General features: G+C 67.0%; 61 protein-coding genes (1 of these 61 running past the window's edge). 27 read left to right on the top strand and 34 right to left on the bottom strand.

Going from position 1 to position 54,683, the window contains the following annotated elements; genetic code table 11:
• The 4 genes from IEX43_RS18640 to IEX43_RS18625 all read right to left on the bottom strand — a co-directional run.
• Nucleotides 1-1,019: the 5' portion of an alkaline phosphatase D family protein gene (locus IEX43_RS18640; RefSeq protein WP_188813457.1), read on the bottom strand. The gene continues 685 nt to the left of window position 1, outside the view; only the first 1,019 of its 1,704 coding nucleotides appear in the window; the start codon lies at nt 1,017-1,019; the stop codon falls past the left edge of the window.
• 196 nt (nt 1,020-1,215) lie between these two features.
• Entirely contained in the window at nt 1,216-2,277 is a 1,062-nt protein-coding gene (locus IEX43_RS18635; RefSeq protein WP_229666535.1) for an LCP family protein, read from the bottom strand.
• A gap of 180 nt (nt 2,278-2,457) precedes the next feature.
• The gene (locus IEX43_RS18630) at nt 2,458-3,612 is read right to left on the bottom strand and encodes an LCP family protein (protein WP_188813453.1); all 1,155 of its coding nucleotides are present in this window, start codon (nt 3,610-3,612) and stop codon (nt 2,458-2,460) included.
• A 99-nt stretch (nt 3,613-3,711) separates the two neighbouring features.
• Nucleotides 3,712-4,350, bottom strand: coding sequence for an arsenate reductase/protein-tyrosine-phosphatase family protein (locus IEX43_RS18625; RefSeq protein WP_188813451.1), 639 nt, complete (start codon nt 4,348-4,350; stop codon nt 3,712-3,714).
• A 236-nt stretch (nt 4,351-4,586) separates the two neighbouring features.
• On the opposite strand from IEX43_RS18625, the gene IEX43_RS18620 reads away from it, so the two are divergent.
• Nucleotides 4,587-5,846, top strand: coding sequence for an FAD-dependent oxidoreductase (locus tag IEX43_RS18620; protein WP_188813449.1), 1,260 nt, complete (start codon nt 4,587-4,589; stop codon nt 5,844-5,846).
• A 129-nt stretch (nt 5,847-5,975) separates the two neighbouring features.
• Here the strand turns inward: IEX43_RS18620 and IEX43_RS18615 are convergent, their stop codons facing one another.
• The 4 genes from IEX43_RS18615 to IEX43_RS18600 form a co-directional block, all read right to left on the bottom strand.
• Nucleotides 5,976-6,596 carry a DUF305 domain-containing protein gene (locus IEX43_RS18615; protein ID WP_188813447.1) on the bottom strand — a complete coding sequence of 207 codons (621 nt, stop codon included), beginning with the start codon at nt 6,594-6,596 and terminating at the stop codon, nt 5,976-5,978.
• A gap of 73 nt (nt 6,597-6,669) precedes the next feature.
• The gene (locus IEX43_RS18610) at nt 6,670-7,182 is read right to left on the bottom strand and encodes a hypothetical protein (protein ID WP_188813445.1); all 513 of its coding nucleotides are present in this window, start codon (nt 7,180-7,182) and stop codon (nt 6,670-6,672) included.
• Between the two features lie 104 nt (nt 7,183-7,286).
• Nucleotides 7,287-9,419, bottom strand: a complete 2,133-nt coding sequence (locus IEX43_RS18605; protein ID WP_188813443.1) for a heavy metal translocating P-type ATPase — start codon at nt 9,417-9,419, stop codon at nt 7,287-7,289.
• Between the two features lie 54 nt (nt 9,420-9,473).
• Nucleotides 9,474-9,809: a heavy-metal-associated domain-containing protein gene (locus tag IEX43_RS18600; RefSeq protein WP_188813441.1), complete on the bottom strand. Its 336-nt coding sequence runs from the start codon at nt 9,807-9,809 to the stop codon at nt 9,474-9,476.
• Between the two features lie 288 nt (nt 9,810-10,097).
• Here IEX43_RS18600 and IEX43_RS18595 point away from each other — a divergent pair, with 288 nt between their 5' ends.
• Nucleotides 10,098-10,769: a PAS and ANTAR domain-containing protein gene (locus tag IEX43_RS18595; RefSeq protein ID WP_188813439.1), complete on the top strand. Its 672-nt coding sequence runs from the start codon at nt 10,098-10,100 to the stop codon at nt 10,767-10,769.
• Between the two features lie 6 nt (nt 10,770-10,775).
• On the opposite strand, the gene IEX43_RS18590 is transcribed toward IEX43_RS18595, so the two are convergent.
• The 3 genes from IEX43_RS18590 to IEX43_RS18580 all read right to left on the bottom strand — a co-directional run bounded on the left by IEX43_RS18590 (nt 10,776) and on the right by IEX43_RS18580 (nt 13,033).
• Complete coding sequence (locus tag IEX43_RS18590; protein ID WP_188813437.1) at nt 10,776-11,423, bottom strand: hypothetical protein; 648 nt, start codon at nt 11,421-11,423, stop codon at nt 10,776-10,778.
• A gap of 101 nt (nt 11,424-11,524) precedes the next feature.
• Nucleotides 11,525-12,232, bottom strand: coding sequence for a class F sortase (locus IEX43_RS18585; protein ID WP_188813430.1), 708 nt, complete (start codon nt 12,230-12,232; stop codon nt 11,525-11,527).
• A gap of 24 nt (nt 12,233-12,256) precedes the next feature.
• Nucleotides 12,257-13,033, bottom strand: a complete 777-nt coding sequence (locus tag IEX43_RS18580) for a CHRD domain-containing protein (protein WP_188813428.1) — start codon at nt 13,031-13,033, stop codon at nt 12,257-12,259.
• 224 nt (nt 13,034-13,257) lie between these two features.
• Between IEX43_RS18580 and nhaA the strand changes: the two genes are divergently transcribed.
• Complete coding sequence (nhaA, locus tag IEX43_RS18575) at nt 13,258-14,610, top strand: Na+/H+ antiporter NhaA (RefSeq protein WP_188813426.1); 1,353 nt, start codon at nt 13,258-13,260, stop codon at nt 14,608-14,610.
• 103 nt (nt 14,611-14,713) lie between these two features.
• On the opposite strand, the gene IEX43_RS18570 is transcribed toward nhaA, so the two are convergent.
• Nucleotides 14,714-14,977 (bottom strand): GlsB/YeaQ/YmgE family stress response membrane protein, encoded by a 264-nt coding sequence (locus IEX43_RS18570; RefSeq protein ID WP_188813424.1) that lies wholly within the window; start codon nt 14,975-14,977, stop codon nt 14,714-14,716.
• Nucleotides 14,978-15,123: 146 nt separating this feature from the next.
• Nucleotides 15,124-15,348 carry a hypothetical protein gene (locus IEX43_RS18565; RefSeq protein WP_188726999.1) on the bottom strand — a complete coding sequence of 75 codons (225 nt, stop codon included), beginning with the start codon at nt 15,346-15,348 and terminating at the stop codon, nt 15,124-15,126.
• A gap of 339 nt (nt 15,349-15,687) precedes the next feature.
• Here IEX43_RS18565 and IEX43_RS18560 point away from each other — a divergent pair, with 339 nt between their 5' ends.
• From IEX43_RS18560 to IEX43_RS18515, 10 genes are all read left to right on the top strand, one after another.
• Nucleotides 15,688-17,049 carry a hemolysin family protein gene (locus IEX43_RS18560; protein ID WP_188813422.1) on the top strand — a complete coding sequence of 454 codons (1,362 nt, stop codon included), beginning with the start codon at nt 15,688-15,690 and terminating at the stop codon, nt 17,047-17,049.
• The gene (locus tag IEX43_RS18555) at nt 17,042-18,082 is read left to right on the top strand and encodes a hemolysin family protein (protein WP_188813420.1); all 1,041 of its coding nucleotides are present in this window, start codon (nt 17,042-17,044) and stop codon (nt 18,080-18,082) included. The genes IEX43_RS18560 and IEX43_RS18555 overlap by 8 nt, the downstream gene beginning before the upstream one ends.
• Nucleotides 18,083-18,274: 192 nt before the next feature.
• Nucleotides 18,275-19,555, top strand: coding sequence for an MFS transporter (locus IEX43_RS18550; RefSeq protein ID WP_188813418.1), 1,281 nt, complete (start codon nt 18,275-18,277; stop codon nt 19,553-19,555).
• The gene (locus IEX43_RS18545) at nt 19,518-19,892 is read left to right on the top strand and encodes an ArsR/SmtB family transcription factor (RefSeq protein ID WP_229666534.1); all 375 of its coding nucleotides are present in this window, start codon (nt 19,518-19,520) and stop codon (nt 19,890-19,892) included. Before IEX43_RS18550 ends, IEX43_RS18545 begins: the two co-directional genes overlap by 38 nt.
• A gap of 128 nt (nt 19,893-20,020) precedes the next feature.
• Nucleotides 20,021-20,197 (top strand): CsbD family protein, encoded by a 177-nt coding sequence (locus tag IEX43_RS18540; protein ID WP_066278512.1) that lies wholly within the window; start codon nt 20,021-20,023, stop codon nt 20,195-20,197.
• 189 nt (nt 20,198-20,386) lie between these two features.
• Nucleotides 20,387-21,586, top strand: coding sequence for an AI-2E family transporter (locus IEX43_RS18535; RefSeq protein WP_188813414.1), 1,200 nt, complete (start codon nt 20,387-20,389; stop codon nt 21,584-21,586).
• Nucleotides 21,587-22,918, top strand: coding sequence for a DUF2254 domain-containing protein (locus IEX43_RS18530; protein WP_188813412.1), 1,332 nt, complete (start codon nt 21,587-21,589; stop codon nt 22,916-22,918).
• A 57-nt stretch (nt 22,919-22,975) separates the two neighbouring features.
• Nucleotides 22,976-23,452 carry a hypothetical protein gene (locus IEX43_RS18525; RefSeq protein WP_188813410.1) on the top strand — a complete coding sequence of 159 codons (477 nt, stop codon included), beginning with the start codon at nt 22,976-22,978 and terminating at the stop codon, nt 23,450-23,452.
• A gap of 59 nt (nt 23,453-23,511) precedes the next feature.
• Nucleotides 23,512-23,919 (top strand): four-helix bundle copper-binding protein, encoded by a 408-nt coding sequence (locus IEX43_RS18520; RefSeq protein ID WP_188813408.1) that lies wholly within the window; start codon nt 23,512-23,514, stop codon nt 23,917-23,919.
• Between the two features lie 15 nt (nt 23,920-23,934).
• The gene (locus tag IEX43_RS18515; protein WP_188813406.1) at nt 23,935-24,168 is read left to right on the top strand and encodes a hypothetical protein; all 234 of its coding nucleotides are present in this window, start codon (nt 23,935-23,937) and stop codon (nt 24,166-24,168) included.
• Between the two features lie 97 nt (nt 24,169-24,265).
• On the opposite strand, the gene IEX43_RS18510 is transcribed toward IEX43_RS18515, so the two are convergent.
• A complete protein-coding gene (locus tag IEX43_RS18510) occupies nt 24,266-24,646 on the bottom strand; it encodes a MerR family transcriptional regulator (protein ID WP_188813405.1) in 381 nt (126 codons plus the stop codon).
• Between the two features lie 178 nt (nt 24,647-24,824).
• On the opposite strand from IEX43_RS18510, the gene IEX43_RS18505 reads away from it, so the two are divergent.
• Both IEX43_RS18505 and IEX43_RS18500 read left to right on the top strand, forming a co-directional pair.
• Nucleotides 24,825-26,348, top strand: coding sequence for a SulP family inorganic anion transporter (locus tag IEX43_RS18505; RefSeq protein WP_188813403.1), 1,524 nt, complete (start codon nt 24,825-24,827; stop codon nt 26,346-26,348).
• Nucleotides 26,349-26,414: 66 nt separating this feature from the next.
• Nucleotides 26,415-26,993 (top strand): DUF3267 domain-containing protein, encoded by a 579-nt coding sequence (locus IEX43_RS18500; RefSeq protein WP_188813401.1) that lies wholly within the window; start codon nt 26,415-26,417, stop codon nt 26,991-26,993.
• A gap of 49 nt (nt 26,994-27,042) precedes the next feature.
• Here the strand turns inward: IEX43_RS18500 and IEX43_RS18495 are convergent, their stop codons facing one another.
• The 3 genes from IEX43_RS18495 to IEX43_RS18485 all read right to left on the bottom strand — a co-directional run bounded on the left by IEX43_RS18495 (nt 27,043) and on the right by IEX43_RS18485 (nt 29,770).
• Entirely contained in the window at nt 27,043-27,735 is a 693-nt protein-coding gene (locus IEX43_RS18495; RefSeq protein ID WP_188727027.1) for a potassium channel family protein, read from the bottom strand.
• Entirely contained in the window at nt 27,728-29,194 is a 1,467-nt protein-coding gene (locus tag IEX43_RS18490; protein ID WP_188813399.1) for a TrkH family potassium uptake protein, read from the bottom strand. Before IEX43_RS18490 ends, IEX43_RS18495 begins: the two co-directional genes overlap by 8 nt.
• Nucleotides 29,195-29,617: 423 nt before the next feature.
• Nucleotides 29,618-29,770: a hypothetical protein gene (locus tag IEX43_RS18485; protein ID WP_188813397.1), complete on the bottom strand. Its 153-nt coding sequence runs from the start codon at nt 29,768-29,770 to the stop codon at nt 29,618-29,620.
• 189 nt (nt 29,771-29,959) lie between these two features.
• Between IEX43_RS18485 and IEX43_RS18480 the strand changes: the two genes are divergently transcribed.
• Entirely contained in the window at nt 29,960-30,325 is a 366-nt protein-coding gene (locus tag IEX43_RS18480) for a cupin domain-containing protein (protein WP_104184564.1), read from the top strand.
• 12 nt (nt 30,326-30,337) lie between these two features.
• A complete protein-coding gene (locus tag IEX43_RS18475; protein ID WP_229666533.1) occupies nt 30,338-31,366 on the top strand; it encodes an alpha/beta fold hydrolase in 1,029 nt (342 codons plus the stop codon).
• A gap of 55 nt (nt 31,367-31,421) precedes the next feature.
• On the opposite strand, the gene IEX43_RS18470 is transcribed toward IEX43_RS18475, so the two are convergent.
• From IEX43_RS18470 to IEX43_RS18425, 10 genes are all read right to left on the bottom strand, one after another.
• Nucleotides 31,422-32,030: a flavodoxin family protein gene (locus tag IEX43_RS18470; RefSeq protein WP_174178043.1), complete on the bottom strand. Its 609-nt coding sequence runs from the start codon at nt 32,028-32,030 to the stop codon at nt 31,422-31,424.
• A gap of 100 nt (nt 32,031-32,130) precedes the next feature.
• Nucleotides 32,131-32,472 carry a hypothetical protein gene (locus IEX43_RS18465; RefSeq protein WP_188813395.1) on the bottom strand — a complete coding sequence of 114 codons (342 nt, stop codon included), beginning with the start codon at nt 32,470-32,472 and terminating at the stop codon, nt 32,131-32,133.
• Nucleotides 32,469-33,098, bottom strand: coding sequence for an anti-sigma factor family protein (locus tag IEX43_RS18460; protein WP_188813393.1), 630 nt, complete (start codon nt 33,096-33,098; stop codon nt 32,469-32,471). The genes IEX43_RS18465 and IEX43_RS18460 overlap by 4 nt, the downstream gene beginning before the upstream one ends.
• Nucleotides 33,095-33,688: an RNA polymerase sigma factor gene (locus IEX43_RS18455; RefSeq protein ID WP_377102406.1), complete on the bottom strand. Its 594-nt coding sequence runs from the start codon at nt 33,686-33,688 to the stop codon at nt 33,095-33,097. Before IEX43_RS18455 ends, IEX43_RS18460 begins: the two co-directional genes overlap by 4 nt.
• Before the next feature lie 124 nt (nt 33,689-33,812).
• Nucleotides 33,813-34,010 (bottom strand): CsbD family protein, encoded by a 198-nt coding sequence (locus IEX43_RS18450; RefSeq protein ID WP_188813389.1) that lies wholly within the window; start codon nt 34,008-34,010, stop codon nt 33,813-33,815.
• A 120-nt stretch (nt 34,011-34,130) separates the two neighbouring features.
• Nucleotides 34,131-34,736 (bottom strand): hypothetical protein, encoded by a 606-nt coding sequence (locus IEX43_RS18445; protein ID WP_188813387.1) that lies wholly within the window; start codon nt 34,734-34,736, stop codon nt 34,131-34,133.
• Nucleotides 34,733-35,314 (bottom strand): hypothetical protein, encoded by a 582-nt coding sequence (locus IEX43_RS18440; protein WP_188813385.1) that lies wholly within the window; start codon nt 35,312-35,314, stop codon nt 34,733-34,735. The genes IEX43_RS18445 and IEX43_RS18440 overlap by 4 nt, the downstream gene beginning before the upstream one ends.
• A complete protein-coding gene (locus IEX43_RS18435; protein WP_188813383.1) occupies nt 35,311-35,706 on the bottom strand; it encodes a hypothetical protein in 396 nt (131 codons plus the stop codon). Before IEX43_RS18435 ends, IEX43_RS18440 begins: the two co-directional genes overlap by 4 nt.
• Nucleotides 35,703-35,894: a DUF2273 domain-containing protein gene (locus tag IEX43_RS18430; protein WP_188813382.1), complete on the bottom strand. Its 192-nt coding sequence runs from the start codon at nt 35,892-35,894 to the stop codon at nt 35,703-35,705. Before IEX43_RS18430 ends, IEX43_RS18435 begins: the two co-directional genes overlap by 4 nt.
• Entirely contained in the window at nt 35,891-36,367 is a 477-nt protein-coding gene (locus tag IEX43_RS18425; RefSeq protein ID WP_188813380.1) for an Asp23/Gls24 family envelope stress response protein, read from the bottom strand. Before IEX43_RS18425 ends, IEX43_RS18430 begins: the two co-directional genes overlap by 4 nt.
• 780 nt (nt 36,368-37,147) lie before the next feature.
• Here IEX43_RS18425 and IEX43_RS18420 point away from each other — a divergent pair.
• Nucleotides 37,148-37,294 carry a hypothetical protein gene (locus tag IEX43_RS18420; protein WP_188813378.1) on the top strand — a complete coding sequence of 49 codons (147 nt, stop codon included), beginning with the start codon at nt 37,148-37,150 and terminating at the stop codon, nt 37,292-37,294.
• Between the two features lie 240 nt (nt 37,295-37,534).
• Here IEX43_RS18420 and IEX43_RS18415 read toward each other — a convergent pair whose 3' ends face one another.
• The 3 genes from IEX43_RS18415 to IEX43_RS18405 are packed head-to-tail and all read right to left on the bottom strand — an operon-like array spanning nt 37,535 to nt 43,640.
• Nucleotides 37,535-38,281 carry a 4'-phosphopantetheinyl transferase family protein gene (locus tag IEX43_RS18415; protein WP_188813376.1) on the bottom strand — a complete coding sequence of 249 codons (747 nt, stop codon included), beginning with the start codon at nt 38,279-38,281 and terminating at the stop codon, nt 37,535-37,537.
• Nucleotides 38,278-39,690 (bottom strand): M1 family metallopeptidase, encoded by a 1,413-nt coding sequence (locus IEX43_RS18410; protein ID WP_377102401.1) that lies wholly within the window; start codon nt 39,688-39,690, stop codon nt 38,278-38,280. The genes IEX43_RS18415 and IEX43_RS18410 overlap by 4 nt, the downstream gene beginning before the upstream one ends.
• Nucleotides 39,687-43,640, bottom strand: coding sequence for a Pls/PosA family non-ribosomal peptide synthetase (locus IEX43_RS18405; protein ID WP_377102399.1), 3,954 nt, complete (start codon nt 43,638-43,640; stop codon nt 39,687-39,689). Before IEX43_RS18405 ends, IEX43_RS18410 begins: the two co-directional genes overlap by 4 nt.
• A gap of 180 nt (nt 43,641-43,820) precedes the next feature.
• Here IEX43_RS18405 and IEX43_RS18400 point away from each other — a divergent pair, with 180 nt between their 5' ends.
• Together IEX43_RS18400 and IEX43_RS18395 are read left to right on the top strand one after the other, a co-directional pair.
• Nucleotides 43,821-44,324: a universal stress protein gene (locus IEX43_RS18400; RefSeq protein ID WP_229666532.1), complete on the top strand. Its 504-nt coding sequence runs from the start codon at nt 43,821-43,823 to the stop codon at nt 44,322-44,324.
• Nucleotides 44,325-44,430: 106 nt separating this feature from the next.
• The gene (locus tag IEX43_RS18395; RefSeq protein ID WP_188813372.1) at nt 44,431-44,832 is read left to right on the top strand and encodes a response regulator transcription factor; all 402 of its coding nucleotides are present in this window, start codon (nt 44,431-44,433) and stop codon (nt 44,830-44,832) included.
• Between the two features lie 23 nt (nt 44,833-44,855).
• On the opposite strand, the gene IEX43_RS18390 is transcribed toward IEX43_RS18395, so the two are convergent.
• Together IEX43_RS18390 and IEX43_RS18385 are read right to left on the bottom strand one after the other, a co-directional pair.
• Entirely contained in the window at nt 44,856-45,920 is a 1,065-nt protein-coding gene (locus IEX43_RS18390) for a hypothetical protein (RefSeq protein ID WP_188813370.1), read from the bottom strand.
• Between the two features lie 164 nt (nt 45,921-46,084).
• A complete protein-coding gene (locus tag IEX43_RS18385) occupies nt 46,085-47,059 on the bottom strand; it encodes a hypothetical protein (RefSeq protein WP_188813368.1) in 975 nt (324 codons plus the stop codon).
• Nucleotides 47,060-47,482: 423 nt separating this feature from the next.
• Between IEX43_RS18385 and paaA the strand changes: the two genes are divergently transcribed.
• Genes paaA through galU form a run of 7 tightly spaced genes read left to right on the top strand, consistent with a single transcriptional unit; the run spans nt 47,483 to nt 53,247 of the window.
• Nucleotides 47,483-48,487, top strand: a complete 1,005-nt coding sequence (gene paaA / locus IEX43_RS18380) for a 1,2-phenylacetyl-CoA epoxidase subunit PaaA (RefSeq protein ID WP_188813366.1) — start codon at nt 47,483-47,485, stop codon at nt 48,485-48,487.
• On the top strand, nt 48,484-48,861 hold the full coding sequence (gene paaB, locus IEX43_RS18375; RefSeq protein ID WP_188813365.1) for a 1,2-phenylacetyl-CoA epoxidase subunit PaaB: 378 nt from the start codon (nt 48,484-48,486) through the stop codon (nt 48,859-48,861). Before paaA ends, paaB begins: the two co-directional genes overlap by 4 nt.
• The gene (paaC, locus tag IEX43_RS18370; protein ID WP_188813363.1) at nt 48,858-49,718 is read left to right on the top strand and encodes a 1,2-phenylacetyl-CoA epoxidase subunit PaaC; all 861 of its coding nucleotides are present in this window, start codon (nt 48,858-48,860) and stop codon (nt 49,716-49,718) included. Before paaB ends, paaC begins: the two co-directional genes overlap by 4 nt.
• Nucleotides 49,719-49,726: 8 nt before the next feature.
• A complete protein-coding gene (gene paaD / locus IEX43_RS18365; RefSeq protein ID WP_188813492.1) occupies nt 49,727-50,260 on the top strand; it encodes a 1,2-phenylacetyl-CoA epoxidase subunit PaaD in 534 nt (177 codons plus the stop codon).
• A 9-nt stretch (nt 50,261-50,269) separates the two neighbouring features.
• Nucleotides 50,270-51,511: a 1,2-phenylacetyl-CoA epoxidase subunit PaaE gene (paaE, locus tag IEX43_RS18360; protein WP_188813361.1), complete on the top strand. Its 1,242-nt coding sequence runs from the start codon at nt 50,270-50,272 to the stop codon at nt 51,509-51,511.
• 26 nt (nt 51,512-51,537) lie between these two features.
• Nucleotides 51,538-52,347 carry an enoyl-CoA hydratase/isomerase family protein gene (locus IEX43_RS18355; protein ID WP_188813360.1) on the top strand — a complete coding sequence of 270 codons (810 nt, stop codon included), beginning with the start codon at nt 51,538-51,540 and terminating at the stop codon, nt 52,345-52,347.
• A 9-nt stretch (nt 52,348-52,356) separates the two neighbouring features.
• Nucleotides 52,357-53,247 (top strand): UTP--glucose-1-phosphate uridylyltransferase GalU, encoded by an 891-nt coding sequence (gene galU, locus IEX43_RS18350; protein WP_188813358.1) that lies wholly within the window; start codon nt 52,357-52,359, stop codon nt 53,245-53,247.
• Nucleotides 53,248-53,264: 17 nt separating this feature from the next.
• Here galU and IEX43_RS18345 read toward each other — a convergent pair whose 3' ends face one another.
• On the bottom strand, nt 53,265-53,711 hold the full coding sequence (locus tag IEX43_RS18345) for a VanZ family protein (RefSeq protein WP_229666531.1): 447 nt from the start codon (nt 53,709-53,711) through the stop codon (nt 53,265-53,267).
• Nucleotides 53,712-53,994: 283 nt separating this feature from the next.
• A complete protein-coding gene (locus IEX43_RS18340) occupies nt 53,995-54,597 on the bottom strand; it encodes an LPXTG cell wall anchor domain-containing protein (RefSeq protein WP_188813356.1) in 603 nt (200 codons plus the stop codon).
• Nucleotides 54,598-54,683 lie beyond the last annotated feature (86 nt).

Below are 54,683 nucleotides of genomic sequence, written 5' to 3'. Positions count from 1 at the left end.
CCCGGCCGCCACAGCGCCGCGGACTCGGCGATGGGCATGTTCTCCTGCCACGCCTGCCGGCCGCGGGCTGCGAGGGTGTTGACGTCCCGGACGGTGTAGCGGGGGTCCTCCAGGATTTCGCCGGGGTACCAGTTGTTGGTGGTTTCGTGGTCGTCCCAGTTGGCGATCACCGGGACGTCGGCAAACATGGCGCGCATGTTGGCGTCCATCGAGTTGTACCGGTGCCGGCCGCGGAACTCGGTGAGGGTTTCGGCCACCTTGGACACCTCCTCGGTGACCAGGTTCCGCCACACCTGCCCGTCCTTCTCCACCACCGTTTCCGTGAGCGGACCGTCCGCGTACACGGTGTCTCCCGAGTGGATAAAGAAGTCCGGCCGGGTCTGGTGCATGGCCCGGTAGCCGCGCATGCCGCCGATCTCCTCGTTAATGCCCCAGCCCTGGCCGGCAGTGTCGCCGGTCCACACAAAGCTTTGGGCGGACGACGACGGCACGTCGCCTCCCTTGTGCGAGTCGCCGTTGCGGCCCCGGCCGTTGTACGTCCCGGCGTCCGGAGCGGTGCGGAAGGTGCCGCGCACGCTCTCACCGGACGCGCCGCCGTCGTCCTCGAAGCTGATCTCCAGCGCGAAGCGGGTGTTGGACGGCAGGTTGCCGGCGTGGATCTTGGCGGTGAAGTCGGACGCCTGGGTGGCCCGGGGTCCCCGCAGGACGCGTTCGAAGGCGCCGCGGCCGCGCAGCACCTCGCCGCCGTCGTCAACGGCCCGCAGGATTGCCGTCATCCGCCCTGTCCCCGACGCCCGCGACCACATCACGGCCGAGTCCGGCGTGACGTCTCCGGTGGCGATGCCGCTGGGCAGGGTGAGCCGGTTCCGGACCAGCGCGATGCCGGCGGGGGCATGGCGCGGGGCAGCCTGGCCGGTACCGGCCTGGGCTGCGGCGGGCACGGCGGCCAGTGCGGCGGCGAGGACGGATCCTTTGACGATGGTGCGGCGCGATACGTCGGCCGGTGAAGTGGAAGTCATGCCCCCACGCTGCCGCCGCCGGGCGCATGGACTCTGGCACTCGGGTGAACACGGGGTGATTCGGTGATGAACAGCGGGAACACCCCTCCGGCATGGACGGCCCTGGGCCGCATTCGCGGTGCTGCCCAGCACCGTTCCTGCGGGGCAGGGCCGCTCATCGCGCGGGTGACCGCAGAGACGCCGCGCCGAACACCCCTTACGGAACGGCGAACTCGCCGATCCGGCCCTCCCGCAGGGCTGCCCCCACGGCGTTGATGGCCCCGTAATCCGGAAACAGCACGGACTGGCCGGCCACGAACCCGGATCCGGCGGTTGGCAGGGTCATGGTGCCGATGGCGTTGGCGTCCAGGTTCCGCAGGCTGTAGGCCAGGATGGCGGCCTGGACCGGGTCGAAACCCTTGTTCACGGTGAGGCAGCAGGAAGCGAAGTCCACCAGCCCGCGGACGGCGTTGACGTCATTGAGGCCGCCGCCTGTGGTCAGCCGGGCCAGGACGGCCTTGAGCAGGATCTGCTGGTTGCGGACCCGCTGGAAGTCGCCGTCCGCGAAGGCGTACCGCTCGCGGGAAAACTCGAGCGCCGCCTGTCCATTCAGGTGGTTGACTCCGGGGCCGAAGACGTGCCCGGTGTCGTGCGTGGACTGGAAGGGAATGGGAACGTTGACGTCGATCCCGCCCAGCCCGTCCACCAGGACCTTGAGGCCGCCAAAGTCCAGCATCAGGGTGTGGTCGATGGTGATTCCGAACAGCTGCTGCACCGTCTGGGTGGTCATGTCGATGCCGCCGTACTGCAGGCCGGCGTTGATCTTCGCCCCGCCGAAGCCCGGAATGTCCACCCAGGTATCCCGGTTGATGGACACGATGTACAGGGTCCTGCGGTCGGCCGGGACGTGGACGAGCATCAGGGCGTCCGAGCGCTGGTCCATCGCTTCGCCCGTTGCTGCCGTGTGTGCCGCCGCGTCCTTCGCGTTGCCGCGTATGTCACTGCCGATGACCAGCACGTTCATGGGCGCGGCCGGCAGCTCCGGAATGGGCTCCGGAGGCGGCGGGGGAGCAGGGGCAGGCGGAGGCGCCTCAGAAGGGGTTTCCGAGGGGGACGGTGTCTCCGACGGCGACGGCGACGGGGACGGCGCTTCGCTTTGCGTTGCGGCGGGCTGGGCCTCGGGGGCGGGACGGTTGAGGCTGATGACGGCGACAACGGCTACAGCCACCAGGGCGAGCGCCAGCAGCGCCGCGATCCAGCGCCGGCGGCCGTGCGCCACCCAGCTGCCGCCGTGTGGACCGGACGCGGATGGATCGGTTGGGCCGGTACCCCCGGGACCGGACGAACCGGACCCGGACGAACCGGACCCGGACGAACCAGGACCGGACGAACCGGATGAATCAGGACCGCCAGGCGTGCTCACGATGTCTCACCTCGTTGTGGGTAGGTGGGATCAGTGTCAGCCCGCAAGGCCCCTGCTGGCTACAAACTTGTCCAAACTGTCATCTGCCAGGGCCCGCGAGAGCCCCGCAATGGCGTTGCGGTCCGGGATCACGATGGACTGGCCGTCCGCCGACGTTCCCGTCCCGAGCGTTGGGAGGGTGAACATCTCCATGTCGTCGGACCGGACGTTCCGGAGCTCCAGCCCCAGCCGTGCCAGCGTTCCGGCGTTCAGGCCGCTGTCCGCGCTGACGAAGGGTGCCATGGCGCTGATGACGTTGTGGATCTTCACGGGGTTGAGGAGCGTGTCCCGGCTGAGGTTCTTGGCCAGCAGCGCCTGCAGGAAGGCCTGCTGGTTGCGCACCCGCTGGTAGTCGCCGTCCGCATAGGCGTAGCGTTCGCGGACGAAGTCCAGTGCACCCTTGCCGTCCAGGACCGTGGGCCCCTTGGCGTACTTCTTGCTGCTGTGCGGCGACACGAAAGGCTGGGTGACGTTCACTTCCACCCCGCCCAGGGCGTCGGTCATGCCCACGAATCCTTCGAAGTCGATCATGGCCACATGGTCGATCCGCTGGTTGAACAGGGATTCCACCGTCTGCACCATCAGCGGGACGCCGCCGTACGTGAGGGCTGCGTTGATCTTGGCCTGGCCGTTGCCCGGAATGTCCACCCACAGGTCCCGCATCAGGGAAACGGTGAAGATCTTGGACCTGTCCGCGGGGACGTGGACCAGCATGAGGGTGTCGGCGCGCTGGTTGGAGTTGCCGCCGGACAGGGCCTCTTCCGTGGTGGCGCCGCGGCTGTCGCTGCCCATCACCAGGATGTTCAGCATGCCGTCGGCCATGGCTATTTGGCTGCCCTCCGCCGTTCCGCCGCCGGGCTGGCTTCCGGCCGGTCCGCCGGCTTCACCCGGTGCTGCTTCTCCCGCGGCCGTGCCCGGCTGCTGGCGCTGGGGCCGGAGAGATTCCGCCGGCCAGGGAGAGTCGATGGTGGTGATCTCGGACTCGTAGATCTGTCCCAGGCTGTACAGGTAGGCCCCGAGGGAGGCAGGAACGATGATTGCCACGGCCAGGAGCACCAGCAGGATGGTCCGCAACCGGTGGCGCCTGCCGCGTTTGGCCGGCTCGGGTGCGTCGGCCGGCTGGGTGCTTGGATCGTGCAGCTGGATGCCCATTTGGGAAAATTAGCATCGGCAAAAATTCATTACATCGGGGGAATCCGCAGAAAAACCGCAGAGAAAACCACAGGTTAAATGACGACGGCGGAAGCCGGCTCAGGCGGGAACGTTCAGGCGCGCGTGACGGAGGATGGAGACGATGGCCGGAGCCAGCTCGTCCTCCATCTGCCGGTACACCTCGGGTGACCGGCGGTAGGGGTCGATGATGTCGTTGTCCCCTGCATCGGGAGGCAAGGACAAATGCCGGACCCCCGCGGCCCTCGCTGCCAGGCTCTTCCAGAAGGCTGTGTTGGCAGCCAGCCGGTCGCCGTCGTCGGCCGTTCCTGCAGGGGGCGCGCCCCCGTCAGTTGCTGCCGCGCGCTGGTCCAGGACGTCGAGCATGCGGGCGAACTCGCGGATGGTGAAGGTGCGCTTGAGGAGAGAGGCGTCCAGCTGGAGCACTTCGCCGCGGTGTCCGGTGGTCATGGTGAGCACCAGGTCCACGCCGCGCAGGATCGCCGGGGTCAGCTGGCGGGCCGCGAAGTTGTCCGGGTCCCCGCCGAAGGTGCGCACAATATCCGCTGAGATGGGCTGCATGGGCTCGCCCACCATAGCGCGCGTCCCGGCGCTGGTGACCACGAAACCGCCCGGCACCGCCTGGTTGAGGCCTGCCTGCAGCAGCCTCTCGGCCACCGGAGAGCGGCAGATGTTGCCGGTGCAGACGGTGAGGATTCGTACTGGTGCGGATGTGTCCAAGGGGATTTTCTCTTTCCAGCCGGTGCGCGGACCGTCCGGCCCGCACGTTTCAACTTAACACGCAACACCCGCACGCTCTCTCACTTACCGCAGCTTTTCGCCGGACGCTCTCTCACTTGACGCTGCTTTTCCCTGGACGCTCTCTCACTCCCTGCGGCGAAACGGTGCGCGTTACTACCATTCCTGCGGCACTGCGTCCACCATGGAGGCAGGCACCAATACGGAGGAGTGGCACGATGAGTCCAGGAGACCAGCCCGGACGCGACTGCGTTATTGCCGGCGGCGGCCCGGCCGGCATGGTGCTCGGCTACCTGCTGGCGCGCGCCGGCCTGAAAGTCACCGTGCTGGAGAAGCACGCGGACTTCCTCCGCGACTTCCGCGGCGACACGGTGCATCCGTCCACCGTGACCCTGCTTGGCGAGCTCGGGCTCCGGGAGAAATTCCTGCAGCTGCCTCTCACTCGGCTGCCCACCTTGGACGCCGTTGTGGAAGGGCAGCGCATCACCATGGCCGACTTCCGCACCCTCCGGGGCCCCGACAACTTCCTGGTCCTGGCCCCGCAGTGGGACTTCCTGAACTTCCTGGCCCGCGAGGCGGCAGCCTTCCCCACCTTCGAGCTGCTCATGAATACGGAGGCCACCGCGCTGATCATGGAGCAGGACCAGGTGCGGGGCGTGCGGGTTGCAACGCCCGACGGCGGACGCGAGATCCGTGCCACGCTGACGGTGGCCGCGGACGGGCGGGCGTCCGTGCTGCGCTCTGCAGCCGGACTGGTTCCGGATGAGTTCGGCGTGCCCATCGACGTGCTGTGGTTCAACCTTCCCAAACCGCCCGCGCCGCCGCCCGTAACCCTCGGGTACATCTCCTCCCGCGGAATGGTCCTCACGCTTGACCGGGGCGACAGGTACCAGTCGGGCATGGCCATCCAGAAAGGGGGACTCGACGAACTCCGGGCTGCAGGGCTGGGCTCGCTCCGTGAACGGCTGACGCGCGCGGCTCCCGTGCTGCAGCCGGTGGTTGGCACCCTGCAGGACTGGGAGCAGGTTAAACTTCTCTCTGTCCAGATCAACCGGCTCCGGCGCTGGTACCGGCCCGGATTCATGGCGATCGGTGATGCCGCCCACGCAATGTCCCCGGTGTTCGGCGTCGGCGTGAACTTCGCCATCCAGGACGCCGTGGCACTGTTCAACGCCATCTCGGGTGACCTGGCTGCCGGAGCGGCCCCGGTGGAGAAGCTCGCGGCCGTGCAGCGGCGCCGCGAGATGCCGGTGAAAGTCATGCAGCTGATCCAGCGCAACGGGCATAAGGCCATCTCCAGGGCAGCCACGGGCCACAGCTTCGCCCCGCGCTGGGTGGTTGTGCTGATCCGGATCGCCTCACCGCTGCTGCGCCGCTTCACCGCACGGTTTATCGGCGTCGGAATTCGCCCCGAACATGTGAAGCCGGCGGCGCCTGGATACAGGCGCCGCCGGCCAGCCGGACGCTCTCTCACTTAACGCCGTTTCCGGATGGACGCTCTATCACTTTCTTGAGGAAAGTGAGAGAGCGTCCATCGATTTGGTGCCGTAAGTGATAGAGCGTCCATCGATTTGGTGCATCAAGTGAGAGAGCGTCGTGGGGGAGGGTTAGAGCCCGGCGAGCATCTCCTTCATCTCCGCGATCTCCGCCTCCTGGGCGGTGATGATGTCGCGGGCCAGCTGGATGCTTTCGGGGTGCTTGCCGGCGGAGATTTCCTGCTGCGCCATGTCGATCGCGCCTTCATGGTGTCCGATCATGTGCTCCAGGAAGAGCCGGACGGCGTCCGTTCCCTGGGCGTCCTTCAGCTTCTCCATGCCCGCTGAATCAACCATGCCGGTCATGCCGTGCCCGGAGTGGTCAGACATCATGGCGGGCACGTTCCAGTCCTCAAGCCACCCGGTCATGGTGTCGATCTCCGGCGCCTGCGCGTCCTTGATCTTGGTGGCCAGGGCGGTGACGTCCGCGGGCATGTCCGGTTTCGCCAGGATCATGTCGCTCATCTCCACGGCCTGCGCGTGGTGCGGGATCATCATCTGGGAAAAGGCGATGTCCGCCGGGTTATGGCCGGCACTGGCATCGGGCATCATGCTGGACGCGGGGCCGGAGCTGCCGTGGTTCATGGGCATGGTGCTTCCGCCGGAGCTTCCGGCATCGGTGGCGCACCCGGCCAGGCCAAGTGAGGCTGCCAGCGCAGCGGCGACGGACAGGGCTTTGATCTTGCTGTTCATTGTGTGATGGTCCTTCAGGAAAGTAGGTGAACTGGGCCTGTGGAGGCGTGGGAGGCCACGCGGCGCAGTCCGTTTACGTTCGGCTGATGGACAGTTCGCAGGGCGTCTTGCTTGGCGGGACGAAGGAGTAACCGGCGGCCCAGTGGGTGCCAAAAACCGGTGCAAGTAGTGCGGTGGGGCTTGCCGGGGGCGGGGCGGCCGCGAGCGATCCGGTCTTCGCCAGCGGGGTGCAGGACGCGCCTTCTTCCCGCACATCCGGGCACCCTGCGCTGCAGGATGCGGAGGCGGTGAAGGCCGCGCCTACCGCATCCGTCAGGATCGCTGCGTGTCCAGCATGGGAATATCCGACGGCGGTGTGCCCGGCTGAATGTCCGACGGCGGAGTGTTCCGCCGCGGAGTGCCCACCGGGAGAATGCCCGACGGCGGAGTCCCCGGCAGCGAGGGCAACGTCCGCGTGGGCCGCGTGCGAGGAATGGTCCGCGGTCATGACGTGCATGCCGAAGATTCCGGCCACGACGGCCATAACCACAGCCAGCAGCCCAGCGCGGAGGAGGGCTGCCTGCAGGACGCTGGCGCGTGCGGTCATGCTGGTTCCTCCTCCTTCAGTGGACGGGGCTGGACTGGATTGGATCAGGCTGGACTGGACTGGATTGAATCAGACTGGGATGGAACGGACCGGGTTCAGTACCTTCAACGTACCTCGGACGGGTTGAGTTTCACCCGCCGCAGCAGCTGGGCGTTCAGGGCCACCACAATGGTGGACACGGACATCAGGACGGCTCCGGCAGCCGGCGAGAGCACCACCCCGGCGAACGCCAGGACACCGGCGGCCAGCGGCACGGCCAGGACGTTGTAGCCGGTGGCCCACACCAGGTTCTGCCACATCTTGCGGTAGCTCGCCCGGGAGAGGTCCACCATGGACAGCACCGCGCGCGGATCATTTCCGGCCAGCACCACCCCTGCGGACTCCATGGCCACGTCGGTGCCGGCCCCGATGGCGATGCCCACCTCGGCGCGGGCCAGCGCCGGCGAATCGTTGACGCCGTCGCCCACCATGGCCACCTTCAGCCCGCGCGCCTGCAGTTCGGCAACCTTCTTGTCCTTGTCCGCGGGCAGCACTTCGGCGAACACCTCGTCAATGTTCAGGTCCTCGGCCACGGCCTGGGCCACCTGCCGGGCGTCGCCGGTGATCATGCCCACCTTCACCCCGCGGTGCTGCAGGGCCGCCACAGCCTGGCGCGACTCAGCCCGCACCGCGTCCTCCAGGCTGACCGCCCCCAGCACGCGGCCGTCGTCGTCAATGACATGCAGGACGGCAGCGCCGCGGTCCATCCACGCCCGGGTGGACCGGGCCAGGGCGGAAGGTTCGACGGCGCCCAGCTCGCGCAGGAGCGCGGGCCCGCCCACGTGCACGGTGCGTCCGTCCACCGAGGCCCGCACGCCCCGGCCGGTCAGTGAGGTGGATCCGGTGGCGGCAGGAAGGGTGAGGTTGCGTTCCCGGGCCGCGCGGACGATGGCACGGGCCACGGGGTGCTCGCTGTCCGACTCAACAGCGGCGGCCAGGGCCAGCAGCTCATCAGCGTCCACTCCCTCGACGGCGGCCACATCCTTCAGTTCGGGTGCGCCCGTGGTGAGCGTGCCGGTCTTGTCGAAAAGGACCACGTCGATGGTGCGCATGCGCTCCAGCGCCATCCGGTTCTTGATCAGCACCCCGGCCCGGGCGGCCTGCTCGGTGGAGATGGCGATGACCAGCGGGATGGCCAGGCCCAGGGCGTGGGGGCAGGCGATGACCAGGACGGTCACGGTGCGGGTGACGGCCTCCGGGATGCTGCCCAGCAGGGTCCAGGCGATGAAGGTGAGGACACCCGCGCCGGCGGCAAAGTAGAACAGGAAGGCTGCGGCGCGGTCGGCCAGGGCCTGGGCCCGGGAGGAGGACGACTGTGCCTCGGCCACCAGCCGCTGGATGCCGGCCAGGGCGGTGTCGTCGCCCACGGCCGTCACCCGGACGCGGACGCTGGTGTCCGTGGCGACGGTTCCGGCCACCACGGTGTCGCCCGGGCCGCGCGGCACGGTTTTGGATTCGCCGGTGATCATCGATTCGTCGACCTCGGCCTGCCCCTCCACCACCGTTCCGTCCGCAGGCATCCGGGCGCCGGAACGGACCAGGACCAGGTCGCCTTGCTGGAGTTCGGAGACGGGAACGGTTTCGGTGCCGGTGTCCGTGATGCGTTCGGCTTCATCAGGCAGCAGCGCAGCGAGGGCATCCAGGGCCCCCTGCGCCGAACCCAGGGCCCGCATCTCGATCCAGTGGCCCAAAAGCATAATGGCCACCAACAGCGCGAGCTCCCACCAGAAGTCCAGGTCGAAGCCGCCCAGCCCCAGGCTGGTGACCCAGGACGCGGCGAACGCCACCGTGATGGCCATGGCGATCAGCAGCATCATGCCCGGCCGGCGGTCCTTCAGCTCCTGCAGGCCGCCCTTGAGGAATGGCTGGCCGCCGTAGAGGAAGATCACCGTGCCCAGGACGGGCGGGATCCAGGTTGACCCGGGGAACATGGGGGCCATGTAGCCAAGGAGGTGCCCCACCATGGGGCTGAAATAGACCACGGGGATGGACAGGGCCAGCGTCAGCCAGAACCTGTTCTTGAACATGGCGGTGCTGTGTCCGGCGTGCTGCCCGTGCGTGTGGATAGCATGGTCGTCGTCAGGGCGCGCGGCGTGGCCGTGGCCATCGTGCCCGCTGCCTGAAGCAGCCGCCGTTTCGGTGAGGGTGCCGCGTGAGGGGCGCTCGTCGTCGTGATGGTGGTGCTGGTGGTCCTGCATCGGTTCCTCCTTGGAGGGCGCCGCAACCCGGGGCAACAGCCCCGTTGCGGAAAATCAGTTGGCAGCCAGGGAGTACCCGGCCGAGGTGACGGCCTGGCGGACCGCCGCGTCTGAAACGGAGCCGGCAACGGTCAGGCCGGAACGGCCGCCGGCTACCAGGTCAACGGAGGCCGACTCGACGCCGTCAAGGGCGGAGACGGCCTTCTCCACCGTCCGGACGCAGTGCCCGCAGGTGAGGCCCTCGACGGAGAAGGTTCGCTGGGAGGGGGCAGCGGCGTCGGAATGTACGACGGCGGCCGGCGCCTTCTGCGCGTGGCCTGCGGGGGAGCAGCAGCTGCAGCCGGCGCTGGAGGCCAGGGGGAGCTCGGTGCGGTTCTCGCTATCAAACATGTCAGTTCCATTCCTTGGTGAAGGACGATTCCTTGCTGGGCAGGCGCTGGGGTTGAACGGCTGTGACGGCGGTGCGGGGCACCGGCCTGGACATACCACTTCACTGACAACACCTTGAATATACCCCTAGGGGGTATGTCCGTCAAGGCCGGAGCCGCCCGGAGGGTACCGGCGCCTTGGTAGTGGCCATAGTCCCTTACGCCCGGGGGCCTTGCCCGGCCATAATGGAACAAGTGCGGACTGTGCCAACGGCCGGGGACGTGTTGGACGCTACATGGAGGTGGCCCTGTGTCAGAGCTGACCGGCCCTTATACCTATTCCAGCGCGCTGGGGGATAACCAGTGCGTTGCCGGGACGTTCCACGCGGACGTGGCCACGGGAAAGCTGCACTGGTCGGAGGCCATGTTCCAGCTGCACGGCTACCGGCGGGGCGAGGTTGTCCCCACCTTGGAGCTGCTCTTCTCCCACAAGCATCCGGAGGACAGGCCCAAATGCGAGGAAATTGTGGCGCAGGTTGTCCGGACCGGCGGCTATTTCTGCATGTACCACCGCATCATCGATGCGCAGGGCCGGACCCGGCGGGTCCTGACAACCGGTGACGCCCTTGTGGAGGGCGGGAGGGTCTCCGCCCTTGAAGGCGTCATGATCGACCTCACTTCAACGCTTCAACGTGAAACCGAGCAGACCGCCCGTGACGCCGTTATTGGAGCCACGTCCACCCGGACCGTCATAGACCAGGCCCGCGGCATCCTCATGGGCCAGCTGAACATGGGCTCGGAGGACGCTTTCCAGATGCTCGTGAGTACCAGCAGCCACCGCAACGTCAAGCTCGTTGTGGTGGCCGCCGAGCTGGTGCAGCTGGCCAACTCGGCGGAGTCGCGCAAGTACCTGCAGGCGGCAGTGAAGGCCATTGAGATGGAAGGCCGGGGGAATGCGGCGCAACGGAAGCGGGCTGTCTAGCGTCAGTTAGTGGTGCTCCACCCAGCACGCCAGAATGGTGGTGGACAACTGGTAGGCCAGCGCATTGCGGCTGATGCCATCCGGACCCATGGCCTCCGGCAGGCCGGAGGCGTCAACCTGCAGCACAAAGCTGTCCTTCTGGAACACTGCCGATCCGTCCGCGGTTTCATAGGCGGGAAAGCCGAGGCTGGCGAGCCCTTCGATCGGCGTCGCGTCCACCGCCAGCGCTTGCATGGCGTCAAAGTACGTCAGTGCCGCCGCCTTGTCCGATGCTTCCCGGACGGAAATTTCAAGGGCACCCTCGTCCAGGTGGTACGTGCACGTGAAGGTGCTGTCCGCCCAGCTGTTTACGGTGTGCGGATCCTGCTCCAGGTCCAGGATCGCCGTTAGCCTGTCCATCGGCTGATCACCGCACACCATCTTCGCTGCTTCGCTGGGTTCACTGACGGCAGCGCGCGGGGAGGGGGAGCCGCCGCCATGATGTCCCGCGTGGCCGCCCTGCATGGAAGGCGCTGCGGCAGCGGGCGCGGCCGGGGCGGAAGCGTCCGACGACGGCGCCTGGGCCGTTCCCACGGACCCCGCCGCAGCAGCGCAGCCGGAGAGCAGCAGGGCTGAGACAGCAAGCGAAGCAAGCAGCGGGGCGCGGTGGGTCATGACTCGTCCGTCCTGGCCGCACCCCTGTGCGGGTTCGCGGCCGTTTGTTCGGTTACTGAGGGATTAGGCGTTGGTGCGATGGGGCGTTGGCGGGAAGCAGGTCAGGCGTTGAGCTTGGCGTAGATGACGTAGTTGTCATCGAAGAGCCCTGTGGCGGGGTCGTAACCGTCGCAGGTGATCAGCCGGAGTTCGGGCCCTGCCGTGTTTCCGTAGACCTCCAGGGTGGGGAAGTCGTTCTTGCTGTAGAGGGCTCCGCGGTCAACGGTGAATACAGCGATGCTGCCGTCGGTTCGCGAGACGTTGATCTCGGCTCCCGGGGTGAGCTTGCGGAGGTCCGCGAACACACCGCCACGGCCGCTGGGAGAGTTGACGTGGCCCAGCATGACGGACGGTCCACGTTCGCCGGGGGTGGGAGAACCGTTGTACCAGCTGGCCGGAGCGCCGCTTCCGGAGTCCTGCGGTACCTCAAGCGAACCGTTCTCCCGCAGGCCCAGCTTGAGCAGATCGGTCCGCACGCCGATGGCGGGAATTTCCAGGACCACCGGCTCGGACCGGGACAGGACTGCCGGCTGTGTTGCTGCAGGCGCCGGAGAGGAAAGGGCCGGTGCCGGCATCGCCGGACTGGCCGCGGCCGGGGTGGGTGCCGCGGAAGCCGCCGCGGAAGGTGCGCCGGAAGCGGAAGCTGGGGCACCGGCGTCGGGCGCTCCGGAATCTGCGGTGCCGCAGCCGCCCAAAGCCAGCAGGAGCAGAAGCCCGGCCGCCGTGGTGGCCCAGGGGCCCCCGCAGCGGCCGGAGTTCAGGGTTGTCACAGTGATGATCCAGTCAGCCCAGGCTTAGGCCGCGGATCCGGCGCTGCGGCGGCGAACAACGTAAGCGCCGCCGGCGAGAGCGGCCAGGGCCAGGCCGCAACCGAGAGCCAGGGCGCCGGTGTCGGTGCCGGTTTCCTGGGCAAGGCCGGTGTCGGCACCGCCTGCGGGCATCTTCATCTGTCCGGCGGCCAGGGTTCCGCACAGGGCGGGGGACGTGGCGGCCAGGGGGAGTTCGGGGACAAGATCGCTCTTGGCCGCCGCGCCGGCCGGGCTCAACGTTGCCGGGTCAAGGCCGTGGACCACAACCACGGCGGTTCCTGCTTCCAGGGCGGCCTTTGTTTCGGCGTTCAGCTCGAAGGTGCGGTCCACAGTGTAGCTTGCGCCCTGGCCGGCCACCTTGAGGTCAAGCCCGGCGGCAGGGCTGGTATCGCCGCTGGTGGACAGGGTGGTGACGATGCCGCCGTAGCCCGGTGCGCCTTCGGTGGTGGAGACAACCTGGTCACCGTCCTTGTCGGCGGAAGGGGCCGGGCAGACACCCTGGGCGCCGCCGTGGATGTGCTGGACGTGGGGGTAGGGGGCGTCCATGAACGTCGCGGCCAGGCCTGAGACCTTGAGGACGGCGTGGGCCTGGTTGCCCGTGACATCAACGGTGATGGTGCCGGAGGCCGAGCTGCCGTTGATCTGGCCCAGGGTGGACTGGTAGTGGTCGGCCCCGTCGTGGGCCATGGCGGGGGCGCCTGAAAGCGCAAGGGCGCCCAAAGCCAGGGTAGGTACGGCAAGGAAGCGGAGTGTCTTGTTCATCGGAAAGCAGTCTCCTCATACAAGTAACGTTGTCGTCCCAGGTGAGGGACAAGAGTGATTCGGTGTCACTGCTGTTACGGATGGGAAAAAAGTGAACTGGGACACAGGCCATTGGTGGCAGCAATAACGAAACTCGAGGGAATCGCCCCCTGTAGGATGGACGGAAGGTGCGCCGGGAAGTCTGGTCGGCATAGTCTTGTAGACCCCAAATGCCAGGAGACTCAATGAACCAGACCACGCCCTCAACACCCCCGCCCGGGCAGGGGAAATCCACCGTTCTTTCCAGGGGCAGTTACGCCGAGGCGCTCCGCATCGGGGAGATTCTCCGCAAGGAGACAGTCGGCGGCGCCCTGCTGGTGGCCGCCGCGGTCATCGCCCTCATCTGGGCCAACTCGCCGGCGTCGGACAGCTACTTTGCCCTCCGGGACTTCAAGTTCGGTTACGAGCCCTGGCACCTTGAGCTCAGCCTCGGTGCGTGGGCGGCGGACGGGCTGCTGGCCATCTTCTTCTTCCTGGTGGGCCTGGAACTCAAGCGCGAGTTCGTGGCAGGGGACCTGCGCCAGATCAGCAAATCGATCGTGCCCGTTGCAGCCGCCGTGGGCGGCGTGGTGGTACCGGCCCTGATTTACGTTGTCATCAACCTCACCAGCCCCGAGACCCTGCGCGGTTGGGCCATCCCCACGGCCACGGACATCGCGTTCGCGGTGGCGGTCCTGGCCATCATCGGCTCCCACCTTCCCAGCGCCCTGCGGATCTTCCTGCTGACCCTGGCCGTGGTGGATGACCTGATTGCGATCAGCATCATCGCGTTCTTCTACACAAGCGACCTGGACGTCACGCCGCTGCTCCTTTCCCTCATCCCACTGGCCCTCTACGCCTTCCTGGCGCACAAATACCGCCACTTCTTCGGGATGAAAGCCTCCGCAGCCTGGGTCATCCTGCTGCCGCTTGGCGTGATCACCTGGGCCCTTGTCCACGCGTCCGGCATCCACGCCACCGTGGCCGGCGTGCTGCTGGGCTTCGCCGTCCCCGTCCTGCGCTCCCAGGCCGCGGGCGGTCCGGACGCCGGGCCCGGCCTGGCGGAAATCTTCGAACACCGCTTCCGGCCCATCTCTGCGGGCGTGGCGGTTCCCATCTTCGCGTTCTTCTCCGCCGGCGTGGCCGTTGGCGGCTGGGAGGGGCTGGGTTCGGCCCTTGCGGACCCGGTTGCGCTGGGCATCATCGTGGGCCTGGTGGTGGGCAAGCCGATCGGCATCCTGGGTGTCACCTGGCTGCTGACCAAGGTCACCCGGGCGGAGCTGGACAAGTCCTTCAAGTGGATCGACGTCTTTGGCGTGGCCCTCCTGGCCGGCATCGGGTTCACGGTGTCACTGCTGGTGGCCGAGCTCAGCTTCGGGCAGGGGAGCCTGCACGATGACCACGCCAAGGTGGGCATCCTGGCCGCGTCAGTGCTCGCGGCGCTGCTGGCCGCGGCGGTACTGACTACAAGGAACCGGCAGTACCGCGCAGAGGAAGAGCGGGAGAAAGTGGACGCGGACCAGGACGGCATCCCGGACGTGTACCAGGACCGGACCTGACACCACCTCCACCAACAGCAACGCGGGGCCCGCTCCGCACCCTCCCGAATCATCGGATGGGTGCGGAGCGGCCCCGCGTTTGGTTGAGCCGCAGACAGCGCGCCTAGCGGCGCACTGAGTTCCTGCGTCCCACAACAGCCTCGGCTGTTCCCACCAGCAGCACCGCGGCGATGACAGCCACGATGAAGCCCACGAAGTTCAGCTCGAAGATATCGCCGGTGCCCAGCAATGATGCGACCACTCCGCCGATGACCGAGCCAACGAGGCCCAGCAGGAGGGTGGCCAGCAGGCCCAGGTTCTGCTTGCCCGGCTTGATCAGGCGGGCAAGTGCCCCAATGATCAGGCCGGCAACGATGAATCCAATCACGGTGTGCTCCTTAGTGGTGGTTGCGGGCGGATGGCGCCCGTACTGCCGCAGCGGTGCCGCAATGGATTCATTTTATGTACACCTCCGGCCGCTTCTGCCGTGCGCGGCGGCGGCACTGAGGGCGATGGTCCCCGTGCTGGCGGGAATCAGGCCGGGGCCAGCGGCTTGGCCTGTTCCTCCACGTGCCGGATTTCCAGCGCCTCCGGGTCCAGCAGCTTCCGCGTGCCGGTCCGCGCGTCCAGGATCCAGAACAGTTCCAGGGCCGGGACGACGTCCATCACCCGCCCCCGGTGGAAAAGTTTGCCGTTGTGCCATGCTTCGATCTGGTCGCCGACCCTGAGCTGGCCGGTGAGAACTCCCTGTGCCTCCATGATGCGCCTCCTGCTGTTGTGTCCCCGTAAGAGACAGCATGCCGTGGCCAGGTTGCTGAAATGTTTCAATGCGGTGTTTTTTCTGTGACTATGCGGGAGGTTTGCGGAGCGGCCCCGAGGAACTGCTGAACTGCGGAATTGCACTCGTGCTGGCTTGCCTGTGCCGACGCGGAACGGCCGCAGGACTCTTTTGCGTCTCTGCTGTGGGCGTACAGGCCCGGTCCGGCGGGGACCGTGCCGGTAAGATGGAATGCATTATGGATGACCCTCCTTCACATATGCCCAAGCCCCTCCGCCTTCTGACCGGTTCGCCGGCCACCACGGGAGAGGGGCGCCTGAATGTATGAATGGATCATGCTCGGTATTGGCCTCGTCCTGACGGTCGGTACCGGTTTTTTTGTTGCTTCCGAGTTCGCGCTGGTCAATCTGGACCGCAATGACCTCGAAGCCCGCCAGGCCCGCGGGGAAAAGCGCCTCAAGCCCACCATCAAGGCGCTGAAGATCACCTCGACCCACCTCTCAAGTGCGCAGCTGGGCATCACCCTGACAACGCTGCTCACGGGTTACACGTTCGAACCGGCGATCAGCTCGATGCTGCGCGGCCCGCTGCTCTCGACCGGGCTTCCAGAGGCTGTTGTGCCTGGCATCGGCGCTGTCGTGGGCATTTTTATCGCCACTGTCTTTTCCATGGTGATCGGCGAGCTGGTCCCCAAGAACTTCGCCCTGGCGCTGCCCCTGGCCACGGCCAAGTTCGTGGTCCCGTTCCAGGCTCTCTTCACTGCCGTGTTCAAGCCCGTGATCCTGCTGTTCAACAACACTGCCAACAAGATCATCCGGTCCTTCGGCATTGAGCCGAAGGAAGAACTCTCCGGCGCCCGCAGCGCCGAGGAACTCAGCTCGCTGGTCCGCCGGTCAGCCCTTGAGGGCCTCCTGGACGCTGACCATGCGGTTCTGCTGCACCGGACCCTCCGGTTCTCGGAGCACTCCGCCGCGGACGTCATGACTCCCCGCGTGCGCATGACGGCAGTCAACGCCGATGACACGGCCGAAGACATCGTGGCGCTTGCCACCACCACCGGCTACTCCCGCTTCCCCGTCATTGGGGAGGACCGTGACGACGTGCAGGGCGTGCTCCACGTGAAGCAGGCCTTCGCCGTGGACCTGGCCGACCGCTCACGCGTACTGGCCTCGGAACTCATGATTGAGCCGTTGCGTGTGCCCGAGTCCATGGGCGTGGATACCCTCCTGGTCCTGCTGCGGAAGCAGGGCCTGCAGGTGGCCATCGTCTCCGATGAGCACGGCGGCACCGCCGGCATCGTGACGCTGGAGGACCTGGTGGAGGAGATCGTCGGCGAGCTCGAAGACGAACATGACCGTGCCCGCACCGGCGTGGTCCGGACAGGGCGGTCCATCACCTTTGACGCGTCCCTGCGGCCCGACGAACTCCTGGACCGGACGGGCATCACCGTGCCCGACGGCGAGGAGTACGACACCCTGGCCGGCTTTGTCACGGATCAGCTGGACCGTATCCCTGAGTTGGGCGATGAAGTAGGGATCGACGGCGGCACGCTCCGGGTGGAGCGCGTCCTGGGTACGCATGTGGAGCGGATCCGCTTCACCCCTGACGCTTCGGAGGACGCACCCAAGAGTGCGCATGACCGCATTATCGATGGCCTGACGCAGGAGCTGACCCATGAGTGAATATCTTCCCGGCATCATCTGGCTGGTGGTGCTCCTGGTGGTCAACGCCTTCTTCGTCGGTGCGGAGTTCGCCGTCATTTCGGCCCGCCGCTCGCAGATTGAGCCGAAGGCTGAGGCCGGCAGCAAAGCTGCAAAAACCACGCTGTGGGCCATGGAGCATGCCACGCTGATGCTGGCTACCAGCCAGTTGGGCATCACGGTCTGTTCCCTGGTGATCCTGAATGTTTCCGAACCTGCCATCCACCACCTGCTGGAAATTCCGCTGGGCCTCACGTCCCTCTCCTACGAGGCGATCAGCATTATTGCCTTCATTACGGCGCTGCTGCTGGTCACCTTCCTGCACGTGGTGCTGGGGGAGATGGTCCCCAAGAACATCTCTTTCTCCGTTCCAACCCGGGCGGCCCTCATCCTGGCCCCGCCGCTGGTGATGGTCTCCCGCGTGGTCAGGCCGGTGATCTGGACGCTGAACGGAATCGCGAACTCCATCCTGCGCCTGTTCAAGGTGGAACCCAAGGACGAGGCCACCAGTGCCTACACCCTCGATGAGGTGGCTAACATCGTGGAGCAGTCCACCCGCGACGGCATGCTGACGGACACCACCGGAACCCTGAGCGCCGCGTTCGAGTTCACGGCCAAGACCGTGGCGGACGTTGAGGTGCCCATCTCCGAGATGGTGCTGCTGCCTGAGACCGCCACGCCGGCTGACATCCAGCGCGCGGTGGCCGGGCACGGGTTCTCCCGGTACATCCTCACCAATGGCGACGGCGAGCCCTCCGGGTACCTGCACCTCAAGGACGTCATGGACCTGACCACGCAGGAGAAGTTCACCCAGCGGGTGCCGGGCAAGCGGATCCGCCGCCTTGCCTCCGCCTACAGCGGCAGCGAGCTTGAGGACGCACTGGCCACGATGCGCCGCACCGGCGCGCACGTTGCGCGGGTGTTCGACGCGAAGGGCAACACCACCGGTGTCCTCTTCCTGGAGGACATCATCGAGGAACTGGTAGGCGAGGTCCAGGACGCCACCAGCGCCTGACACGCCGGCTGCAGCCAAGGCTCCACGGCCCCTGCACCACGGCCCCTGCACCACAGCCACGAAGGCGCCGCTCCGCCACGGAGCGGCGCCTTCCGCCGTTAACGGGCCCGGCCAGCGGCGCAGGACACAACGGCAGACCAGGCCTACAATGAGTGCATATACGTGCACATATGCACTCAAGGAGTGGGCTGGATGTTTTCGGTTCTGCGGAACGCAACGTATCGGAGCCTCTTTGCTGCCCAAATCGTGGCGCTGATCGGCACGGGCCTGCTGACGGTCGCGTTGGGGCTGCTGGCCTATGACCTGGCTGCGGGCAATGCTGGGGCGGTGCTCGGTACCGCGCTGACCATCAAGATGCTTGCGTACGTGGGCCTGGCGCCGGTGATCAATGCGCTGCTGGCCCGCTGGCCGAAAAAACCGGTCCTCATCGGGGCCGACCTGGTGCGCGGGGCAATGGCCCTGTCGCTGCCGTTCATCACCGAAACCTGGCAGATCTACGTGGTGATTTTCCTGCTGCAGTCAGCCTCCGCCACGTTCACCCCGGCGTTCCAGTCGCTGATCCCCGCCGTCCTTCCGGACGAACGGGACTACACGCGCGCGTTGTCCCTGTCCCGGCTGGCGTACGACATGGAGGCCCTGGCCAGCCCGGCCCTTGCCGCGCTGCTGCTCACTGTTGTCAGCTACAACAACTTGTTCCTGGGTACCGTGGCAGGGTTCCTGTTCTCCGCCCTCATGGTGGCCATGGCCGTCCTGCCGCGGGTCCCCGCCGGGGCGTCTCCGCAGGCCTCGCTCTGGCACAGGACCACGCTCGGCGCCAGGATCTTCTGGCGGAACCGGCGGCTCAGGTCGCTGCTGGCACTGAACCTGGTGGTCGCGGCCCCCACGGCCCTGGTGCTGGTGAACACGGTGGTCTATGTCCGCGATGTCCTGCAGCGGCCGGACACGGACCTTGCCCTGGCGCTGGCCTGCTTTGGGGTGGGGTCCATGATCGTTGCCCTGTCCGCCCCGTGGCTGCTTGAACGCCTGGGTGACCGGACGGTGATGCTCGCCGGGGCCGCCGTCGTTCCCTTCGTCATGGCCGGCGCCGTCGCCATCCCGTGGGCCACGCCCGGCAGCGGATGGTGGCTGCTGCTCACCCTCTGGTTCCTCCTGGGTGCGGCGAACTCCACCATCCTTACGCCGTCGGCGAGACTGCTGGGCGGAGCCTCCACCGAGGACACCCGGCCGTATGTTTTCACGGCGCAGTTCTCGCTCTCGCACGCCTGCTACATCCTGGCCTATCCGCTGGCGGGCTGGGTGGGAGCCATGGCCGGTTTGGGCTGGGCCGCGGCGGGGCTGACAATTGTTGCGATGATAGGCAGTGCAGGAGCATTCCTGTCCTGGCCCCGGCACGATGCCGCAGGGGCCATGGGCCGTGCAGGGGAGGAGCAGGACAGTGGCCAGCCAGCCCCGCACCGAAGCCGCGCCCGCTGATGTCCCGTCCCTGGTCCACCAGGTAACCCCGGGGCCGGAACTGCTGGAGGCAGCCTCCGCCACCCTCCGGATGCTGGCCGAGCCCACGCGCCTGCACCTGCTCTGGCAGCTGGCGCAGGGCCCCAAGACCGTGACCGAGCTGACGGCCGCCGTCGGAGTTCCGCGGACGGTGGCAAGCCAGCACCTGGCCAAACTCCGCCTCAGCGGATTGGTGGACACGCGCAAGGACGGCCGCCACGTGATCTATTCGTTGCGCGACGGGCACCTGGTGCGCCTGATCCGCGAAACCATCAACCATGCGGACCACCGCGTCACCGGCGAACCCACCCACGGCTGACGCGTCGAAAGGGCGCGTGCCGCAGCTCACCGGGCAAAATGATCAGCACCCTTAGTGATTTGTGGTTACGATGGGTAGGTAAGCCGCTGGCAGCACGCCGGCGGGAGCCGACCGTAGGGAGAAACACCATGGGTTTGGACGACAAGATTGGTAACGCAGCCGAGAAGCTTGGCGGCAAGGGTAAAGAGGCTGCCGGCGAAGCGACCGGCGACGATCGTTTGAAGGCCGAAGGCCAGGGCGACCAGGCCAAGGGCGACCTGAAGCAGGCCGGCGAAAAGGTCAAGGACGCTTTCAAGAAGGACTGACCTTCCGGTCCATCAGCACGGGGTGCGGTTCCATTGGAGCCGCACCTTTTGTCCTTAACCGAAGGTCCGGGCAGGGGCGGTCCGTTATTTCAGCCAGGAGAGTTCGTGAGAAGTTTAGGTAGCCTGCGCGGCGTCGCCGATGCCACTTTTTCGCAGCTCCAGCGCTTGCTGATCCAGGGAGACAACTGAATGCAGACTCAAAACCGGGTAAACCCGTGGCAGGACGGTCTTGGCCGCGTGAGTATCAGGGCAGGCCAGATTCTGGTGCTTCTGGCACTTTCGGCCATCCTGGTCTACGGGCTCATCCAGGTGCGGCTGGTGGTCATCCCCCTGCTGCTGGCACTGATCCTGGCGGCTGCCATCGCACCGCTGGTGAACTGGCTCAGAAGGAAAGGCTGGCCCAGCGCGGCCGCCACCGGCTTCTCCTTCCTCTTGCTCCTGCTGGCCCTGGGTGGACTGGTCACGGCCATTGTTTTCGCCGTGATCGGCCAGGCGGGGGAACTGGGACGCAGCGCGACGGAGGGATTCGACCAGGTCTACGGCTTCGTCCGGAACGGCCCGATTCCCATCGATGACCAACAGATCCAGCAGGCACGTGACGCCGTGCTGGACTTCGTCACCAGCAGTACGGCGGGCGCCGGTGTTGTCACCGGCCTCAGCGCGGCAGGGACGTTCATCACCGGTGCCCTGCTCATGGCCGTGATCCTTTTCTTCTTCCTCAAGGACGGAGAACGCATCTGGGCGTTCGTCCTGCGCGCTTTCAAGGGCACACGGCTGGTCAAAGCGAGGCGCGTGGGGCAGGACAGCCTCGCGGTGCTTGGCGGGTATGTCCGGGGAACGGCCATCGTGGCCGTCGTCGATGCCGTCTTCATCGGGTTGGCCCTGGTAATCCTCGGAGTTCCGCTCGCCCTGCCGCTGGCCGCCATCGTGTTCATCGGCGCCTTCATCCCGCTGGTGGGAGCCACCCTCGCCGGCGTGCTGGCTGCCCTCGTGGCGCTGGTGGCCAACGGGCCTGTCACGGCCCTGATCGTGATCCTTGTCGTCATTGTTGTCAACCAGCTTGAAGGCAACTTCCTGCAGCCGGTGGTCATGGGGCGCACTCTCAGCGTGCACGCACTCGTCATCCTGCTGGCACTCACAGCCGGCACCATCCTGGCGGGCATTATCGGCGCCATCCTCTCCGTTCCCCTGGCGGCCGTTATCTGGGCCGCGATCAAAGCATGGAACGAAAAATCTGACGATGAAATCACGGCGGAGGATGTTTCCAGAGCCGAGCAGGACACCGCCCGGGATTCCCACGGCCAGCTGTCCGCCGCCGCGGCAACGGACCAGTCCTCGCGGGAACCGGCGGCATCCCGCAGCGGCGCGGGCCAGGGAACCGAGGAATAGGTGAACACCACGACCCGCAGCGCACACTGGCTCGATGCCCTGCGGACCCAGCTCTGGCCGCTTCCGGCATTGGCTGTTGCCTTGGCCGTCGTCCTGGGCATAGCGCTGCCTGCGCTGGATTCGGGCGTTGACGGCGAGCTGCCGGACAGCGTCACGGTTTTCCTTTTCAGCGGCGGGCCGGAGGCTGCCCGGGCTGTCCTGCAGGCCATTTCGGGTTCGCTCATCACGGTGACCTCGCTGACGTTCTCGCTCACCGTGGTAACCCTGCAGCTGGCCAGCAGCCAGTTCTCGCCCAGGCTGCTGCGGACCTTCACCTCGGACCGGTTTGTCCACGGAACGCTGGCGCTCTTCCTGGCCGCCTTCGCCTTCTCCCTGACAGTCCTGCGCAGTGTGCGGGAAGAGGGCAACGGCAATACCGCCTTCGTACCTGAAATCTCCGTCACGGTGGCCTACGCGCTCGCCATGGCCAGCGTCGTCGGGCTGGTGCTCTTCCTGGCGCACCTCACGCGGGAAATCCGGGTGGAAACCATGATGCGCCGAGTCAACGTGGAAACCCAGGAAACCATGGACCGCGTCTTTCCCCAGGACCGGCCCGCACCCCCGCCACAGCCCTTTCCGGCGTCGGGCAGCTTCCCCATCCGCGCCAGTTCCTCCGGCTTCCTGACCTCATACGTCCAGGGCGAACTCCTGCAGGCTGCGAAAGATGCCGGTGCCGTTCTCCGCATTGACCGGGAACCGGGCAGCTCACTGGTGCAGGGCGTCCCGTTTGCCACCGCCTGGCCCGTGGCGCCGGGAACAACGTTCACCGCAGAAGTCCGGGAGAAGCTCACCAAGGACACCAACGCCGCCGTGGCAACCGGGTATGAACGCACCAACGTCCAGGACGTCGGATTCGGGTTCCGGCAGCTCGTGGATGTTGCCGCCCGGGCGCTCTCCCCGGGCATCAACGATCCCACCACGGCAGTGCACGTCATCGGGCACCTCTCGGCGCTCCTGTGCAGGCTGGCGGAGCGTAACCCCGGACCGGAGCACCTTGTCGACGACGACGGGCGGGTCAGGGTGGTGCTGTCCCATCCCGGAATGCAGGACTTCCTCAGCCTGGCCATGGACCAGCCCCGGCAGTACGGCGCGTCGGACCCTGCCGTCGCTGCCCGCCTCCTGCGGCTCCTCCACGAGCTTGCGTGGTGCGACCGGACGGGCCAGTACCGGGCGGAGCTCATGGACCACCTGGGCCGGATGCGCAACGCCATCGGGTCCGCACACTATTCGAGCCCGGAACGGAACAACCTGATGGACCTGGCTGATTCCATCGCAAAAGTAATACTCATGTGATCTGCGGAACAGGAATACGAAGCTAGGCTGAGTAAAAGCCCTCTACAGGAAGTGGTGATGGCCACACTGGGTTCGTCTGCGCTTGGACTGCTTCGCCGCCTTGTTGCGCTGCGGAGCGTTTTCGTATGGCTGCTCCTGGTCCTGCTGATTGCCGGTGCTGCCTCCTACACGTCCGGCAGCCGGTACGCCCTGGTTCCCGGGCACAGCCCGGTGCAGTCAGCGGGCGGACAAACCGCTGGCGAAGAGCCGCTTCAGGCAATAGCCGAAGCCGGCCCGGCAGAGCCTTCAGCCTCAGCGTCGCAGTACGGCCGGGCGATCCACGAGGCCGGCCCCTCCGAGCCTGCGGGACTCGAGAAAGAGGGCGAGCGGAGTAAGGCGCCCCGCGGCGAACCGGTCCCGGTGCGGACCGGAGCCGTGGATCCGCCGTCGCTAATCCAGCGGCTGCCCGGTGGCAGCCTCCATTCCAGTGACGTGCCGCCGGAGCCGGAACTGCCGGCGCTCACGGTGGTGGATCTTTCCATCAGCAGGACGTAGGAACGGTTCGCCGTTCCACTACACCTCTACCTGCTGTATTGACCTGGAAAGAGATACCAATGACACCTGTACAGTCCATGCTGGACGCCTACCCCAAGGATGTGGCGGGCATCGACAAAGCCAAGCTCGTGGAATGCATCCAGGCGTGTTTCGACTGCGCGCAAACATGCACCGCGTGCGCCGACGCCTGCCTGAACGAGGACATGGTGGCCGAGCTCACCAAGTGCATCCGCACCAACCTCGACTGCGTCGACATCTGTGCCGCCACCGGAAAGATCCTCTCCCGCCACGGCAATTACGACGTCGGGATCACCCGGGCAGTGCTGGAAGCATGCCGCATCGCCTGCCGTGCCTGCGCGGAGGAGTGCGGCCAGCACGCGTCCATGCACCGCCACTGCGAGGTGTGCGCTGAGGCTTGCCGCCGCTGCGAGCAGGCCTGCACCGACCTCCTCGCCTCACTGGACTAGGCGGGGGTGGCGGCCATGACACATTCACAGATTCCGCTGGCGGTTCGACGCGCCGGCAACCGGGGCGGAGCCCGTGCCGGGCGGGCGGAGGACCCGCAGCTGCGGCGGATGCTGGCCACGCACGTCCACTGCGGCGAGCCCATGCAGTTGGTAGCAGCGCCGAGCGAAGGGCTGGCAGCAAAGAACGACGGCGGCCTGCTCACCTACCGGTGCGCGTGCGGGTTCAGCTTCGACCACTGGGAGGGCTGACCGGGCCCTGTCCAACGGCAGGGTTTTTCCTTGGCGCTTATTGGGGGCGCCGAGGGCAGCCCGGCCGCGGCGGTTCGGTGCTGCAGAGTGTCGATTGTCAGCCGCGGCCGCTGAGCCGTTCGATGAGTTGATCGGCCTGGGCCAGGTTGCGGGCCATCTTGGCGCGCTCAGCCACGGCCTTCTCCAGGTACGCGGCGAGTTTGGCCTTCGCGTTACCGGCGGCCCCTGCTTCCTGCGAGGAGAAGAGCTCGAGGATGTCGGCCATCTCCTCCAGCGAGAACCCCAGGGGCTTCATCTGCTTGATCACCATGAGGCGCTCGACGTCGTCTTCTGAATACACCCGGAAGCCGCCCTCGGTGCGGGCCGTGGCTGGAAGCAGCCCCACGTCGTCGTAATGGCGGATGGTGCGCAGGGACAAACCTGTCCGTTCCGCCAATTCGCCAATGTGCATGGTGGAAGTACCGGTTCGTGCTGTCATTTCTTGGGCCTCCGTAATGTCCGCGTTCAACTCTACCATCACGTTAGGGTAGAGTTGTTTCCGGTTGGTGAGCCGCCTGAGCGCGCTCCCGGTATCCCGGCGCGAGGCTGCGCCCCTTCAATCTTCGAAAGAGCGAGGGCGCCCATGTGCGTCCTCCTGACCATGAACGGAGCCAGCAATGGCCGTCAAAACCGCCGGGGAAGCCCCCGCCTACACTCCGGAACAGCTTCAGTCTGTCCGGGAAACCCTCAAATCTCCCAGAAGGCTCAAGATCGAGGTCCTCGCGGGCCTGGTTGTTGCCCTGGCCCTGATCCCGGAAGCGATCGCCTTCTCGATCATCGCCGGCGTGGATCCGCGCCTGGGCCTGTTCGCCTCCTTCACCATGGCCGTCACCATCGCCTTCGTGGGCGGACGCCCGGCCATGATCTCCGCCGCCACTGGCGCTATCGCCCTGGTGATCGCCCCGCTGGTGAAGTCCCACGGCGTGGACTACTTCATCGCCGCCGTCATCCTGGCCGGAATCTTCCAGATCATCCTGGGCCTGTCCGGGGTAACCAAGCTGATGCGCTTCATCCCGCGCTCTGTGATGGTGGGCTTCGTCAACGCCCTGGCCATCCTGATCTTCATGTCCCAGGTCCCCGAACTGCTGGGCGTTCCCTGGCTGGTGTACCCGCTGGTGGCCCTGGCCCTGGTGATTGTATTTGGCCTGCCCAAGCTCACCAACGTCGTCCCGGCCCCGCTGGTCGCGATCGTGGTCCTCACCCTCATTACCGTCCTGGCTGCCGTCGCCGTCCCTACGGTCGGTGACAAGGGCGACCTGCCCGAATCGCTTCCGACTCTGTTCATCCCGAATGTTCCGTTCAGCCTGGAGACTCTGCAGGTGATTTTCCCGTCCGCGCTGGCCATGGCGTTCGTCGGGCTCCTCGAGTCCCTGATGACCGCCAAGCTGGTCGATGACGTCACGGACACCCGCTCCCACAAAACCCGGGAGGCCTGGGGCCAGGGCGTTGCCAACATCATCACCGGCTTCACCGGCGGCATGGGCGGCTGCGCCATGATCGGCCAGACCATGATCAACGTCAAAGCCTCCGGCGCCCGCACCCGGATCTCCACCTTCCTCGCCGGCGTGTTCCTGCTGATCCTGGTGGTGGTGCTCGGCGGCGTCGTTTCCGTCATTCCCATGGCCGCCCTGGTTGCTGTGATGATCTTCGTTTCCTGGGCCACGTTCGACTGGCACAGCATCCACCCGCGCACGCTGAAGATGATGCCCAAGAGCGAAACCCTGGTCATGGTGGCCACCGTCGTGGTCACCGTTGCCACGCACAACCTGGCCATCGGCGTCGGCGTCGGTGTCCTCGTTGCCATGGTGATGTTCGCCCGCCGGGTGGCCCATTTCGTGACGGTGGAACGGACGGTTACAGGCGTGGAGGGCCACGAAACTGCCACCTACACGGTGAACGGCGAGCTGTTCTTCGCCTCGTCCAACGATCTCTACACCCAATTCGAGTACGCGCTGGACCCGCAGTTTGTGGTGATCGACATGCACGCCTCGCACCTCTGGGACGCCTCAACCATCGCAGCCCTGGACGCAACTACCGAGAAGTACCGGCACCACGGCAAGGACGTGAAGATCATCGGCCTGAACGATGCCAGCACCACCATGCGCGAGCGCCTCGGCGGGAAGCTCGGCGCCGGGCACTAGTCCGGAGCCGGCTGCTCCGGCAGTATGGGACGAACGGCTACGGTGCACAGGGGGAATGGAGACGGCATGCACGGTCAAATCCCGTCGGACACAGTGGAACTCCCGCCGGATTACCGGCCGCACCGGACCGTCAACCTCAAGAAGGACGGAAAGTTCCCGGCGGCAGTGCAGGGAATCTTCGTGCTGGTGGCGCTCCTGGCAGTTTCCGCTGCATTGCTTCTTGGCTTGCCGCTCGGGTCAGGCTTGAGTCCGGCGGTCACAGTTCCGGTGACCCTGCTCGCCTGCCTGGCGTACATGGCCGCGCACGAGGCGACCCACGGCGTCGTCCTGCAATTGCTGACCAGGGTCCGGCCCACCTATGCGGTGCGCTTCCCCTTCCTGACAACGGGGAACCGTGCCTACCTCACCCGGCGGACTGCCGTGGTGGTGGCACTCGCGCCCTGCATTGTCTGGGGAGGTGTCCTCCTTGCCGCACTGTTGACGGTCCCGGCTGATTACCGGATCACCATGTATGTCCTCCTGGCATTGAACTTTGCCGGCTCGGCCGGGGATTACGTTGAGGTCTACGTGGTTTCCCGGCAACAGCCTGATGCGCTGGTGCAGGACGATGGAGACAACATCAACGTATTCGTGCCGGGGAACTAGCGGCGTTACTGATGAGCGCCGCATACCTCCGTGGTGCGTCAGGGCCGGCCTAGGGGCGGCTGCTGAACCGCTCCGCCAGGTTCTTGGTGCCCTGGACGATGATCTGGTCGTCGTCGTACAGCACGGTCTGGGCGGTGGTGTGCTGCCAGGTTCCGCCCGGCCGTTTGACCGCCACGATGGTGATCCCGTACTTGTCCCGGAGGCCCAGCACGCCCAGGGGCCGGTCCCGGGCATCCGCCGGCGGCTGGGTGCGGACCATCACGAAGTCGTCCTCGAATTCCACGTAGTCCAGGATGGACCCGCGGACCAGGTGCGCCACCCGCCGGCCCATGTCGTGCTCGGGCCGGATGACGTGCTGCACGCCAAGTTGTTCCAGGATTTCCGCGTGCGGCTCGCTGATGGCCTTGGCCCAGATCTGCGGGTGCTTGAAGGTGAGCAGCCGGGAGGTGGTGAGGATGCTCGCCTCCAGGTCCGAGCCGATGCCCACCACGGCCCGGTCGAACTCGTGGACGGAGAGCTGCCGCAGGACTTCTTCCTTCGTGGAGTCGGCACGGACCACATGGGCCAGCCGCCCGTTGTAGGACTGCACGATGTCCTCGTTGTTGTCGATCCCCAGCACCTCGGTACCCTGGGCCTCCAGTTCCAGGGCCAGGGAGCCGCCGAAGCGCCCCAGGCCAATAACGGCCACGGAATCGGGGTGCGCGGCGCGCTCGCCCCTGCGGGTGAAGATGTCCTTAGCCAATGAGGGGCCTTTCCTTCGGGTTTTCGTACAGTATGGGGCGCTTCCTGAGGGCCAGCGCGGTGCCGAGCGTGACGGGGCCAAGCCGGCCAATGAACATGAGCAGGATCAGCACCACCTGCCCGGCGGGAGGCATTCCGGCCGTAATGCCGGTGGACAGCCCCACGGTGGCAAAGGCGGACACCACCTCGAACAGGATCCGTTCCTGGCCGAAGTCGGTGATCATCATCAGGAACATGGTGGACGCCGTCACCAGGGCGATGGCCAGGAGCACCACGGTGATGGCCTGGCGGTGAACGGCCCGGGAAAGGCGCTTGTTAAAGATGTTCACCGCGGTGTCGCCCCGGAGTTCCGTGGCCAGGATGAAGAAGAGCACGGCGAAGGTGGTGATTTTCAGGCCGCCTGCGGTGCCGGCCGGGCCGCCGCCGATGAACATCAGGATGTCCATGCCCAGCCAGGAAACGGGGTGCATCTGGCCGATGTCAACGCTGTTGAAGCCGGCGGTGCGGGTGATCACGGACTGGAAGAATCCGCCCAGGATGCGGTCCTCGGGCGGCAGTCCGCCCAGGGTGGCGGTGTTGGTCCATTCCGCGGCCGTGAGGAACACGGTCCCGCCAACCAGGAGCACGGCGCTGCCGGCCAGGACGATTTTGGTGTGCATGCTCCAGTAGACGGGACGGCGGTACTGGCGGCGGAGCTCGAACAGCACGGGAAAGCCCAGGCTGCCGATGATCACCGCACCCGCGATGGGCAGGCACACCCACGGGTCGCCCACAAACCCCATCAGGCTGTCCGAGTACAGCGCAAAACCTGCGTTGTTGAAGGCGGACACGGAGTGGAACACCCCGTGCCATAGGGCCTCGCCGGGCGTGTAGCCGTAACCCAGGAGGAAGCGGAGCATCAGGAGCACCGCCAGGATGGTCTCCACAATGACGGTGATCAGCAGGACGCCGATCAGGACGCGGCGCACGTCGCCGAAGCCGGTGCTCTTGGTCTCCGTGGCGGCCAGCATCCGGGACCGCAGGCCCAGTCGGCGGGCAGTCAGCACGCCCAGGAGCGCGCCGAAGGACATCACGCCGAACCCGCCGATCTGGATCAGCACCAGGATGACCGCATGCCCGAAGCCTGTCCAGAACACCGGGGTGTCCACCGTGATCAGCCCGGTGACGCATACGGCGGACGTCGCGGTGAACAGGGCTTCCAGCAGTGACGCCGGCTGTGGTCCCGTGGCGGCTGCCGGCAGCATCAGGAGCACAGTCCCTGCCGCGATGGCAAGGACGAATCCCAGGGCGATCAGCTGCGCCGGGTGCCGTGGAACCAGCTTGTGGGCCAGCCGTCGGAGGGTGGACACCTGCTTGCCCTGGAGTTCCGCCAGGGACCGGCTGTACCCGGCCAGCACGGCCCTGGGTTTTTTCCTTCGGCGCTGAGGGTGGGGGCTTCGCTGGTAAGCCTTCAGGTGCATAGGCGCCACGGTACCACCGCTGGATGCCGCCGCCCTCCAGATGCAACGGACCTCACACTTCGCCCAGATTGGTGCGGGCTGCGTGCGGTCCTGCCCAGTTGGTCAGGGGGCCATGCCCTCCCACGCCGGGACACGCCGTCGTGCGCGGCGCGCCGTCAGGGTGCCCCGGGAAGCAACCGGGCAGGAACGCACGACGGCGGCGCCTCACCCGGGCGGGCAGGGTCGGCGCGGGCTGCGTGCGGTCCTGCCCAGTTGGTCAGGGGACCATGCCCTCCCACGCCGGGACACGCCGTCGTGCGCGGCGCGCCGTCAGGGTGCCCCGGGAAGTAACCGGGCAGGAACGCACGACGGCGGCGCGTCACCCTGTGCGGGCACGGCAGGAACGCACGACGGCGTTGCCCACCCCGGGCGGGTATGGCAGGGTCAGGCCCTGGTGTTGCGCTTCAGCCAGCCCCAGACGGCGGTGGCCGCGAACAGCACCAGGCCGATCAGCGCCAGCCACAGCAGCCCCTCGATAACGAAGCCCAGGATGGACAGAACGAGCCAGATAATAAGCAGTGTGATGATGAGTCCCATCCCGGAAGCCTAGCCGTGATCGCCGGTGGCAGGACATATTGACACGGCCCACCCGCGGGCGCACGCTGATAGCGCTGGGTGCCAGTGGCTGGCGGCCGCGGCCCACCGCAGGCCCGCCAACCGAAACCCGGGGCTGTCTGGGCGCTCCGGATGCATAGTTTCCACACCCTTTCCTGTCAGGAGAAGGAAATGACCGTCAACGCCCTGGAAGCCAAATCATTCGACCAGCCCGATGAAAAGCGCCGCCCGCCCAAGACCCAGGTCGATGTGGTGACCCTCGGTGACACAACGCTCGGCAGGTTCACCTTCGAGCCGGGCTGGCGCTGGTCCGAGACCGTCAAGACCGTGGTCCACACGGACACGTGCCAGGTGAACCATGTGGGGATCTGCGCCGCGGGAACATTGACCGTGGAAATGGAGGACGGATCGCGGGCCACGGTCAGCCCCGGCCACGCGTACACCATCCCGGCCGGCCACGACGCGTGGGTTGAGGGCGATGAGGCGTTCGTTGGCTACGAGGTCATGAGCGCAGCCACCTTCGCCAAGCCTGCCTGATGCCGGGCGGCTGTGCGCATCCTGGGTAGAAGGGCTTCCGGGGCGCGGGACATCGCGGATGCCGCGCCCCGAAAGAAGCCGCGGCGCTGGTTGCGCCGGCTCGGCATCGCCGCGCTGGTGGCGCTGGGGCTGCTGCTGGTGTCGACGGCGGTCAACGCGGCCCTGGAGCGGGCGGAGAAGTCGAGCATTCCTGCCTACGGCGAACGGGTCCCGGTAAGCGGCGCTGCCCTTAACGTGTACCGGAACGTGGGAGCGGGGCAGCCGATTGTCCTTCTCAGCGGCCTGGGCACCCCGGCTCCGGGCCTTGACTTTGCCCCGCTGATCCGCGAGCTGGGCGGCTTAGACGTCCTGGTGGTGGAGGGCCTGGGATACGGCTACAGCGACATGGACGGGCCTCCGCGAAGCAACGAAAACATCAGTTCCGAACTGCACGAAGTCCTGGCCAAACTCCAGGTCAGGCAGCCGTATGTCCTGGCGGGGCACTCCATTGCCGGCTTCTACATGCTGGACTACGCCAACCGGTACCGGGCGGAAGTGTCCGCGGTGGTTGGCATCGATGCGACCATCCCGAAACCCGGGGAGGGGCAGGTTCCGGAACCGGAGCCGGGCTTCAGCGTGGAACGGGCCCTCGCGGTCACCGGGATCGTGCGCGCGGTGACCTTTGTGGCCCCTGGCTTGTTAGATCCGGACAGTGACGCCTACACCGACGATGAGCTGCACCGCATGCGCCTGATGATGAGCTGGAACTTCGGCAACCCGGCCGTGGCCGACGAGACAGCCCGGTTAGCCAACAACGCGGCAGCCTTGAGGGGCGTGACATACCCGAGTGACCTGCCGGTCCTTGCCTTCATAGCCGATGAAAGCGACGACTCGTCAGCCACCAAGACGGAGTCGGCCCGGAACCTGCTGGCGAACGTGGACCGCCACGAGATTGTGCCACTGCAGGGCCATCACTATCTGCACTGGACCCAGTCCCGGCGGATGGCGGAGGAGATCCGGGCGTTCCTGGGGAGCGGCGGCGGGCAGCCGCCTGCCAGCTAGGCCGGCGTAGCGAACCCAGGCGGGCACCCACCCCCGGCAGCCCGCCGTCGCCCCTTTACCCGGCGGGATACTGCGACGTGCGGAGGAACCGGGCCAGGTGCGCGGCGTTCCGGGCAGCGCCGGCGGTAGCGGAGGCGACCTTCTCGGGCACTGCCTTCAGGTCCTTGTAGTCCACGGTCTGCATGGCCTCGCCCACCCAGTACGTGGCGCCCTGGGCAGGGAGGGTGAAGCCGACGTCGTTCAGGCCCTGCTGCGTGTCCGCCACGGTCTTGTGGGCGCCGTCCTCGTTGCCCACCACGGCCACCACCGCAACCTTCCCGTACATGATGGGCCGGCCCTCGTTGTCCGTCTCCGCAAGGTCCGCATCGAGCCGTTCCATGACCCGCTGCGTGATGCTGCTGGGGTGCCCCATCCAGATGGGCGTGGCGATCACCAGGATGTCCGCCGCCAGGATCTTGTCCCGGATGCCCGGCCACGCGTCGCCGTCGCCCATGTCCACCTGGACGCCCGGCATCACGTTGTGGTCCACCACCCGCAGCGACGTCCCGCTCACGCCGTGGGTAGCCAGCTCGTCCAGCACGTGGCGGGCCATGAGCTCGCTGCTGGACGGCGCCGGGGAGGGGGTGAGGGAGCAAATCAGGGCAAGTGCGGTGAGGTCAGCCATTGTTCGTCCTTTGCTGTGGTTTGCTTTGGTCTGCAGTTGGTGCCACCGGTGGTTCGGGGCCGGCGGCCGGCTGGACTGCCCGGTGCGCTGCCCCAGGGTCTTATCCGTTTCCGGACGGGACCATCGTCACGATCACCACGTGAACCTGCACCGGCTGGGGAGCGAGGTGGCGGCGGATGGCGCCGGCGACGGACCGGGCAACGTCGGGCCCGTTGTCCGCTGCCACGCCAATGCGCGCCGTGACGCGCAGCCCGTCGTCGGAAGGTACGACGTCGATGTGCGGCACACGCTCCTTCGCCACCGCCGCCATCACCTGGCGGAGCGGACGCGCCGGGTAGGTGGCGCTGACGCCGTCGACGGCGAGGACTGCTTCCTGCAGCTGTGCCGCCAGTCCGGCGGGCACCTGCGTGCGTCCCGGCTGGGGGACCAGGGCTTCAGTCATGGCTTCTCCTGGGGAGGGGTCTGATCCATCAGTCCGGCGGCTGTTCCCGGGCCCGCAGGCTGGGGCTCCAGGACATCGGTGATGGTGATGTCGATCGAGGTGATGTTGAGTTCGGTCTGCACCGCCAGTTCGCGGGCGAGCTGCCGGCGCAGGCTGCTGGCGCGTTCCTCCAGCGGATGCCCGAAGACGATGGCCAGGTGGACCTCCACGGTGACCTCGGCTCCCGGCGTGGTGACGTCCCCGTGAAGGCGGCACCGCCCTGCCGTGGTGCCGGGGAGGGTGTCCGCGATGGAGCGGATGAGGGCCGAGACGGCCCCCTCGGTCTGCGACAGGGTGTCGTCGGGGTGGCCGCCGCGCAGGGGGATGCTCCTGCCCGGCCGGAGCTCCAGGGCCAGGTTGCCCAGGATCTTCTGCATCCAGCCGTCGGTGCCTTTGCCGGCCTCGGCAACATCGGCGTCGAGCAGTTCCTTGCCCAGGTCGGACAGCCGCCGCAGTGACGCCAGGCCGGCCTGGCACTCGGGGCAGCTGTCCAGGTGGGCCGGGTCCTGCAGTTCTCCTGTGTCCAGGTAGTTGCTGAGTTCCGCGAGGTCGTGCCCGCAGTCGAACGTGCCGTTCGGGGTGCTCATCGCCATTCCTCCATTGTGCTCGCCAGGGCAATCCGTGCGCGTGCCAGCCTGCCGCGGACACTGTCGGTGCTGATGTTCAGCGTCCGCGCAATGTCCTCATAGCTCTGGCCGTTGAACTCCTTGAGCACCCAACATCGGCGCTGCTCCTCCGGGAGCCGGGACAGGGCCGCTTTCAGCGCCTCAACCCGGGACCCGTCCAGCGCCGCCGCCTCAGGATCCGGCCACGAGCCCGCGCCGTCCGGCCTGCGGCTGTCCCTGTTGGTTTCGACGGCGTCCAGCCCGGCGTCGTAGCGGCGCCTGCGCAGGTGGTCAATGCTGCGGCTGCCCGTGATCCGCATCAGCCAGCCCTTGACGGCCGCCGGCTCCCGGAGCGAGTCCAGCTGGTTCCAGGCCTGGATCAGCGCGTCCTGGACAATGTCGTCCGCATCCGCGGTGGAGCCCGTCAGCCGCCGGGCACTGGCCCGCATGAGCGGACCGTGGCGCCGGGCGAGGGCCTCGAAAGCCGCTGTATCGCCGTCGGCTGCCCGGCCGGCCAGCAGTGCGTCCGGCACGAGGTCGAGTTGGTGCGGAGCCGCGGGTGATCCACTCACTTCTTCTGCTTTCATCGGGCGTCGTGAGACGGGGTGTTGGGGTGGGTGCTGCCGGGGACTGGCCTTGTGCAGGCCGGCTGGGGAGAGCCGGCGGATGCGGGCCGGCCTCCCCGGCGCGGGAGCATCAGTTCTTGATGAACCCGTCCTTGAGCTTCCGGGCGGCGTCCTTGACCTTCTCCCCTGCATCCCTGAGCTTGGCTTCGGCCTGGTCCTGCTGGCCGTCCCGCTCCCGGCGTTCGTTGCCGGTGAGCTTGCCCGTGGCCTCCTTGGCGGCGCCCACGTGGTTGGTCACTGCGTTGTTTGCCTTGTGGTCGATTCCCATGGTCATTTCCTTTCGTCCATCACCGCGGCTGCGGCGAGTTTTCGGTGAGAGCGGGGTGGAGCGAACGTCGTGGAGCACAGCAGGTGGTGCAGAAGACGTGTCCGGAACGGCCGGGAAGGGCTACTTCACCCTGCCCCGCCGTGCCGTGGCGGTCCGGGCGCCGCTGGTGATTCGGACCAGGACCGGGATCTGATCGCCCAACCAGGCATCAATTCCAGTCACCAGTTCCTCCGCCGTCCCGGCAAGATCGCCGGGGGAGGCGCCCTGGCGTGCCTGGAGCCGCAGCTGGAGCCCCGTTGCGCGGGGGAGTTCCCATGCGGAGACTGCCGTGGCAACCACCAGGTGGTTGTCCGCCGTGGCGTTCTTTACCGCCGCGGAGACCAGCCCGACGTCCACCACCGTGGTGCCGCGGCCGCCGTCGTCCTCCTGCGCAAGCCTCCTGGTCCGGCCGCCGCCCTGCGACGCGATCCATGCGACGCACAGCGCCGCGGCTAGAAGGAGGCCGCCCACCCAGGCAACAGCCCACCAGCTGCGGACGGGTCCCGGCAGCGGGGCGCTGCCCAGCAGGGCGGATGCCTGGCCCAGGAGCGTGGATGCGGTGGCAGCCCAGGCGTCCGCCACGGCGGGCAGGAACCCGGCCGCCGCCACCAGCGCACCCACGGCCACCAAGAGGAGCCCAAACACGATCAGTAGGGTCCGGTTGAGGGTGCGGTTGGTTCTCCTCATTGCCCCACCGCCCCACTGCTGGCCACGCGCACCGCTGGGGTGATGCGCGTGGCCAGTCCGTACCGCGCCAGTTCGCTGCTGGCAGCGGCGGTGAGGGCGCCGGCATCCAGGGCAAGGCCCGACGTCGGCCGCACCTGGACGCGGGCGGAGCGTCCGGCCACGGTGGTGGTCACCTGGCCCGGGGCGACTCCGGAGCTGAGCTGCACGGCGCGGGAGACGGCGGAGGCGATCACGTCGTCGTCCACCACCACGGCGCAGCGGTCACTGGCCAAGGCCCGGCGCGGCCGGCGCCCGGAGGCCATGCCCCCAACCATGAGGACCACTCCAAGCAGCGCGATCCCTCCGCCGGCGGCAGCCAGCCAGACCGGGATGGTGGCGGCAGGGAGGCCCGCCAGCCAGCGTCCTGTGTCCCCGGGGGAAGCCAGCAGCGCGGGAACGCCAACCATCATCAGGACTGCTTCCAGGGCCAGCCAGAGGCATAACGCCAGGAGGACCGTTGCGGCCAGGACCGAGGCTGCTGCCCGGGACGAATGGGTTTCGCGCCGCACCATGCGGCGGATGAGCCGTTCGTTGTTCATGCCGGCCTCCTTTCCTGGCGCGGACTCACTTGGTGGGGACCGCCGTCGACCCTGCTGGGACGGTGCGGCTGCCGGGCGCCGGTGAGCGTGATGTCCACCGTTCCCATCATTAACCCGCTGAGGTCGGCGCCCCGGCGCAGGATGGTGTCCCGCGCCGCCCGCGTCTGCTCGAACAGCGTGCCCGCTGCTGCCGGTGTGCCCGCGCCGGGGCTCGGCGGCAGCAGCGGCGGAAGGGGAAGCATCACCGAGATGGCGGCCCCCAATGTGCCACCGTCATCCCGGAGATCTGCCTCAACGTTCTTCCCTGGGACGCCGAAAGCATCAGCCGCAACCGTCTCCAGGGTGTGCCGGAGGGCCGCAGGCGAGATCCGGTTGTAGCCCCTCCGAGTCATAGGGAGGAGCGCTTGCCACGGAGGGCGTCCATGACTGCGCCGACGTCCAGCGTGCCCTGGGCGGCCCGGCCCAGCACTGCCCCGGTCCCCATGAACAGGGCGGTGAGCAGGAAGCCCCAGAATCCGAAGGCCAGGGCTGCCAGGGCCAGGACAGCCCCGGCGGCGGTGCCTGTTACTGCCGGGCTCACGCGACCCTCGGCTCCTGGTCGGCGTCTTCCTCGGCATCGTCGGAGGGGACGTGGATGTCGGTGATGGTGATGTTGACCTCGGTCACCTCCATGCCCACGAGGTCTTCGATTGCCGTGTACACGGCGTCCCGGGCGCGGTCCGCCACGTCCTGGAGGGGGTGCGGGTATTCGACCACCAGGGTGACGTCAACGGCCACCTGGGTCTGCCCCACTTCAACGCTGACGCCCTGGGTCAGGTCCTTCTGTCCCACTTTTTCCCGAAGCGTGCCCAGTGCACGGGCTGCTCCGCCGCCGAGGGCGTGGACGCCGTCGATCTCCTGGATGGCGATGCCGGCGATCTTTGCCACCACGCCGTCGTCAACGGTGGTGGCGCCGCGGCCGTCCTTGCCCTTGGGCTGGGCGGGTGCGGCAGCGCCGGCCTGCGACGGGGTCTTGGCAGCGACAGTTGCGGGGGTCTGCGTCTGGGTAGTCAAAGCGATCACTCCTCTTTGTTGAACCTGCGCTGTTGTGCGCCTGTGCAGATAAGACGCAGCCGGGCCGCCAAACCTCACGCAGAAAGGGGTGTGAGCTGAGCCACACTTCCGCGGGGTCTGGCCGGTGGCGAGCGGGCGCGGTGCCGCACTGGCGGACGACGGCGGTGGGCGGGTGTGGCGGCGGCGCTCGCCATGGGTGCCCCCGGCCCAACTAGGTAGCGCTAAGTGTCGTTTTGGGGCCCCATAACGACACTTAGCGCTACCTAGTTGGGAGTTCGGGGCTGGCTGAAGCCTTGCGCTTTGGGCGGGCACTGTGCGTAGGATCTATTTAGTAACCATGCTTACTATCTCGACATGCCGGGATCTGACGGTGCCCCCAGGGCCTGGATGATCCCGCAGCGGGACCATGGAACATCAACGAAAGGACCACCGTCATGAAAAGACTGTTCTTGTTCTTCCTGCCCACCATCATCAGCAAGGTGCAGAAAGCCCGTAAGGCAAAGCAGCTCCGCGCCGGCCAGCAGACGCAGCCTCCGCGCAACCGCTTCTAGCGGCATACCTGGCGCCTTCTTTCATCAGTGCGGCCCGCCCTCCGGCTCCGGAGGGTGGGCCGCACTGCTTTTCCGGCGTCGTGGTCCGCGCATTGCTGTCCCTTTCCGCGAAAAGACCAAGCCCTAAACATCAGGGAATGATCATCCGGGGGACACCTGCAGTCCACCTTGCGGCGCCATTCTGGAGACAGGACAAGGCAAGGCAAAGTGGAAGGAACGGGCAATGGATATGCCAACCACAGAGGCCGTGATCGCGGTCCTCGTCGCAATCTTCGTCGCGGTCCCGCCGCTGGCTATCTTCGCCTTCGCGGCCGCCCGCGCCACTCCAAGCCAGCTGGCAGAAATGCTCACGGCCCGGGACAGCCACTCAGCATGACAAACGGTGATGGCGTTGTTGTCGGATCCTGCCACGAACTGGTTTCGGGAGATGCCGTGGAAGCGTATTCCGGCGACGGGCTGGTCCATCGCGGGCCGGTGGTGGACGCCATCCCGGATTGCGGGTTGCTGTGGATTCTGGACACGTTGACTGGTTCCCGGCAGCTCATCGACATGTCAGAATTCGACGTTGTCCGTGTTCCCTCTCCCACCGTCAAGCCGGGAATTGGACGCTTCCTGCCTATGGGCCGCCGGCAGGCAGGTGGCCGTATTCCATCGTGCGGCTGGCGTGAGGTATCTCCGCGAAGGTAGCGATTGAGGCAGCGAAGTCCCCCGGAAGACCAAGACCGGCGGGACTGAGGTCCTCAAGACTCCACAGTGCCCGCCCGGGAGGTCCAGTAAGACCGGAGGGGGTTGGCCCGGACACATCAACCAGGGATGGCGCTTTTGCCAGTCCCGTGCCGAGGGCCTTCAGGACTGCTTCCTTGCGGACCCAAAGCCGGGTCTGGAACCTGGTTTTCAGCGCCGGGGGCACTTTTTCCAGCTGGCCGCGCTCGTTCGCCGTCATCGCAAGCGACGGGAATCCCTCAAAGTCTGCTGCGGACCCGTTCTCGATGTCCACCCCAATACCGGCGATCCGGTCATCCAGGGCAGCGGCAACCACGCACCAGCTCCCGGACCTGCTGAGGCTGACACGAAGAAGGCCGGGACGGGAAGGGAGCCGATACCGGGGGATCCCGTGTCCCTGTCCGCTGCTGCAGGTGGGGCAGAGATAGTGCTCTTCGAGCGACTCGGGGCTGTCTCCGGTCAGCGCACTGATGTGGAGGCGCAACGCTATGCGGCCGGCCAGGAAGGCGTCCCGCAGGGCGGGGGAACGGAAAGTCGAAGCCCTGGCCACCTCCGCCTCATCCAGGACATGAGCCAGGCCCAGGTCGACGTCGGACAGCCGGACCGCTGCCAGCGAGAGGCCCCGGGCTGCCGCCGTCATGGGAGCGGGGGGAGTGCGGACTGATAGAGCCAGGGGGACAGGACTGTGCGGGCGTCGAAACCGGGGAGTTCGCCGCACGCCTGGTTGGCAGTGTCCATGAAATCGGCTGTGCTGACGCCGCCAAAGCGGTACCGGTCTGTCCACGTCCTCAGGAGCCCGAAGAACAGCGCGTCGCCGGTGGCACGCCGCAGGGCGTGGAGGGCAAGGGCGCCGCGCTTGTACACCCGGTCATCGAACATCAGCTCCGGTGAGGGGTCGCCCACCATCAGGTCCTGCGCCTGCGATGCGAGGAGCTGCCAGGCAGCGCGTGCCCTCTGCTGCGCCGTGGTGTTTCCGGAAGCCTCGGACCAGATCCACTCGGCGTAGCAGGCGAATCCCTCGTGCAGCCAGATGTCGGCCCAGGCGGTGGCGGTCAGGGAGTTTCCAAACCACTGATGGGCAAGCTCATGGGCAATAAGCCGCTGGTCCTCCCACTGCTGGGTGAGATGGTTGGGGCCGAACACGGACAGCGACTGGGCTTCCAGGGGGATCTCGAGGGCATCATCCGCCACCACCACGGTGTAACCGGCAAACGGGTACGGGCCAAAGCAGGTCTCGAAGGCCTCCATCATCTGCCCCTGCCGGGCGAGGGCGGCAGTGGCGGTGGCCATGAGTGCCCGGGGTGCCGCAACGAACTGCGGGACCTGACGCCGGCCGCCGTCGTCCGCGGTGCCCGCCCGGTGCGCCGGGAAAGAGGGCTGGAAGGCCAGTGGAAGAAGGTCGTAGCGGCCGATCTGCACCGTAGCCAGGTAGGTGGCCATGGGTTCGGACTGTTCAAAAACCCAGGTTTCACGGCTGGCCTTGGCATGGCGAGAGACCAGCACCCCGTTGCAGACCACCCTGTAATTGGCCTCCGTGGTGATGGTGTACCCAAAGCTGGCTTTCTGGCTGGGGTGGTCGTTGCAGGGAAACCAGGACGGCGCGCCGGTGGGCTGCCCGGCCACAAGCACCCCGTCGGTGAGCTCTTCCCAGCCCACTTCGCCCCAGTTACCGCGCAGCGGACCCGGGGTGCCCTCGTAGCGGATGTCCAGGCTGAAGTCGCTGCCGGCTGCCACCGGGCGGGCGGGGACGATAAAGAGCTGGTGTCCCCGCTGGCTGAATTTATGCACGCGCTGCCCGTCCAGCTGAACCTTCAGCACCCGCAGCCCCGCCAGGTTCAGGGTTATGGTGGCCAGCTCCACGTGGGAGCGTGCTGTGATGGCGGCGTGGCCGGAAAGCCTGTTGGTGGAGACGCGGTAATCGAGGTACAGCTCGTAGCGGGACACCCCGTAGTCTGCGGATCCGTGCCCCGGCGTGTAGGGGTCCGGCAGCGGACTGCGGGGGACGGCTGTCCGCTGCCCGCCGGGTACGTGCTCCTGGTGTGCGGTCACTGTGGCTGGGCCTCTCGGGCGGGAACGGCGGCGGCCGGGGATGTCCATGGGCTGACCGGATTCCCGATCCAGTAGCTGGCCGCCGGAACGGTCTCGCCACGCATCACAAGGGATGCCGGACCCACTGTACCGCCGGCACCAATCCGGGCGGCGGGCAGGATGACTCCGTGCGGGCCCATGGTTGCCCCGGCCTCAAGCGTAACGGTGTCGATGCTCATCACCCGGTCGTGGAAGAGGTGCGTCTGGATGACGCAGCCGCGGTTGACGGTGGAGTTTTCACCCAGCGTGACCAGGTCCGCCTCGGGCAGCCAGTAGCTTTCGCACCAGGCGCCGGAGCCGATCTTGGCACCGAGGCCACGCAGCCACCACACCAGAGCAGGGGTTCCGGCCGCAGCGCGCGCGAACCAGGGCGCGGTGACCATCTCGATGAACGTATCCACCACCTCGTTGCGCCAGATGAACGAACTCCACAGGGGGTGCTCCCGCGCATCGATCTTACCCACCAGGAGCCACTTGGCCGCTACCGAGCTTGCCGCGGCCACAGCCCCGGCCGCCAGCACCACCGGCGCCCCGAGCACGGCAGCGGCGGCGTAGCCAGCGGTGCCGGCTACCCAGTCCAGGACCGCAAGGAGGGCGACGGCGATGGCCGCGGTGAGGATGACAGGCACGGCCCGGCACAGTTCCCAGCAGGAGCGGTAGATCTTCAGCCTCAGGGGAGGGTCATAGGTCAGGCTCTGGTCAGCCTCCATCCGTGCGCGGCGGAGGCGCACCGGCGGGCTGCCCAGCCAGGACGTCCCCGATTTCGCTTTCGCTGGCGTCGCGGACAGCACAGCCACCAGCGAGTTCTTGGGCACGCTGCGGCCCGCCCCGGTCATGCCCGAATTCCCCAGGAACGCCCGTTTTCCGATCTTCGCTGGAGCGATCCTCATCCAGCCGCCGCCGAGCTCGTAGGAGGCAATCATGGTGTCATCGGCCAGGAAAGCGCCGTCGCCCACGGTCGTCATGGAAGGCAGCAGGAGTACGGTGGACGCCTCAACGTTGCGGCCCACTTTCGCCCCCAGCAGCCGCAGCCACACCGGCGTGAACAGGCTTGCATAGAGGGGGAAAAGCAGGTCCCTGGCCATGTCCAGGACACGTTCGGTGGCCCACACCCGCCAGCCGGTAAAGCTGCGCACGCGGTAGTGGCCTTCGCGAAGTCCCAGGCCAAGCAAACGGACGACGGCGGCCGTCAGGGCCATGTTGGACAGGAACCAGACGACGGCGGCGGCAGGGACAGCCCACAGCAGCACCGGCCACGAGGAGGACAGGGACTCCTGGCCCCGGACGGCGGCGATCACCGGAAGGGCGCCAAGGGCTGCCGAGACGAAGGGGATGAGCGCCAGGGCTGCCGCGGCGAGCGCGTAGGCGCCAAACGCGAGCACCGACTTCAGCCCGGACGGCGGCCGGGCCGGCCAGCCCTGCTGTGCCTTGCCGAGGCGCTGGGCCGGCGAGCCGGCAAACCGCTGGTTCGCCTTTACCTTGCCCAGGACGGCCGAGCCCGGGGCAATCTCTGCCCCGGCGCCGATGCGCGCACCGGGCATCAGGGTGCTCCGCGAACCGACGGTCGCCCCGGGGCCCACCCGGACATGTCCGATATGGACCAGATCGCCGTCAATCCACCAGCCCGAAAGGTCCACCTCGGGTTCGATTGAGCAGCCCGTCCCCAGGCTCAGCATGCCGGTCACGGGCGGGACGGAATGCAGGTCAACGTCCTTGCCCACTTTGGCACCCAATGCCCGGGCGTAGTAAGGAACCCAGGGGGCGCCCGCCAGGCTGACCGCCCCGGACAGGTCCGCGATCTGTTCCGCCAGCCACAGCCTCAGGTGCACCTTCCCGGACCGCGGATAACTGCCGGGAACCACACCGCGGAGCAGGAGGCGGGCCGCCGCCACGGAGATGGCCATGCGGCCCAGCGGATTCACAAACACCAGCCAGGACACCAGCACCCACCACCAGGACACGGTGGGGGCATTGTTCAGGACACCCCACGCGGCGAGGACGTTGTTGATGGCCATCAGGTACGTCAGCCAGCGCATTGCCACCAGCACGTGCAGCGGCAGCCCGGCCAGTATCTGGAAAATCTGTGACTTCCGGGCGGTGGGACGCACTGAACGTTCCATCCGCTCGGAAGCCGCCATGCCGCCGTCGGGAGCGGAAAGCCGGGCGAGCTCAATCAGTGCGCCAAGCCGGGGGCGGGCGTAGACATCAGCCACGGTGATGGTGGGGTAGCGCACCCGGAGGGCGGAGACCAGCCGGGCGGCGGCCAGGCTGCTGCCACCGTAGGCGAAGAAATCGGCATCCAGGCTGTCAGGGGGAGTCCCCAGGACGGCCGCCCACTGTTCAGCGATCCAGGCTGATTGGGGGTCCAGGTCGAGTTCCGCGGTTTCGGTTGCAGACGCCGATGCCAGCGGCCACGGCAACGCGTGGCGGTCCACCTTGCCGCTGGTCTTCACCGGGAGGCTGTCGACGACGGCGAGCAGCGGCACGAGCGCCGCGGGGAGTTGGGCGCCCAGCAGGCGCCGTGACTCGTCCAGATCCGGGGAAGTCCCCGGCGCCGGCGCCAGGTACCCCACGAGGATCTGGTTTCCCGCAGCGGTGGTCTGGACCGCGGCAGCCGCGCCCTGGATGCCGGGGAGGGACTGCAGCGCGGCGTCGATTTCGCCCAGTTCGATCCGGCGCCCACCGAGTTTGACCTGCTCATCGGCCCGGCCCACAAACACCAGGCCTTCGGCCTCGTACCGTACAAGGTCGCCGCTGCGGTAGGCGCGGTCCCACCCCAGGGTGTCCATGGGCGCATACTTTTCGGCGTCCTTGGCCGGGTCCAGGTAGCGGGCCAGGCCAACACCGCCGATGATCAGTTCCCCGGTCTGCCCTTTGTCCACGGGAACGCCGGCGGCGTCCACCACAGCGAGGTCCCACCCGTCCAGGGGCAGGCCGATCCGCACCGGGCCGGAACCGTCCATCCGTGCCGCGCACGCCACAACTGTGGCTTCGGTGGGCCCGTAGGTGTTCCAGACCTCGCGTTCGTCCACGGCCAGCCGGGCCGCCAGCTCGGGCGGGCAGGCCTCGCCGCCGAAAATCAGGAGCCTGACGGCTTCCAGCGACTCAGCCGGCCACAGGCCGGCAAGGGTGGGAACGGTGGAGACCACCGTGATCCCGTTCGTGATCAGCCACGGGCCCAGATCCATCCCGGTCCGCACCAGGGACCGCGGGGCGGGCACCAGGCAGGCGCCGTTCCGCCATGCCAGCCACATTTCCTCGCAGGATGCGTCGAAGGCGACCGACAGCCCCGCCAGGACGCGGTCCGAGGAGTTTACCGGGTTGTCCGGAAGGAACAGCCGGGCTTCGGCGTCAACGAAGGCCGCGGCTGACCGGTGAGTCACCGCAACGCCCTTGGGTTTGCCCGTGGAGCCGGAGGTGAAAATGACCCAGGCGTCATCCTCAGCCCCGGGCTGCCGGGGCGCCGGGAACGGACCTTTCCTGCCTGGAAGGGTGATGATCTCACCGGCTCGGAGGACCGCCGCCACCCCGGCTTCTTCGAAGACCAGGGCCGCCCGCTCTTCGGGGTCGTCCGCGTCCACCGGAACGTAGGCTGCACCCACCAGCAGTGTGGCGAGGATGGCTACATACAATTCGTTGGTGCCTGACGGGATGCGGATCCCGACTTTGTCGCCGGCCCCGATCCCGTTCCGGTGCAGGCGCCGGGCATACGCCTTGGCTGCCGTGTGGAGGTCGGCGTAGCTCAGGGAGGCCCTGCCGTCGTCGAGGGCCGAAGCGTCAGGGAACTGCCGGGCCGTTTCCTCAAAAACCTGGACAAGGGTGCGCGGCGGTGCAGCCCTGCCGGCGCCGGCCAACTGGGGCAGGTATGCTGCCTGCTTCCCTGCCGGTTCAGTCAGATCAGAAACATTCACCGGCTGAAGTTACTCTGCGGGAGTGAACGGATGGTGAACAACTGCGGCAGCCTTGAGGGGTGAACATCCGGTGAACTCGGACCGGAAGGTTCACCTTTTGAAGGCGCGGTGGCCCCGGGCGTGCTTGAATTCGGAGAGGGCAACGTGCGGGAGCACGAATGCTGAGTGCTGTCAGGGAGCATGAATGCATCCAATCACTTCTCCGCCGGTTTGGGCGTGGTCATGGCTTACGCAGGGCCGCTGATTCTCGGCGTCCCGTGGCCGGCGCCGCCGGCGCTCGTACGCACGGGCGCAGAGCTGGCCGATGCTCTCGACATCCACCTTGTTTGTGCCTATGTTGATCCGTCCAGTGTTCTCACCGAATGGGAACCCCCGCGGATACGTACGGCGCTTTCGCTCGATCCTGTTGTCAATGAGGAAGCGCTATTCCCCGCCAACGAGGTACGTTCACGCATCACCGTTCTTCTGGGCCCTGACGGAACAGCATGGTCCTTCCGTGAAGTGCACGGCGACGTCAGCACGGCGCTGGCGCGGCTTGCTGTGAGCACTGGCGCCAGCATGCTCATGGTCGGGAACGGCCGGCCAGGTCTCCTCGCCAAAATCGGCAGGACTATGGAGGGTGCGGTGGCAGACAAACTCACCCGGGTACAGAACAGGCCGGTGGTCATTGTCCGCGAATGCTGAGCTTGTTGTACAGTCCGTTCCGGGGAGGAGATATTTCCGCTGTGGAGCCTGTCCGGGCCGGCCAGCCTTAAACTTGCCACAACTAACAGGAGCCGGGGGGCGCTTAGTGGAAGAACAGCACGTCTGCCTGGTCATTGAAGATGACGCCGATGTCCGTGGACTGATTACCGCCGTGTTGACCCGCGCCGGGTTCAAAGTAGTGGCGGTCGGCTCAGGGGCCGAGGGTAAAGCCGCAGCCGCTGCGGCCGGCTCCACCTTGTCCCTGATCACCCTGGACTTGGGTTTGCCGGATATGGACGGGCAGGATCTCTGCCTCGAACTGCGTGCTCTGAGCCCGGCACCGCTGCTGTTCCTTACGTCCAGGGCAGAGGAAGATGACGTGCTCGCCGGGCTGGCGGCCGGAGCCGCCGCCTATCTGACGAAACCTTTCCTTCCAAGCACCCTGCGGGAAACGGCCTTGAAACTCTGCCGCCTGCAGCCCCGTTCCGGGCTCTCTGAACGGCGGTAGCGCCTGGGCCACGGCGTTACGGCTCAGCCGCCCTGGGTGACTCCCGTGTCCGGCAGTGCCAGCGGGCGCCAGTCGGAAATGATTCCGGTGGCTTCGTAGGAGAGTTTGATGTTGACGTTGTAGGTGCCGGCACGTCTGAGGTCCGGAACCCAGATCTCGGCGACGCCGGCGTCGTGGGGCGTGGCTCCCACCACTCTGTAGGCGAGTTTTTCGGCCTGCCAGGTGAGGGGTACATCCAGGCCGTCCAGTGACCAGGTCAGGAGCAGGGGGACATCCGCGAGTCCCTGGAGGTCTACCCTGACGGCCACCGTCCAGCCCTGCGGATCCTCGCCCTGCGGGCCGCTGGTCGACTCCACCTCTTCCAGCGCCGCGGCAAGTCTTACAGCAAGTTCGGCTGGGGGAAGCGATTCACCTGTTTCGTCCACCGGTTCGATGCTCAAATACTGGATGGCGCGCTGCGCGGCCTCGGGCACGTAGATGGAGAGGACCTTCTGCTCGGCTATGACGTCCCTGATGTCCTCTGTAAGTGGCTTGGGGATCTTGAGCTTTGTCATTGTTGGTCCGGAGGAGTAGGTCGGACTGCCCGTCCCGGTGGAGGTGCCGGTGGGCGTGGGACTGGGCGCCGCCGTCGTACGCGTAGGAGGGGGCGTCGGCTCCGGCGTGAACGTCAGGAAGGTGGGCCGCGGGACCGGCCGGACAGTGGGCAGGGGACGCATGGTGAACTGTTCCAGTCCCGTGACTTGGGGCGTGGCCACTACGTCCCGTCCGGCCGGCGGCGCCGCCTGGACGAAACCCGCCCCGGCCAGCCCGCCGTCGTCGTAAATCCGCCCCTCCGAGGCAGCCTCAGGGACGGCGGTCAGGGGCAGGAGCCCGCCGATCCCTTCCGGGGCAAAGCCGGTCAGCGGTGTGCGCTTGATGAGGTGGATCGACTCGATCCGTGCCACGTCGTCGTCGGGCGGAGGGAAGATCCTGTCCCAGAGGTTCAGCACGCCCAGGATCGCGGCGGCCAGGGCACCCGCGGCGACGATGAACGTGGAGGTGCGCTTGTACCAGGGAGGGTTAGCTGACGGTTTATGTTTCCTGGCCACGCCACCACCTCCCACCACAGCAAGCAGAACCCCCGGCCCGTTACTGCCGCGTTACCGCGTGTCCCCAAGCACGCTTGCGGGCGGACTCAGGCTCCCGAACCGGTCCCCGCTGCGCATATTCGTTTATGACGCCCAGATATCCCGTGCGCCAGCGAATGTGCGCGTCACGGCCGGGTTTGCGCGTCGAGAACGGCAGAACGCGTCCGACGGCGGGGCGCGCCGGCCGCCGTCAGCATGCGTTCCAGCCTGCCCGGCTCCATGAGGTCGGCCCAGTCCCACCGCACCACGGTAAAACCTGTAGCCCGGATCCGGTTTTCGCGGTTCTTCTCCGCCACCACGGCCTGCGATGAAGTCATCCCCTTCAGGTATTCGGGTTTGACGTACTTCTCCTCGCCGTCGAACTCACCAACAACTTTGGAGCGCTTCCAGTGGAAGTCCGCGTAGCCCGCCAGGCCGTCCCGGTCGTACATCGGCTGCTGCAGGACCGGAGCCTCGAAGCCGGCCAAATGCATCAGTGCCCGGCTCAACGATTCCCCGGCCGAGCCCGAAGCCGGATCGGCAAACGCGATAACCGCACGGATCCTCCGCCCCGCCGCCGCGGAATAGTTCGAGCCGATGCCAGCTTCCAGGTCAGCCTTGGTCAAAGCAGGCAGGCGCCGTGCCCTGTCCGGCCGCAGCACGTGGTCTATCGGCGCGACAGCCTCGGCAAACGGGATGGACGCTGCCAGGTCCAAAACGGTGCGGATGCGGCCGGTGACCAGCAGGCCCTCCTGCTCTGCCACCTGCAGCCCAGCCGGCGCTGCGTAGTGGCGGCTGACTCCGGCACGGGACCGGCCGCCGTCGTTCTTGAACGTGAGGGCCTGGACCGGGTGGTGCTGGCCGATCGTCGGTAGACCCCACGCGCTCGCGGCCGAGTGCCGGGCAAAGACCGTGGGCTTCTCCAGGGTTTCGGCTGCTGCCTGGATACGGAGGCGGTACTGCTCCCATGGTTTGAGGCGGCGCCAGGCCCCTCCGTCCGTGTACACGCCGTGCCGGATGCGGACCAGGGTGCCGGCCTTCACGCGTTTGGCGAGCTCATCCGGGGTCAGTCCATGGAGGAGGCGGTCGCGGGACAGCAGAAGCGGTGGAAGATCCGGCATGGACCGACGTTGTCAGCCGCATGCCCCCGGGCGGTAGGGGGCGGTGCCGCTATGTGGAGAAGTGCTGCCGACCCGCATATCCGGTCTCGACCTGTGTATTCGCCAGCGCACCGCCAATCTGGGCTGCGCAGTCGAACATCTGCGTCGAAAGCGAATATGCGCGTCGCGCGGGCAGGCAGCGGACCAGGCAGGAACGCACGACGGCGGCGCGCACCACCCGCAGGTAGGTGAGAGAGCGTCCGGGGAAAGTCCGCGTCAAGTGATAGAGCGTCCGGGGAAAGTCCGCATCAAGTGAGAGAGCGTCGCAAGGGGCGGGCCAGGAGGGGCGGTGGCCTTGACGGGCCCTCGGGCTTCCGCATATCCTGAACGAACGGTCGGTAAATAATTCCGCACGTCCCAGACGGTCTTTGCATAGGAGCAACCATGGCAGCCCAGAACTTGCAGTCAGTGCCGGCGGAGCTAACCGCTGGAACCAGCGAAACGGCCGAGGCGGACGGCCAGGCCAACTTTGACCGCGTCATCGCCGAGGATTCCCGCATCGAGCCCAAGGACTGGATGCCGGCGGCCTACCGCAAGACCCTCCTGCGCCAGATCTCCCAGCACGCGCACTCCGAGATCATCGGCATGCAGCCGGAAGCCAACTGGATTTCCCGGGCCCCCAGCCTGAAGCGCAAGGCCATCCTCATGGCCAAGGTCCAGGACGAGGCCGGCCACGGGCTGTACCTCTACTCCGCCGCCGAGTCCCTGGGCCAGAACCGGGACGAGATGACGGACGCGCTGATCGCCGGCAAGGCCCGCTACTCGTCCATCTTCAACTACCCCGCGCTCACCTGGGCGGACATGGGAGCCATCGGCTGGCTGGTGGACGGCGCCGCCATCTGCAACCAGGTCCCGCTGTGCCGCGCCTCCTACGGCCCCTACGGCCGGGCCATGGTCCGCATCTGCAAGGAGGAGTCCTTCCACCAGCGCCAGGGCTTCGAGATCCTCCTGGAGCTCTCCAACGGCACCCCCGCCCAGAAGCAGATGGCCCAGGACGCCGTGAACCGCTGGTACGCCCCGGCCCTGATGATGTTCGGCCCGCCGGATGACGATTCCCCCAACTCCAAGCAGTCCATGGCCTGGAACATCAAGCGCTTCAGCAACGATGAGCTCCGCAGCCGCTTCGTGGGCATGATGGTGGAGCAGGTCCGGGTCCTGGGCCTCACCCTCCCGGATGACCAGATCCGCTTCAACGAGGACTCGAAGAAGTGGGAGCACGGCCCGCTGGACTGGGACGAGTTCCACGAGGTCCTGGCCGGCCGCGGCCCCTGCAACTCCCAGCGCCTTGAGCGCCGCAGGGAAGCGCACGACGGCGGCGCCTGGGTCCGCGAGGCAGCGGCAGCCTATGCACAGAAACAGTCAATGAAGACGAAGGAATACGCAGCATGAGCCCCCACGGCAACCCGGAAGCCCCCGCCAGCTCCGCCACCGAGATCAACCGCGAAGCCCCCAAGGCATCCCCGGCGCCGCAGGAACACACAGACCACGCCTGGGGCCTCTGGGAGGTCTTCGTCCGGTCCAGCCGCGGCCTGAGCCACGTCCACGCCGGCTCCCTGCACGCACCGGATGCCGCCATGGCCCTGCGCAACGCCCGGGACCTCTACACCCGCCGCAACGAGGGCGTGTCCATCTGGGTTGTCCCCGCGGACGCCATCGCCGCCAGCGATCCCGATTCCAAGGGCGCGTTCTTCGAGTCCCCCCAGGGCAAGGACTACCGCCACGCCACGTATTACACCAAGAGCGAAGGGGTGAAGCACCTGTGAGCGAAGCCAACGCCTCCGCAACAAGAATCACCCCCGGCAACGCCCTCCGCCCCGAGGACATCGCGCTGGAGGTCCGCACGGGCCTCGCGAAGCCAACCGAAGACACCGCCGAGTACGCCCTGCGCCTGGGCGACGACGCCCTGATCCTCGCCCAGCGCCTGGGCCACTGGATCTCCCGCGCCCCCGAGCTGGAGGAGGACATCGCCCTGGGCAACATCGCCTTGGACGAACTCGGCCACGCCCGCTCCTTCCTCAGCTACGCCGGCGGCGCCATGACGAACGACGACGGTTCGGCCAGGTCTGAGGACGACCTCGCCTATTTCCGCCGCGAGCATGAGTTCCGCAGCGTGCAGCTGTTCGAGCAGCCCAACGGGGACTTCGCGGCCACCATCGCCCGCCAGTTCGTCGTCAGCTATTACCAGTTCCTGCTCTACAGCCGGCTGACCGAATCGAAGGACGCCACCCTGGCCGCCATCGCGGCCAAGGCCGTGAAGGAAGTGGACTACCACCGGGACCACGCCGCCCAGTGGGTCCTGCGCCTGGCCGGCGGCACCGAGGAATCCCGCAAGCGGATGATCCACGGTTTCCGCATCATGTGGCCGTACGTGGAGGAGCTCTTCCGTGACGACGACCTGACAGGCCGGCTCGCCGAGGCGGGCATCGCCGTCGCGCCTTCCTCTTTGAAAGAGGATTTTGACCGGCTGACGGGTGAAGTCCTCACTGAGGCCGGGCTGGAGGTGCCGGACGTCCCGGCAGCACCCGGCGGCGGCCGGCAGGGGAAGCATTCGGAGCACCTGGGCTACATCCTGGCCGAGATGCAGGTGCTGGCCCGCGAGCACCCCGGAGCGAGCTGGTGACCGCGGCCATGTACATCTCGGACTTTGAATCCCGGACGCAGACGCCGCGGCAGAAGGCCTGGGACATCGCCGCCACCGTGGTGGACCCGGAGATCCCGGTGCTGAGCATCGAGGACCTGGGCATCCTGCGGGACGTCGCAGTGACGAAGGAACACGGGACTGACCACGTGAAGGTCACCATCACCCCCACGTACTCGGGCTGCCCGGCCATGGACGCCATCCGCGATGACCTCAAGACCGCCTTTGAAAAAGAGGGATACACGGACGTGGAAGTGGATTTGGTGCTCTCCCCGGCCTGGACCACGGACTGGATGACGGACGCCGGCAAGCAGAAGCTGCAGGAGTACGGCATCGCCCCGCCCACCGGAAAAAGCCATGCAGCCCGGCACGCCGGCCCCATCCGCCTCACCATGGCCGTCAAGTGCCCGCAGTGCGCCAGCCTGAACACCAAGGAACTCACCCGCTTCGGCTCCACCTCCTGCAAGGCGCTGTACGTCTGCCAGGACTGCAAGGAACCGTTCGACTACTTCAAAGTGCTGTAAGGAAGCCCCATGCCTGTTGTCCGCCAGACTGCCGCCGAGGAGGCGCAGGCCACCGGCCGCCGTCGTCCGTCCTTCCACACCCTGGCCGTGAAGGAGGTGCGACGGCTCACCGATGACGCCATCGAGGTGTCCTTCCACGTGCCCGCGGAGCTCACCGGCCAGTTCGACTACCTGCCCGGCCAGTACGTGGCGCTGCGCACCACGCTGCCGGACGAGTCCGGCGAGCCCAAGGAAATCCGCCGCAGCTACTCCATCTGCGCAGAGCCGCGCAGCTTCGGGGACGGCACCAGCGAGATCCGGGTGGCCATCAAGAAGGACCTGGGCGGGCTGTTCTCCACCTGGGCCAACGCCGAGCTGAAGGCCGGGGACACCCTGGACGTTATGAGCCCCATGGGCGCGTTCGTGTCCCGGCACGGCCGCGACGGCCAGGCCGTGGAGCAGAACCGGATGAATTCCATGAACAACCCGGAGGAGCTGGCGGGGGACGTCGCCTCCCAGGGGGAAGCGAGCTTCGTGGCCATCGCCGCCGGCTCCGGCATCACCCCGGTGATCGCGATCGCCCGGACGCTGCTGGCCGCCAACCCGGAGTGCCGGTTCGATCTCATCTACGCCAACAAGGCCGCCATGGATGTGATGTTCCTGGAGGAGCTCGCGGACCTGAAGGACAAGTACCCGCAGCGGCTGGCCATCCACCACGTGCTCTCCCGCGAGCAGCGGATCGCGCCGCTGCTCTCCGGCAGGATCGATTCGGAGAAGCTGCAGCAGCTGCTGGGCACCGCCATCCACGCGGACGATGTGGACGAGTGGTTCCTGTGCGGGCCGTTCGAGCTGGTGCAGCTGTGCCGGGACACCCTGGCAGAGCGCGGCGTGAAGCCGGAGAACGTCCGGTTCGAGCTGTTCACCTCCGGCAAGCCAGACAAGCCGGAGGGCAACGCCGGCCGTCCCGTGCTGGTGGACGAGTCCAAGGAGACGTACAAGATCACGTTCAAGCTGGACGGCCTACAGGGCGAGGTGGCCAGCCCCACCCACGCCCGCGAGTCCATCCTCAACGCCGCGCTGCGGGTCCGCCCGGACGTGCCGTTCGCGTGCGCCGGGGGAGTGTGCGGCACATGCCGGGCCAAGGTGGTCACCGGCAGCGTGACCATGGACGAAAACTATGCGCTGGAGCAGGATGAGCTGGACAAGGGGTACGTGCTGACGTGCCAGAGCCACCCCACCAGCAAGGAAGTCACGGTCGACTTCGACGTCTAAGCACCCGGTCCCATGCAAGGAGTTCCATGATTTCGCTTTCCATCAACAACGCCGTGGCCGAGGTGGTGCTGGATGCACCGCACAAGCTGAACTCGCTGGACGAGCAGGCGTTGAAGGATTTAGCACAGGCGTACGACGACGCTGCTGCCGCCGCCTCCCGCGGTGAGGTGCGGGCGCTGCTGCTGAGGGGAGAGGGCCGCGCCTTCTGCGCGGGCCGGGACATCCAGAACGTGACGCCGGAGAGTGATGACGCCGCCGCGTACCTGGGCGGGCTGGTGGAGCCTCTGCTTAAGAAGATGGCGGCCTTCCCGGCCCCCACGTTCGCGGCCGCCCACGGTGCCTGCCTGGGCGTGGGGCTGGGGCTGCTGCTGGCCACGGACGTGGTGTACGTGGCGGAGAACGCCAAGTTCGGGTCGCCCTTTGCCAAGCTGGGGGCCACGCTGGACTCGGGCGGGCACTGGTACTTCACCGAGCGGCTGGGCATGCACCGGACGCTGGACCTGATCTACACCGCGGACCTGATCTCCGGGGCCGAGGCCGTGGCGCAGGGGATGTTCAGCCGCGCCATGCCGGCGGACCAGCTGCTGGAGACCACCCAGGGGATTGTGAACCGCGTTGCTTCCGGTGCCACCGGTGCGTTCGTGGCGAGCAAGGAGCTGGTGGCGCACATCCGCGACCAGCGGCTGGGCCTGTGGGAGGCCATGCAGGAGGAGAACGCCGAGCAGGCACGCCTCTGCACAACGGACGATTATGCCGAGGGTTTCGGGGCTTTCCAGGAAAAGCGCGAGCCGAAATTCACAGGTGGAAAATTGCCTTTGCCTGCCGCTGATTTGTAAGGTTCAGCTATGACAACGGGGAAAGCAATAACCAAAGCCGTCATTCCTGCTGCCGGATTGGGAACTCGCTTCCTGCCCGCCACCAAGGCAATGCCGAAGGAAATGCTGCCGGTGGTAGACCGGCCGGCCATCCAGTACGTGGTGGAGGAAGCCGTGAAGTCCGGCCTCACGGACCTGCTGATGATTACGGGGCGCAACAAGCGCTCCCTCGAGGACCACTTTGACCGCGAGCCGGGCCTGGAGCGTGCCCTGGAGCTCAAGGGGGACAAGGACAAGCTGGAGTCCGTGCAGTACGCCTCCGAGCTGGGTCCCATCCACTACGTCCGCCAGGGCGAGGCCAAGGGCCTGGGCCACGCGGTGCTGTGCGCCAGCCAGCACGTGGGGGACGAGCCGTTCGCCGTGCTGCTGGGTGATGACCTCATTGACGAGGCCGAGGACCTGCTGACCACCATGATGGAGGTGCAGCAGAAGACCGGCGGTTCGGTGATCGCCCTGATTGAGGTGGATCCGGCCCAGATCAGCGCCTACGGCTGCGCGGACATCACCGCGGTGGACGGCGAGGACTACGTCCGCGTCAACAGCCTGGTGGAGAAGCCTGCAGTGGGGGATGCGCCGTCCAATCTGGCCGTGATCGGCCGGTACGTGCTGCACCCGGCCGTGTTCGGCATCCTGGAGGAGACTGAGCCGGGCCGTGGCAACGAGATCCAGCTGACGGATGCGCTGCAGACCCTTGCTGCTGGTGAGGGCGAAGGCTCCGGCGTGTATGGCGTGGTGTTCAAGGGCCGGCGCTTCGACACCGGGGACAAACTCAGCTACCTCAAAGCCGTGATCACCCTCGCGTCAGAGCGTGTGGAGTTCGGTGAGGACCTGAAGACCTGGATGAAGGGCTTCGTCAACTAGACGACGCTAAAGACCTCTTACAGGTCCGCTCCCGGAAGGCGGCGGGCCTGTAATTCTTTAGTGGCTGCCGTGGCCAGGAGAGCGCCAATGACAGCGCCTGACGTGTTTGTCACAAGGTCCACGGGGCTCGGAAAACGGTCGTGAAGAAACAGCAGCTGGCCGAGTTCCATGCACCCGGAAATGAGCAGTCCAAATGCGCCGATTTTCCACCAGGGCCAGCTGGGAAAAGCCAGCGAGCTTACTGCTCCAACGGGGATAAAAAGTGCCACGTTAGCGGACGCCTCCACAAATTTGTAATTGAACCACGTGGGAATTCCGTGGCGGTGGAGGAATTTCAGGACGGCGGCGAGTTGGCCCTGCACGGGCTGGTCCACGGGGCTCGGCCAGAAGGCAATAAACGCCAGGGGGACCAGCATGGCGATGAGGACCATTCGCCACAGCCGGTAGTTTTCGAGCTGCTTCACAGGGCTTTCAGGAGGTCCGCAGAAGGGCTAACGCCGCGGTACCCAGGGCGGCAACCGCCAGCAGCGCCAGAAGAACGTAGGGGAGCACCTGGGGGTTGGGGAGGGGAAAGGAGAAGTCGTATTGCCGTGGTGCTTTCCGCCAATGTCTCCCCATAGCTCATATTGATATCACAGCCCAGCCGCCCCGTTGGGCGGCCCTGGTGTCGGGACGTTAAAGCGAAGAAGGTGGGTGTTCTCCGTTTCCGGAGTACACCCACCTTCTTCGGTGGTTTGTGTGGTGCTGTTATGCGGCTACCTCAGCCTTGGCGCGGCGGCGGACAACCACTACCGAGGTTGCGCCGGCAGCCAGTGCGCCTGCGCCCACCAGGGTCCACAGGACCAGGCCGGAGTCCGCGCCGGTGTTGGCAAGGCCTGCACCCGTGTTGGCGAGCGGAGCGCCGCCGGCGTTGCCACCGGTGTTGGCCAGCGAAGCCGCCACGGTGACCGTGACGGGGCCAACGACGACGCCGGACTGGGTGCCTTCAGCGGTCAGGCTGTAGGTGCCTGCTTCGCTGATGGAGATCGGCAGGGCGAAGGCGCCCTGAGCGTCGGCGGTTGCGCTGAGTTCCTGCGGTGCCAGGAACACAGGGATCTTGGCGGAGAAGGACGTACCGCCTGCAATGTTGGCGCCACCTGCTGCCGGCGGCTGCCCGGGCGTTACGCGGATGATGAGCGGTTCGCCGGCCAGGAAGCCCTGGCCGCGGAAGACAAAGCTTTCGCCCGGGCCAACAACGCCGTCAGAAACGGCGGCCTGCGGCGGGAGAGCCGGGTATTCGGCTGCAACGGCCGGTGAGCCAATAAGGGCAAGTGAGCCGGCAAGTGCGAGTGCTGCGAGTGTTTTCTTCATGAGTGTCCCCCCGGATGAATATTCGCTCTTTTGGGGTCCACCCGTCGTGTGTTTGGGGGCCGGTGGGCAGAGCGCGCAGTAGCGGT

Origin of the sequence: Pseudarthrobacter polychromogenes, assembly GCF_014644495.1 — a bacterium.
GTDB classification, from domain to species: Bacteria; Actinomycetota; Actinomycetes; order Actinomycetales; family Micrococcaceae; genus Arthrobacter; species Arthrobacter polychromogenes.
The sequence above is the reverse complement of the archived record's forward strand: the minus strand, read 5'-3'. Positions and strand labels throughout refer to the sequence as shown.

Excerpts from the sequence above, each read along its gene's own strand:
- IEX43_RS18505 (WP_188813403.1), top strand. The coding sequence starts at position 24,825 with ATGGCCGTCAAAACCGCCGGGGAAGCCCCCGCCTACACTCCGGAACAG.
- paaE (WP_188813361.1), top strand. The coding sequence starts at position 50,270 with ATGCCTGTTGTCCGCCAGACTGCCGCCGAGGAGGCGCAGGCCACCGGC.
- IEX43_RS18540 (WP_066278512.1), top strand. The coding sequence starts at position 20,021 with ATGGGTTTGGACGACAAGATTGGTAACGCAGCCGAGAAGCTTGGCGGC.
- IEX43_RS18620 (WP_188813449.1), top strand. The coding sequence starts at position 4,587 with ATGAGTCCAGGAGACCAGCCCGGACGCGACTGCGTTATTGCCGGCGGC.
- IEX43_RS18525 (WP_188813410.1), top strand. The coding sequence starts at position 22,976 with ATGGCCACACTGGGTTCGTCTGCGCTTGGACTGCTTCGCCGCCTTGTT.
- IEX43_RS18630 (WP_188813453.1), bottom strand. The coding sequence starts at position 3,612 with ATGGGCATCCAGCTGCACGATCCAAGCACCCAGCCGGCCGACGCACCC.
- IEX43_RS18560 (WP_188813422.1), top strand. The coding sequence starts at position 15,688 with ATGTATGAATGGATCATGCTCGGTATTGGCCTCGTCCTGACGGTCGGT.
- IEX43_RS18500 (WP_188813401.1), top strand. The coding sequence starts at position 26,415 with ATGCACGGTCAAATCCCGTCGGACACAGTGGAACTCCCGCCGGATTAC.
- IEX43_RS18485 (WP_188813397.1), bottom strand. The coding sequence starts at position 29,770 with ATGGGACTCATCATCACACTGCTTATTATCTGGCTCGTTCTGTCCATC.
- IEX43_RS18340 (WP_188813356.1), bottom strand. The coding sequence starts at position 54,597 with ATGAAGAAAACACTCGCAGCACTCGCACTTGCCGGCTCACTTGCCCTT.
- IEX43_RS18480 (WP_104184564.1), top strand. The coding sequence starts at position 29,960 with ATGACCGTCAACGCCCTGGAAGCCAAATCATTCGACCAGCCCGATGAA.
- IEX43_RS18590 (WP_188813437.1), bottom strand. The coding sequence starts at position 11,423 with ATGACCCACCGCGCCCCGCTGCTTGCTTCGCTTGCTGTCTCAGCCCTG.
- IEX43_RS18445 (WP_188813387.1), bottom strand. The coding sequence starts at position 34,736 with ATGAGGAGAACCAACCGCACCCTCAACCGGACCCTACTGATCGTGTTT.
- IEX43_RS18470 (WP_174178043.1), bottom strand. The coding sequence starts at position 32,030 with ATGGCTGACCTCACCGCACTTGCCCTGATTTGCTCCCTCACCCCCTCC.
- IEX43_RS18490 (WP_188813399.1), bottom strand. The coding sequence starts at position 29,194 with ATGCACCTGAAGGCTTACCAGCGAAGCCCCCACCCTCAGCGCCGAAGG.
- nhaA (WP_188813426.1), top strand. The coding sequence starts at position 13,258 with ATGAACCAGACCACGCCCTCAACACCCCCGCCCGGGCAGGGGAAATCC.
- IEX43_RS18565 (WP_188726999.1), bottom strand. The coding sequence starts at position 15,348 with ATGGAGGCACAGGGAGTTCTCACCGGCCAGCTCAGGGTCGGCGACCAG.
- IEX43_RS18515 (WP_188813406.1), top strand. The coding sequence starts at position 23,935 with ATGACACATTCACAGATTCCGCTGGCGGTTCGACGCGCCGGCAACCGG.
- IEX43_RS18610 (WP_188813445.1), bottom strand. The coding sequence starts at position 7,182 with ATGACCGCACGCGCCAGCGTCCTGCAGGCAGCCCTCCTCCGCGCTGGG.
- IEX43_RS18465 (WP_188813395.1), bottom strand. The coding sequence starts at position 32,472 with ATGACTGAAGCCCTGGTCCCCCAGCCGGGACGCACGCAGGTGCCCGCC.
- IEX43_RS18580 (WP_188813428.1), bottom strand. The coding sequence starts at position 13,033 with ATGAACAAGACACTCCGCTTCCTTGCCGTACCTACCCTGGCTTTGGGC.
- IEX43_RS18600 (WP_188813441.1), bottom strand. The coding sequence starts at position 9,809 with ATGTTTGATAGCGAGAACCGCACCGAGCTCCCCCTGGCCTCCAGCGCC.
- IEX43_RS18355 (WP_188813360.1), top strand. The coding sequence starts at position 51,538 with ATGATTTCGCTTTCCATCAACAACGCCGTGGCCGAGGTGGTGCTGGAT.
- IEX43_RS18440 (WP_188813385.1), bottom strand. The coding sequence starts at position 35,314 with ATGAACAACGAACGGCTCATCCGCCGCATGGTGCGGCGCGAAACCCAT.
- IEX43_RS18615 (WP_188813447.1), bottom strand. The coding sequence starts at position 6,596 with ATGAACAGCAAGATCAAAGCCCTGTCCGTCGCCGCTGCGCTGGCAGCC.
- IEX43_RS18535 (WP_188813414.1), top strand. The coding sequence starts at position 20,387 with ATGCAGACTCAAAACCGGGTAAACCCGTGGCAGGACGGTCTTGGCCGC.
- IEX43_RS18460 (WP_188813393.1), bottom strand. The coding sequence starts at position 33,098 with ATGAGCACCCCGAACGGCACGTTCGACTGCGGGCACGACCTCGCGGAA.
- IEX43_RS18450 (WP_188813389.1), bottom strand. The coding sequence starts at position 34,010 with ATGGGAATCGACCACAAGGCAAACAACGCAGTGACCAACCACGTGGGC.
- IEX43_RS18555 (WP_188813420.1), top strand. The coding sequence starts at position 17,042 with ATGAGTGAATATCTTCCCGGCATCATCTGGCTGGTGGTGCTCCTGGTG.
- IEX43_RS18420 (WP_188813378.1), top strand. The coding sequence starts at position 37,148 with ATGCCAACCACAGAGGCCGTGATCGCGGTCCTCGTCGCAATCTTCGTC.
- IEX43_RS18385 (WP_188813368.1), bottom strand. The coding sequence starts at position 47,059 with ATGCCGGATCTTCCACCGCTTCTGCTGTCCCGCGACCGCCTCCTCCAT.
- IEX43_RS18550 (WP_188813418.1), top strand. The coding sequence starts at position 18,275 with ATGTTTTCGGTTCTGCGGAACGCAACGTATCGGAGCCTCTTTGCTGCC.
- IEX43_RS18435 (WP_188813383.1), bottom strand. The coding sequence starts at position 35,706 with ATGACTCGGAGGGGCTACAACCGGATCTCGCCTGCGGCCCTCCGGCAC.
- paaB (WP_188813365.1), top strand. The coding sequence starts at position 48,484 with ATGAGCCCCCACGGCAACCCGGAAGCCCCCGCCAGCTCCGCCACCGAG.
- IEX43_RS18415 (WP_188813376.1), bottom strand. The coding sequence starts at position 38,281 with ATGACGGCGGCAGCCCGGGGCCTCTCGCTGGCAGCGGTCCGGCTGTCC.
- galU (WP_188813358.1), top strand. The coding sequence starts at position 52,357 with ATGACAACGGGGAAAGCAATAACCAAAGCCGTCATTCCTGCTGCCGGA.
- IEX43_RS18400 (WP_229666532.1), top strand. The coding sequence starts at position 43,821 with ATGAATGCATCCAATCACTTCTCCGCCGGTTTGGGCGTGGTCATGGCT.
- IEX43_RS18605 (WP_188813443.1), bottom strand. The coding sequence starts at position 9,419 with ATGCAGGACCACCAGCACCACCATCACGACGACGAGCGCCCCTCACGC.
- paaA (WP_188813366.1), top strand. The coding sequence starts at position 47,483 with ATGGCAGCCCAGAACTTGCAGTCAGTGCCGGCGGAGCTAACCGCTGGA.
- paaD (WP_188813492.1), top strand. The coding sequence starts at position 49,727 with ATGTACATCTCGGACTTTGAATCCCGGACGCAGACGCCGCGGCAGAAG.
- IEX43_RS18510 (WP_188813405.1), bottom strand. The coding sequence starts at position 24,646 with ATGACAGCACGAACCGGTACTTCCACCATGCACATTGGCGAATTGGCG.
- IEX43_RS18520 (WP_188813408.1), top strand. The coding sequence starts at position 23,512 with ATGACACCTGTACAGTCCATGCTGGACGCCTACCCCAAGGATGTGGCG.